55 protein-coding genes (1 of these 55 cut by a window edge) are annotated in these 56,819 nt (G+C 56.9%); 30 read left to right on the forward strand and 25 right to left on the reverse strand.

The genetic code is table 11. The annotated features are described in order from the left end of the window. From ACR0DG_RS01705 to ACR0DG_RS01720, 4 genes are all read left to right on the forward strand, one after another. Positions 1 to 17: the 3' portion of a DsbA family oxidoreductase gene (locus ACR0DG_RS01705; RefSeq protein WP_480693701.1), read on the forward strand. The gene continues 631 nt to the left of window position 1, outside the view; the window shows 17 of its 648 coding nt (coding positions 632-648); the start codon falls outside the window, past its left edge; the stop codon is at positions 15 to 17. 86 nt (positions 18 to 103) lie between these two features. After that, the gene (locus ACR0DG_RS01710; RefSeq protein WP_480693703.1) at positions 104 to 1,312 is read left to right on the forward strand and encodes a multidrug effflux MFS transporter; all 1,209 of its coding nucleotides are present in this window, start codon (positions 104 to 106) and stop codon (positions 1,310 to 1,312) included. 57 nt (positions 1,313 to 1,369) lie between these two features. Then, on the forward strand, positions 1,370 to 3,034 hold the full coding sequence (locus ACR0DG_RS01715; RefSeq protein WP_480693705.1) for a tetratricopeptide repeat protein: 1,665 nt from the start codon (positions 1,370 to 1,372) through the stop codon (positions 3,032 to 3,034). A gap of 95 nt (positions 3,035 to 3,129) precedes the next feature. Next, a complete protein-coding gene (locus ACR0DG_RS01720) occupies positions 3,130 to 3,702 on the forward strand; it encodes an SH3 domain-containing protein (RefSeq protein WP_480693707.1) in 573 nt (190 codons plus the stop codon). On the opposite strand, the gene mfd is transcribed toward ACR0DG_RS01720, so the two are convergent. Both mfd and ACR0DG_RS01730 read right to left on the reverse strand, forming a co-directional pair. Continuing rightward, positions 3,699 to 7,154 carry a transcription-repair coupling factor gene (mfd, locus tag ACR0DG_RS01725; RefSeq protein ID WP_480693709.1) on the reverse strand — a complete coding sequence of 1,152 codons (3,456 nt, stop codon included), beginning with the start codon at positions 7,152 to 7,154 and terminating at the stop codon, positions 3,699 to 3,701. The genes ACR0DG_RS01720 and mfd overlap by 4 nt on opposite strands. 21 nt (positions 7,155 to 7,175) lie before the next feature. Next, positions 7,176 to 7,700, reverse strand: coding sequence for a component of SufBCD complex (locus ACR0DG_RS01730; protein ID WP_480693711.1), 525 nt, complete (start codon positions 7,698 to 7,700; stop codon positions 7,176 to 7,178). 120 nt (positions 7,701 to 7,820) lie between these two features. Between ACR0DG_RS01730 and hemB the strand changes: the two genes are divergently transcribed. The 4 genes from hemB (at position 7,821) to ACR0DG_RS01750 (ending at position 12,658) form a co-directional block, all read left to right on the forward strand. Continuing rightward, entirely contained in the window at positions 7,821 to 8,819 is a 999-nt protein-coding gene (gene hemB, locus ACR0DG_RS01735; protein WP_480693713.1) for a porphobilinogen synthase, read from the forward strand. Between the two features lie 140 nt (positions 8,820 to 8,959). Next, a complete protein-coding gene (locus ACR0DG_RS01740; RefSeq protein WP_480693715.1) occupies positions 8,960 to 9,532 on the forward strand; it encodes a lipid-binding SYLF domain-containing protein in 573 nt (190 codons plus the stop codon). Positions 9,533 to 9,692: 160 nt separating this feature from the next. Next, entirely contained in the window at positions 9,693 to 12,155 is a 2,463-nt protein-coding gene (locus tag ACR0DG_RS01745) for a penicillin acylase family protein (RefSeq protein WP_480693717.1), read from the forward strand. Between the two features lie 128 nt (positions 12,156 to 12,283). After that, on the forward strand, positions 12,284 to 12,658 hold the full coding sequence (locus ACR0DG_RS01750) for a nuclear transport factor 2 family protein (protein WP_480693719.1): 375 nt from the start codon (positions 12,284 to 12,286) through the stop codon (positions 12,656 to 12,658). Here ACR0DG_RS01750 and ACR0DG_RS01755 read toward each other — a convergent pair whose 3' ends face one another. The 5 genes from ACR0DG_RS01755 to trkA all read right to left on the reverse strand — a co-directional run bounded on the left by ACR0DG_RS01755 (position 12,659) and on the right by trkA (position 17,526). Further along, the gene (locus tag ACR0DG_RS01755) at positions 12,659 to 12,958 is read right to left on the reverse strand and encodes a putative quinol monooxygenase (RefSeq protein ID WP_480693721.1); all 300 of its coding nucleotides are present in this window, start codon (positions 12,956 to 12,958) and stop codon (positions 12,659 to 12,661) included. Positions 12,959 to 12,974: 16 nt separating this feature from the next. After that, positions 12,975 to 14,246 (reverse strand): GTPase HflX, encoded by a 1,272-nt coding sequence (hflX, locus tag ACR0DG_RS01760; RefSeq protein ID WP_480693723.1) that lies wholly within the window; start codon positions 14,244 to 14,246, stop codon positions 12,975 to 12,977. After that, entirely contained in the window at positions 14,246 to 14,485 is a 240-nt protein-coding gene (gene hfq / locus ACR0DG_RS01765; RefSeq protein WP_010440340.1) for an RNA chaperone Hfq, read from the reverse strand. The genes hflX and hfq overlap by 1 nt, the downstream gene beginning before the upstream one ends. A 126-nt stretch (positions 14,486 to 14,611) precedes the next feature. Further along, positions 14,612 to 16,108, reverse strand: a complete 1,497-nt coding sequence (locus ACR0DG_RS01770) for a TrkH family potassium uptake protein (RefSeq protein WP_480693725.1) — start codon at positions 16,106 to 16,108, stop codon at positions 14,612 to 14,614. A 41-nt stretch (positions 16,109 to 16,149) separates the two neighbouring features. Beyond that, the gene (trkA, locus tag ACR0DG_RS01775; RefSeq protein WP_480693727.1) at positions 16,150 to 17,526 is read right to left on the reverse strand and encodes a Trk system potassium transporter TrkA; all 1,377 of its coding nucleotides are present in this window, start codon (positions 17,524 to 17,526) and stop codon (positions 16,150 to 16,152) included. Between the two features lie 96 nt (positions 17,527 to 17,622). On the opposite strand from trkA, the gene ACR0DG_RS01780 reads away from it, so the two are divergent. Next, entirely contained in the window at positions 17,623 to 18,102 is a 480-nt protein-coding gene (locus ACR0DG_RS01780) for a hypothetical protein (protein ID WP_480693729.1), read from the forward strand. A gap of 12 nt (positions 18,103 to 18,114) precedes the next feature. On the opposite strand, the gene ntrX is transcribed toward ACR0DG_RS01780, so the two are convergent. From ntrX to dusB, 5 genes are all read right to left on the reverse strand, one after another. After that, complete coding sequence (gene ntrX / locus ACR0DG_RS01785; RefSeq protein WP_480693731.1) at positions 18,115 to 19,524, reverse strand: nitrogen assimilation response regulator NtrX; 1,410 nt, start codon at positions 19,522 to 19,524, stop codon at positions 18,115 to 18,117. Beyond that, entirely contained in the window at positions 19,521 to 21,809 is a 2,289-nt protein-coding gene (locus ACR0DG_RS01790; RefSeq protein ID WP_480693733.1) for a sensor histidine kinase NtrY-like, read from the reverse strand. Before ACR0DG_RS01790 ends, ntrX begins: the two co-directional genes overlap by 4 nt. A 99-nt stretch (positions 21,810 to 21,908) precedes the next feature. Next, a complete protein-coding gene (locus ACR0DG_RS01795; RefSeq protein WP_480693735.1) occupies positions 21,909 to 23,276 on the reverse strand; it encodes a response regulator in 1,368 nt (455 codons plus the stop codon). Between the two features lie 41 nt (positions 23,277 to 23,317). Continuing rightward, positions 23,318 to 24,385, reverse strand: a complete 1,068-nt coding sequence (locus ACR0DG_RS01800) for a two-component system sensor histidine kinase NtrB (RefSeq protein ID WP_480693737.1) — start codon at positions 24,383 to 24,385, stop codon at positions 23,318 to 23,320. Continuing rightward, complete coding sequence (gene dusB, locus ACR0DG_RS01805; protein WP_480693739.1) at positions 24,382 to 25,365, reverse strand: tRNA dihydrouridine synthase DusB; 984 nt, start codon at positions 25,363 to 25,365, stop codon at positions 24,382 to 24,384. Before dusB ends, ACR0DG_RS01800 begins: the two co-directional genes overlap by 4 nt. A gap of 183 nt (positions 25,366 to 25,548) precedes the next feature. Between dusB and ACR0DG_RS01810 the strand changes: the two genes are divergently transcribed. The 6 genes from ACR0DG_RS01810 to ACR0DG_RS01835 all read left to right on the forward strand — a co-directional run bounded on the left by ACR0DG_RS01810 (position 25,549) and on the right by ACR0DG_RS01835 (position 31,669). After that, on the forward strand, positions 25,549 to 26,679 hold the full coding sequence (locus ACR0DG_RS01810) for a bifunctional 2-C-methyl-D-erythritol 4-phosphate cytidylyltransferase/2-C-methyl-D-erythritol 2,4-cyclodiphosphate synthase (RefSeq protein ID WP_480693741.1): 1,131 nt from the start codon (positions 25,549 to 25,551) through the stop codon (positions 26,677 to 26,679). Then, the gene (locus ACR0DG_RS01815) at positions 26,676 to 27,173 is read left to right on the forward strand and encodes a phosphatidylglycerophosphatase A family protein (RefSeq protein ID WP_480694963.1); all 498 of its coding nucleotides are present in this window, start codon (positions 26,676 to 26,678) and stop codon (positions 27,171 to 27,173) included. The genes ACR0DG_RS01810 and ACR0DG_RS01815 overlap by 4 nt, the downstream gene beginning before the upstream one ends. After that, positions 27,170 to 27,646: a CinA family protein gene (locus tag ACR0DG_RS01820; protein ID WP_480693743.1), complete on the forward strand. Its 477-nt coding sequence runs from the start codon at positions 27,170 to 27,172 to the stop codon at positions 27,644 to 27,646. Before ACR0DG_RS01815 ends, ACR0DG_RS01820 begins: the two co-directional genes overlap by 4 nt. 293 nt (positions 27,647 to 27,939) lie before the next feature. After that, entirely contained in the window at positions 27,940 to 29,121 is a 1,182-nt protein-coding gene (locus tag ACR0DG_RS01825) for an ammonium transporter (RefSeq protein WP_480693745.1), read from the forward strand. A 140-nt stretch (positions 29,122 to 29,261) separates the two neighbouring features. Continuing rightward, positions 29,262 to 29,942 (forward strand): orotate phosphoribosyltransferase, encoded by a 681-nt coding sequence (locus ACR0DG_RS01830; RefSeq protein ID WP_480693747.1) that lies wholly within the window; start codon positions 29,262 to 29,264, stop codon positions 29,940 to 29,942. Between the two features lie 236 nt (positions 29,943 to 30,178). After that, positions 30,179 to 31,669: a replicative DNA helicase gene (locus ACR0DG_RS01835; protein ID WP_480693749.1), complete on the forward strand. Its 1,491-nt coding sequence runs from the start codon at positions 30,179 to 30,181 to the stop codon at positions 31,667 to 31,669. A gap of 1 nt (position 31,670) precedes the next feature. Here the strand turns inward: ACR0DG_RS01835 and ACR0DG_RS01840 are convergent, their stop codons facing one another. After that, entirely contained in the window at positions 31,671 to 32,213 is a 543-nt protein-coding gene (locus tag ACR0DG_RS01840) for a GNAT family N-acetyltransferase (protein ID WP_480693752.1), read from the reverse strand. 217 nt (positions 32,214 to 32,430) lie between these two features. Between ACR0DG_RS01840 and alr the strand changes: the two genes are divergently transcribed. The 11 genes from alr to ACR0DG_RS01895 all read left to right on the forward strand — a co-directional run bounded on the left by alr (position 32,431) and on the right by ACR0DG_RS01895 (position 42,860). Continuing rightward, the gene (gene alr, locus ACR0DG_RS01845; RefSeq protein WP_480693753.1) at positions 32,431 to 33,465 is read left to right on the forward strand and encodes an alanine racemase; all 1,035 of its coding nucleotides are present in this window, start codon (positions 32,431 to 32,433) and stop codon (positions 33,463 to 33,465) included. Beyond that, positions 33,462 to 34,244, forward strand: coding sequence for an MlaE family ABC transporter permease (locus ACR0DG_RS01850; RefSeq protein ID WP_480693755.1), 783 nt, complete (start codon positions 33,462 to 33,464; stop codon positions 34,242 to 34,244). The genes alr and ACR0DG_RS01850 overlap by 4 nt, the downstream gene beginning before the upstream one ends. Next, positions 34,241 to 34,987: an ABC transporter ATP-binding protein gene (locus ACR0DG_RS01855; RefSeq protein WP_480693757.1), complete on the forward strand. Its 747-nt coding sequence runs from the start codon at positions 34,241 to 34,243 to the stop codon at positions 34,985 to 34,987. The genes ACR0DG_RS01850 and ACR0DG_RS01855 overlap by 4 nt, the downstream gene beginning before the upstream one ends. A gap of 14 nt (positions 34,988 to 35,001) precedes the next feature. Next, entirely contained in the window at positions 35,002 to 35,970 is a 969-nt protein-coding gene (locus ACR0DG_RS01860; RefSeq protein WP_480693758.1) for a DUF2971 domain-containing protein, read from the forward strand. A 6-nt stretch (positions 35,971 to 35,976) separates the two neighbouring features. Continuing rightward, on the forward strand, positions 35,977 to 36,423 hold the full coding sequence (locus ACR0DG_RS01865; protein WP_480693760.1) for a paraquat-inducible protein A: 447 nt from the start codon (positions 35,977 to 35,979) through the stop codon (positions 36,421 to 36,423). 156 nt (positions 36,424 to 36,579) lie between these two features. Beyond that, positions 36,580 to 37,362: a DNA repair protein gene (locus tag ACR0DG_RS01870; RefSeq protein WP_480693762.1), complete on the forward strand. Its 783-nt coding sequence runs from the start codon at positions 36,580 to 36,582 to the stop codon at positions 37,360 to 37,362. Positions 37,363 to 37,482: 120 nt separating this feature from the next. Then, positions 37,483 to 38,844, forward strand: coding sequence for a DNA repair protein RadA (gene radA / locus ACR0DG_RS01875; RefSeq protein ID WP_480694965.1), 1,362 nt, complete (start codon positions 37,483 to 37,485; stop codon positions 38,842 to 38,844). A gap of 41 nt (positions 38,845 to 38,885) precedes the next feature. Then, entirely contained in the window at positions 38,886 to 39,506 is a 621-nt protein-coding gene (locus tag ACR0DG_RS01880) for a CvpA family protein (RefSeq protein ID WP_480693764.1), read from the forward strand. A gap of 625 nt (positions 39,507 to 40,131) precedes the next feature. After that, on the forward strand, positions 40,132 to 41,655 hold the full coding sequence (purF, locus tag ACR0DG_RS01885) for an amidophosphoribosyltransferase (protein WP_480693766.1): 1,524 nt from the start codon (positions 40,132 to 40,134) through the stop codon (positions 41,653 to 41,655). Positions 41,656 to 41,924: 269 nt separating this feature from the next. After that, positions 41,925 to 42,173, forward strand: coding sequence for a hypothetical protein (locus tag ACR0DG_RS01890; RefSeq protein ID WP_480693768.1), 249 nt, complete (start codon positions 41,925 to 41,927; stop codon positions 42,171 to 42,173). A 42-nt stretch (positions 42,174 to 42,215) separates the two neighbouring features. Continuing rightward, positions 42,216 to 42,860: an SDR family NAD(P)-dependent oxidoreductase gene (locus ACR0DG_RS01895; protein WP_480693769.1), complete on the forward strand. Its 645-nt coding sequence runs from the start codon at positions 42,216 to 42,218 to the stop codon at positions 42,858 to 42,860. Positions 42,861 to 42,922: 62 nt separating this feature from the next. Here the strand turns inward: ACR0DG_RS01895 and ACR0DG_RS01900 are convergent, their stop codons facing one another. The 4 genes from ACR0DG_RS01900 to ACR0DG_RS01915 form a co-directional block, all read right to left on the reverse strand. Beyond that, positions 42,923 to 43,765, reverse strand: coding sequence for an ATP-binding protein (locus tag ACR0DG_RS01900; RefSeq protein WP_480693771.1), 843 nt, complete (start codon positions 43,763 to 43,765; stop codon positions 42,923 to 42,925). Positions 43,766 to 43,882: 117 nt separating this feature from the next. Then, entirely contained in the window at positions 43,883 to 44,755 is an 873-nt protein-coding gene (tatC, locus tag ACR0DG_RS01905; RefSeq protein ID WP_480693773.1) for a twin-arginine translocase subunit TatC, read from the reverse strand. Beyond that, on the reverse strand, positions 44,752 to 45,210 hold the full coding sequence (gene tatB, locus ACR0DG_RS01910; RefSeq protein ID WP_480693775.1) for a Sec-independent protein translocase protein TatB: 459 nt from the start codon (positions 45,208 to 45,210) through the stop codon (positions 44,752 to 44,754). Before tatB ends, tatC begins: the two co-directional genes overlap by 4 nt. Positions 45,211 to 45,216: 6 nt before the next feature. Beyond that, the gene (locus ACR0DG_RS01915; RefSeq protein WP_170354368.1) at positions 45,217 to 45,432 is read right to left on the reverse strand and encodes a twin-arginine translocase TatA/TatE family subunit; all 216 of its coding nucleotides are present in this window, start codon (positions 45,430 to 45,432) and stop codon (positions 45,217 to 45,219) included. 219 nt (positions 45,433 to 45,651) lie between these two features. On the opposite strand from ACR0DG_RS01915, the gene ACR0DG_RS01920 reads away from it, so the two are divergent. Both ACR0DG_RS01920 and ACR0DG_RS01925 read left to right on the forward strand, forming a co-directional pair. Next, a complete protein-coding gene (locus ACR0DG_RS01920; protein WP_480693777.1) occupies positions 45,652 to 45,957 on the forward strand; it encodes a hypothetical protein in 306 nt (101 codons plus the stop codon). 21 nt (positions 45,958 to 45,978) lie between these two features. Then, complete coding sequence (locus ACR0DG_RS01925) at positions 45,979 to 46,650, forward strand: helix-turn-helix transcriptional regulator (protein WP_480693778.1); 672 nt, start codon at positions 45,979 to 45,981, stop codon at positions 46,648 to 46,650. A gap of 63 nt (positions 46,651 to 46,713) precedes the next feature. On the opposite strand, the gene ACR0DG_RS01930 is transcribed toward ACR0DG_RS01925, so the two are convergent. The 8 genes from ACR0DG_RS01930 to ACR0DG_RS01965 all read right to left on the reverse strand — a co-directional run bounded on the left by ACR0DG_RS01930 (position 46,714) and on the right by ACR0DG_RS01965 (position 54,127). Continuing rightward, positions 46,714 to 47,877 (reverse strand): peptidoglycan DD-metalloendopeptidase family protein, encoded by a 1,164-nt coding sequence (locus ACR0DG_RS01930; RefSeq protein WP_480693780.1) that lies wholly within the window; start codon positions 47,875 to 47,877, stop codon positions 46,714 to 46,716. 63 nt (positions 47,878 to 47,940) lie between these two features. Continuing rightward, positions 47,941 to 48,591 carry a protein-L-isoaspartate(D-aspartate) O-methyltransferase gene (locus ACR0DG_RS01935; protein WP_480693782.1) on the reverse strand — a complete coding sequence of 217 codons (651 nt, stop codon included), beginning with the start codon at positions 48,589 to 48,591 and terminating at the stop codon, positions 47,941 to 47,943. Next, on the reverse strand, positions 48,588 to 49,370 hold the full coding sequence (surE, locus tag ACR0DG_RS01940) for a 5'/3'-nucleotidase SurE (protein WP_480693784.1): 783 nt from the start codon (positions 49,368 to 49,370) through the stop codon (positions 48,588 to 48,590). Before surE ends, ACR0DG_RS01935 begins: the two co-directional genes overlap by 4 nt. A gap of 121 nt (positions 49,371 to 49,491) precedes the next feature. Next, positions 49,492 to 50,535 carry an ABC transporter ATP-binding protein gene (locus tag ACR0DG_RS01945; RefSeq protein ID WP_480693786.1) on the reverse strand — a complete coding sequence of 348 codons (1,044 nt, stop codon included), beginning with the start codon at positions 50,533 to 50,535 and terminating at the stop codon, positions 49,492 to 49,494. 122 nt (positions 50,536 to 50,657) lie between these two features. Continuing rightward, positions 50,658 to 51,704 (reverse strand): methyltransferase domain-containing protein, encoded by a 1,047-nt coding sequence (locus tag ACR0DG_RS01950; RefSeq protein WP_480693788.1) that lies wholly within the window; start codon positions 51,702 to 51,704, stop codon positions 50,658 to 50,660. A gap of 91 nt (positions 51,705 to 51,795) precedes the next feature. After that, a complete protein-coding gene (locus tag ACR0DG_RS01955) occupies positions 51,796 to 52,908 on the reverse strand; it encodes a DNA alkylation repair protein (protein WP_480693790.1) in 1,113 nt (370 codons plus the stop codon). Positions 52,909 to 52,911: 3 nt separating this feature from the next. Next, positions 52,912 to 53,691, reverse strand: a complete 780-nt coding sequence (locus ACR0DG_RS01960) for an SDR family oxidoreductase (protein WP_480694967.1) — start codon at positions 53,689 to 53,691, stop codon at positions 52,912 to 52,914. Between the two features lie 73 nt (positions 53,692 to 53,764). After that, on the reverse strand, positions 53,765 to 54,127 hold the full coding sequence (locus ACR0DG_RS01965; protein ID WP_480693792.1) for a SnoaL-like domain-containing protein: 363 nt from the start codon (positions 54,125 to 54,127) through the stop codon (positions 53,765 to 53,767). Positions 54,128 to 54,236: 109 nt separating this feature from the next. Here ACR0DG_RS01965 and ACR0DG_RS01970 point away from each other — a divergent pair, with 109 nt between their 5' ends. Both ACR0DG_RS01970 and ACR0DG_RS01975 read left to right on the forward strand, forming a co-directional pair. Continuing rightward, on the forward strand, positions 54,237 to 55,841 hold the full coding sequence (locus tag ACR0DG_RS01970; protein ID WP_480693794.1) for a peptide chain release factor 3: 1,605 nt from the start codon (positions 54,237 to 54,239) through the stop codon (positions 55,839 to 55,841). A gap of 48 nt (positions 55,842 to 55,889) precedes the next feature. After that, complete coding sequence (locus tag ACR0DG_RS01975; RefSeq protein WP_480693796.1) at positions 55,890 to 56,801, forward strand: glycosyltransferase family 2 protein; 912 nt, start codon at positions 55,890 to 55,892, stop codon at positions 56,799 to 56,801. The last annotated feature ends 18 nt before the right edge of the window (positions 56,802 to 56,819 follow it).

Here is a 56,819-nt window from a genome sequence, read left to right on the forward strand (position 1 = left end):
CTCAACTTGAGGCTTAATCTGCAAATTAGCACACCCGTCTGTGCGCATACTCGCTGGTGCCCTTTGACCCGCCGTGATAGCGCGATCTGGTCAGGAGGGCACAATGGCCAATCGTATGTCTCGGGGAGAATTCGTCGCGCTGGTCGCGATGATGTTTGCGACGATCGCGTTTTCGATCGACTCGATGCTGCCAGCCCTGCCGCAGATCGGCGAGCAGCTTAGTCCCGGCGACGCCAACAAAGCACAGTTGATCCTCACCTCTTTCGTGCTGGGCATGGGGATCGGCACCTTTTTCACGGGGCCTTTGTCGGACGCCTTCGGACGTAAGCCCGTGATCTATGCCGGGTCGCTCCTCTATATTCTGTCCGCTGCGGTGGCCTGGTTCAGCTCCTCGCTTGAGATGCTGCTGATAGCCCGGATATTTCAGGGCATTGGCTGCTCGGCCCCCCGCGTCGTTGCCATGGCGATTATCCGAGACCTCTATTCCGGACGCGAGATGGCGCGCATCGTCTCAATTGCCATGATGATCTTCACGCTGGTTCCGGCGATCGCGCCAATGATGGGGGCCGGTATAATCGCGCTGACAGGTTGGCGGGGCATCTTCGCCTCGTTCATGCTGTTCTCGCTGATCACCATCGTCTGGATGGGTTTGCGGCTGCCGGAACCGCTGGCGGTGGAAAATCGCCGCCCGCTGCGGTTGCCTCTCATGATGGACGCTGCGCGCCAGATGTTCGCGCATCCAACCGTACGTGTTTCGATCATGGTACAAACACTGTGTCTTGGCATGCTGTTCACGATGCTGACGATGGTGCAGCCCGTATACGACATCATTCACGACAGCGCGGACAGCTTTCCATTCTGGTTTGGCTTTGTCGCCTTGATGTCCGGTTCTGCCAGTTTGTTGAACGCAGCACTCGTGGTGCGTTTGGGTATGCGACGGATCGTAACTTGGGTGCTTGGAGCGCAGATCGTGTTCACCTCGGCCGTGATCTTTCTGAATTCAATGCAGCTTTCGCCGGGCCTGTCATTTGGTATTTTCGTCAGTTGGCAAACAGCGATTTTCTTTATGGCCGGCATGACAATGGGTAACCTCAACGCAATCGCCATGGAACCCATGGGTCATATTGCCGGCATGGCCGCGTCGGTGATCGGCGCAATCTCGACCGTTTTTGCTGCCGCGATTGCTGCACCGATCGGCCAGCTGTTTGACGGGTCTATCTTGCCGCTCGCCTTGGGCATCCTGACGATGTGCACCCTTGGCTTTGTGTTGATGCTGCATATGGGCCGGATCGAAAACAGACTGCCTGCCTGACCTGTGCAGCCAATTTGAATCGCGTTAACCTGCCCCTAACCCAAGGGGGAGATTTCGATGAGCGATTACTACGATCTGGGTACCTATTCCTGCCCAATCACAACGACCTCAGCCGAAACGCAGTTGTGGTTCGACCGCGGGCTGAACTGGACTTATGGCTATAACCATGACGAAGCTGTCGTGTGCTTTCAACGTGCGGCCGAGGCCGACCCGGACTGCGCAATGGCCCACTGGGGAATAGCCTATGCCGCCGGGCCAAATTATAACCTGCCCTGGGATTTGCGCGATGACCGGGGGCAGAAGAAGGCTTTGGCGCTGGCGTACGATGCCACGCAACAGGCTCTTGCGCTGCTAGACCATTGTAGTCCTGTGGAACAGGCGCTGATCCGCGCCCTGCCCGCGCGTTATCCTCAGCGTGACCCGATAGATGGCATGCATGTTTGGGACCATGACTTTGCAGATGCCATGCGCGACGCTTTTGCAACCCTGCCAAGCCACCTGGATCTGCGAACCATCTTTGTTGAATCCTTGCTGAATTTGACGCCTTGGAAGATGTGGGACCTGCAGACTGGCGAACCAGCGGCGGGCGCTGCAACGCTCGAGGCGCAAAAGGCGCTTGAGGACGCAATGGCAGAAGATCCCGCTGCCATGTCTCATCCCGGCCTACTGCATTTATACGTTCACCTGATGGAGATGTCGCCAACCCCGGAAAAGGCCCTGAAGGCTGGCGACGTCCTGCGTACTTTGGTTCCGGATGCGGGTCATCTTGTGCACATGCCGACGCATATCGACGTGCTCTGCGGCCACTACCAGAACGTCGTGCATTGGAACGAAAAAGCCACCGAAGCCGATCTGAAATACTATGAGCGTGAAGGCGCGTTCAACATCTACACCGGCTATCGGCAACACGATTACCATTTCACGATCTATGGCGCGCTTTTCCTTGGCCAGATGGAACCCGCCCTGCGCGCCAATCAAGGTCTTTGGGAGACGACGCCCGAGGATATGCTGCGCATTGAAAGCCCACCAATGGCCGATTTCTTCGAAAGCTACATGTCAATAGGCCCGCATATCCTGATCCGATTTGGCAAGTGGGAAGACGCAAAGGCCCTGAAGCTGCCCGAAGATCCCGACCTGTTTCGCACACTGACTGCGACCACACATTATGCCCGTGCCATTGCCTATGCCGCGACGGATCAGGTTCCCGAAGCAGAAAAGGAAGAACAGCTTTTTTTGACGGCGGCAAAGCGCGTTCCGGATACGCGTTTACTTCACAACAATCGGGTCGTTGATTTACTAGAGATCGCCCGCGAGATGCTGCGGGGCGAAATTGAATACCGCAAAGAAAACTATGAAGTTGCGTATGCGCACCTGCGCCGCTCGGTCGAATTGGACGACACGTTGCCCTATGACGAACCGTGGGGTTGGATGCAGCCGACACGTCACGCCCTGGGCGCGCTTTTGTACGAACAGAGGCACGTCGCTGAGGCCGAAGCCGTTTACCGCGAGGACCTGGGTCTGGGCGGAAACCTGAGCCGTGCTTCGATCCACCCCGACAATGTCTGGAGCCTAAAGGGTTTGCATGATTGCCTGAAATCACGCGGTGAAACCGTCGAGATCAAACAGATCAAGCAACGCCTCGACCTTGCATTGGCGCGTGCGGATCAAGCTGTGGCCGCGTCTTGTTTCTGCGCGCAGGCCGCGATGAAAGCCGCCGAATGAGATATATTGCGCTAGTTGCCCTGCTTGCCTCACCGGCAGTCGCCGAGCGACAAACGTTTCCTCCAGTCGACGAAGCCGACCGGAGCCCGTCGCTGATGGCGTTCAGAGAAGCAATTCGCGGGAAGGTCGCCGCGCGGGACATTGAAGGCGTGATCGCCTCTGCCTGCCCGGACATCTACCTAAGCCACACCGGCGCCGGCGGTCCCGAAGAATTGCGGGCAAACCTTGTGGTTACGGATGACACGCTGACCGAACTAGAGAGACAGAGAACCGAGTCAAACACCCAAGCTTATTGGAGTGCGCTCGAAACCACTTTGGCAAAGCCGGGGTATTTTGACGATCAGGGGGAATTCTGGATGCCGCACCAGTGGCAGATCACCCTGCCCGCCTCACTGGACCCGAATATGGCTTACTTCGTGGACGGACAGAACGTGACCTTGCGCCAATCTGCAGACCAAAACGCGCCGAGCCTGGGCCTTATCAGCCATGAGGTTGTCATCGTGCGCGCATATTCTCAGGAGGCTGAGTATCAGAACGTCTTACTGACAGATGGTGGTCAGGGGTACATTCACAGCGACTTTCTTTGGCCAATGGTCGGTTACCGTGCCGCGTTCGTGCAATCGGATGCGGGCGAATGGCAATTGTGCACTTTTGTCAGCGGAGACTAGGTTTTCGCCTTCTTTTTCTCGGCAACAACCTTTTCGGCTAAGTCTCTGGCGATTGCGAAAGCACCCTTGATCTTGTCGCTGTCCTTTTTCCAGTCACGACGCACGACAATTTTGTTGTCCTTGACCTTGGCCAGCCCGCGCTGGTTCTGAATGAACTCAACCAACCCCTGAGGTGACGCGAACTTGTCATTGTGGAACTGGATCGTCGCGCCCTTTGGCCCTCCGTCCAGCTTGGCAATGCCCGCACGTTTGCACATGGCCTTGATCCGCACGACGAGCATCAGCGTGTTCACCTCTTTTGGCAGAGAGCCAAAGCGGTCGATCAGTTCGGCGGCAAAGCCTTCCAATTCGACCTTGGTCGAAAGCGACGACAGGCGGCGGTAAAGGCCCAGACGTACGTCCAGATCGGGTACGTAGTCTTCGGGGATCAGAACTGGCACGCCCAGATTGATCTGTGGGGCCCATTGATCGTCGGCATCCGACAGCCCCTCCATCTCACCGGCTTTGATCTTGGCAATCGCCTCTTCCAGCATCGATTGGTAGAGTTCATAGCCCACGTCGCGCATCTGGCCCGACTGTTCCTCACCCAACAGATTGCCTGCGCCGCGAATGTCCAAATCCTGTGAGGCAAGGGTAAAGCCAGCCCCAAGCGTATCCAGAGACCCCAGTACACGCAGGCGTTTTTCGGCCGTGGCCGTCAGTTTCTGGCGTGGTTTCGTGGTCAGATAGGCATAGGCGCGGGTCTTTGAGCGCCCCACCCGGCCGCGAATTTGGTAGAGCTGCGCAAGGCCGAACATATCCGCCCGGTGCACGACCATCGTATTCGCCGTCGGAATATCCAGCCCACTTTCGACAATCGTTGTCGCGAGCAATACGTCATACTTGCCGTCGTAGAAGGCGTTCATTCGGTCATCGAGTTCACCCGCCGCCATCTGTCCGTGCGCGACGACATAGGTCAGCTCCGGCAGTTGTTCCTTTAGGAATTCCTCTATCTCTGGCAGGTCCGAGATGCGCGGGACCACATAGAAGCTCTGCCCGCCGCGATAGTGTTCACGCAGCAGGGCCTCGCGGATCGTTACGGCATCGAACTCGCTGACATAGGTGCGGATGGCGAGACGGTCGATGGGCGGCGTGCCGATGATCGACAGGTCGCGCACACCGGTCAAGGACAATTGCAGCGTGCGCGGGATCGGCGTTGCGGTCAGGGTCAGCACGTGAATATCGCTGCGCAGTTGTTTCAGACGCTCTTTATGGCCCACGCCGAAATGCTGTTCTTCGTCGATGATCAGCAGGCCCAGATTGTTGAACCGTATCCCCTTGGCTAGCAAGGCATGGGTGCCGATCACAATGTCGATCGTCCCGCGCGCCAGCCCGTCGCGGGTTTGCTGGGCTTCCTTCGCAGACACGAACCGCGACAATTGACGGACCTCCAGCGGGAACCCACGGAAGCGTTCCTTGAACGAGGCCGCGTGCTGGCGAGCCAGCAGCGTGGTCGGCGCGATCACCGCAACCTGAACACCCGACATCGCGGCGACAAACGCCGCGCGCATGGCAACCTCGGTTTTGCCGAAACCGACATCACCGCAGATCAAGCGGTCCATCGGCGCGCCGGAGTGCATGTCCTCCATGACCTCGGAAATCGCGCGCAATTGGTCGTCCGTTTCCTGATAGGGGAAGCGGGCGCTGAACTCCTCCCACGCGTGGGGCGGCGGGTCCATGACGGGTGCTTTGCGCAGGGCACGTTCGGCGGCGATGCGGATCAGCTTATCCGCCATCTCGCGGATGCGCTCTTTCAGCTTGGCCTTCTTGGCTTGCCATGCGCCGCCGCCCAGACGATCCAGTAAACCTTCGTCGTGGCCGTATTTCGACAGCAGCTCGATGTTTTCGACCGGCAGGTAGAGCTTGGCCTGTTCGGCATATTCCAACAGCAGGCATTCGTGCGCGGCCCCGGCAGCAGTGACGACCTCCATCCCCATGTAACGCCCGATACCGTGATCCACATGCACGACCAGATCACCGGGGGTCAGGGATTGAGTTTCGGTAAGAAAGTTCTCGGCCTTGCGGCGCTTTTTAGGTTGTCGGATCAGCCGGTCGCCCAGAACGTCTTGCTCCGAAATCACCGTCAAATCCGGGGTTTCGAACCCGTGCTCCAGCGCCCAGACGGCCAGATGCAGGCCCCGTTTTCCGACGCGGGTGCCGTCGGTGACGGGAATAGCCTCGGCTAGCCCCTCATCTTCGATCAACCCGGTCAGACGTTCCCGCGCGCCTTCGGAATACGAAGCGATCAGCACTGGTCCCTTCGTCATTTTGTCGGTGATATGCGCGGCCAGAGCGCCAAACAGACTGATGCTTTCCTGTTGCCGTTCAGGCGCAAAGTTCCGTCCGATCCGACCACCGGCGTCAATCACCCCGGGACCCGAGGCCTGTGGCAGCGGGTTAAGCTGCAGCACCCTGCGCCCATCAACAGCCTGCTTCCACGCATCATCATCCAGATACAAAAGCCCCGGAAGCGTCGGTTTATAAACGGTATCCATGCGCGACCGGTTTTCCAGCGCCAGACGCCGTGTCTCGTACTGGTCGGCGATCGTGTCCCATCGGGCCAGACGTGATGGCGTGATCTGATCATCCAACGAAATTGTTGCGCCGGGCAGATAATCGAACAGCGTCTCAAGCCTCTCGTGGAAAAAGGGCAGCCAGTGTTCAACACCCTGATGTTTGCGACCTGCGGTTACCGCCTCATACAACGGGTCGTCCGTGCCCGCTGCGCCAAATTCGATCCGGTAATTCTGACGAAACCGTGTGATTGCTGCGTCATCCAGAATGACCTCGGACACCGGGGCCAGCTCTACAACCTCAAGCTTTTCCGTTGTGCGCTGCGAGACCGGATCGAACCGCCGAGCGCCATCCAGCACGTCTCCGAAAAGGTCAAGGCGCACAGGACCAGACTCACCCGGAGGGAAAATGTCGATGATACCTCCGCGAACGGCATAGTCGCCGGGCTCCATCACCGTTGGGCTTTGGGTGAAGCCCATCCGCACAAGGAAGTTTCGCAGAGCAGCCTCATCGACCCGGTGGTCCACTCGCGCGGTAAATGCCGCCTCGCGCAGCACGTCACGCGCGGGAACACGTTGAGTGGCCGCATTCAACGTCGTCAGCAACACAAACCGGTCGGGCATCTGGTGCACTAAAGCCGCCAGCGTTGCCACACGGGCCGCGGCGATATCGGCATTGGGCGAGACCCGATCATACGGCAGGCAGTCCCAACCCGGGAAAACGAACACGGGCATATCCGGCGCAAAGAAGGCAAGCGCCGCGCGCATTGCTTCCATACGTTTATCGTCGCGGGCCACGTGGCAGACCGGCCCGTTTGAACGAGAGATCTCGTTCAATACCAGTTGCGCGTCAAACCCCTCGGGGGCGCCGCCAACCGTGACATGGTCCGGAGCCGTCATCGCTTTGCCTTTCCGAATTCTCTATCCCAGAACGCCGATCGAAAAGTTCTGATACATACCCCAGAGCGAGGTAATCAAGATCGAAATGATCCCTACAATCTGCGTGTAGATTCTGCACCGTGTCAGTATCTTTGAGACAATCTCGAGACTGACCTCAATACGCTGCAATTTACGGGCCGCGGAAATGTTGATCAACATCACAAGCCCAACCGGAAACAACAACAAAAACAAGGCTTGGGCGAATTCGACCCCGTAATAAAATCCCAAGGTCGCCAAGCCGGTAAAAAAGAAACACCCAAATCCAAGAATAACCAACCCCGATACATCAACGATATAAAGTAGCCGGTTCTTGTTGATCCGCACGATGTCCATCAGGTCCTGTTCGGCCTGCCCGCCAGACCGGCGCGCACGCACCACCAGATCATAGGGAACGCCCATCGACCAGTGACTGGCCGAAGACCACAGAACCGCAAGCACGATCCAATACCAAAGATTGGAAAAGCTGCGCATATCGATGAGTTCAAAGATCGAATCGTATAAGTCCACGCGCCAGCCCTTTATTCACTATCCTGAGGGACCCTATTCGCACCCGCGCGTCCATCGTTACCCTTGAGACTACCGGGAATTCATGCCACCCAATGCGGGAATATTCAAGGAGAGCGCGACATGAAACCGACCATCGCCCCTTATCCTATGACCCGTTTTCGCAGGGCGCGCCAATCAAAGGCCATTCGCGGACTGGTGCGTGAGAACACCCTGACCACAGATGACCTGATCTGGCCGGTTTTCGTGCGTGACGGCGAAGGTGTGGAAGAACCCGTTCCATCCATGCCCGGTGTGATGCGCCGCTCGGTCGATATGATCGCCCAAGCCGCGGTTGAGGCGCAGGCGCTTGGAATTCCTGCGATATGCATTTTCCCGTATACCGACCCCAGCCTGAAGACCGAAGACTGTGCCGAGGCCTGGAACCCCGACAATCTGTCAAACCGGGCCATAAGGACCATCAAAGCAGCCGCTCCTGATATCGCTGTCATGACGGATGTTGCTCTCGATCCGTACAATATCAACGGGCATGACGGTTACGTTGTCGATGGCGAGATTGTGAACGACCAGACCATCGAAGCACTTGTGAAAATGACGCTGGCCCAGGCCGACGCCGGAGCGGATATCATCGGCCCGTCTGACATGATGGACGGCCGGATCGGCGAAATGCGCAAAGCGCTCGAGGCGGCGGGGCACCAGAATGTCATGATCCTCAGCTATGCGGCCAAGTATGCCAGCGCGTTCTACGGACCTTTCCGTGACGCTGTCGGCGCATCGGGTGCGTTGACCGGAGACAAAAAGACATACCAGATGGATCCTGCAAATTCGGATGAAGCCCTACGTCTGATCGAACGCGATCTGACTGAGGGCGCGGATATGGTGATGATCAAACCCGGAATGCCCTATTTGGACATATGCCGACGGGTCAAAGACACGTTTGGCGCACCCACATATGCCTATCAGGTGTCCGGCGAATACGCGATGATACAAGCTGCAGCTCAGAACGGCTGGATCGATGGCGAAAAGGTCATGCTGGAAAGCCTTCTGGCCTTCAAACGCGCCGGTTGCGATGGCATTCTGACCTACTTTGCTCCCGCAGTCGCGAAGGTGCTTCAGGGCTAGAATCTCAAATTTTCGCGATTTTTCGCCGATTGTGATCTGTGTGGGCACAGCTTTCCCGTGACACGCAGAATCAATCGGCGTATTCTTGCACACAAGATCGGGATCACCCGGCATATCAGGCAGTTATACAGAGAAAAAACATGAGCAGTTCCAATCCAACCAGACTAAGCCGTCGTGGCTTTGCCTTAGGCATGGCCGGTCTGACGCTGACAGCCGCTTGCGGCAATGGCGTCGGCAATTCCAACGCAGCTACGATCGACGCACGTGTCGATGCGACACTGACAGAAATGTATTCGCGTTTCCCGAACACGGTTGAAATCGCGAATAAAGCAAATGGTATGCTTGTCATGCCCCTGATCACCGAAGCAGGATTTGTCTTTGGTGGCGGGTTCGGGCGCGGCGCGCTTAGGATCAATGGCGCAACGGTCGATTATTACTCTTCAGTAAAGGGCACGGCTGGTCTGCAGATCGGTGCCCAGCAATACGCCCACGTTCTGTTCTTTATGACAGAGGATGCCCTGAACGATTTCCGCCGGTCGAACGGTTGGACCGCGGGTGCTGACATCGGTTACGTGGTCAGTGATCAGGGTGACTCATTGTCAACCAGCACGACCGAGCTTCGTTCGCCGGTACTGGCTGCCATCTTCGGACAGGCCGGTCTGCAAATCGGGGCAACCGTGGACGGCACTAAATACACACGGATTATCCCGTAAAAACGGCACCCAAGCGTAGTGTTATGACCCCGTCAGTGGCACTGCCAATGGCGGGGTTTGTTTATTATATCGGACAAACTTCGGGCGAGGCTCTTTCGGTTCGCGTGGGGTTCCTTTACTCTGCCGCCATTCAAAGGGTGATCAGATTAATGGACCGCAGATGGCAATAGTTTTTCGCTGGTTGGTGCGTATTGCCTCGGGCCTTGTGCTGCTGATTTTGGCAGCGGTCTTGCTGGTTTACTTTCTGGCCAGCCAATCTTTGCCTGAATACAACCAGGCTGTCGCCGTGAACGGAGTGTCCGCGCCGGTCGAAATCGTGCGCGATACAGCCAACGTCCCGCATGTTTTGGGACAAACGGATCCAGATGTCTTTTTTGGGCTCGGCTACGCCCATGCGCAGGATCGACTTTGGCAGATGACCGTTCTGCGTCGAACGGCGCAGGGACGTCTTTCAGAGGTTTTTGGCACCCGGACAGTTTCTGTAGACAGGCTGCTGCGCCGGTTGGACCTATATGGCCTGGCTCATCGTTCGGTATCCGTCCAGGACGATTACACCAAGGCGGCTTTGCGTGCCTACGCACAGGGCGTGAACGCCCGCTTGGATGAAATCAATGAAATGGCTTTGGGCCGCGGCGCGCCCGAGATGTTCTTGTTCAATGCACCGGTTTCACCCTGGCAGCCGGGTGACAGTATCGCCATCATCAAACTGATGGGCCTCCAGCTTTCAGGCCATTTGAAAGACGAAGTACTCCGCGCACGCACATCTTTGATGCTGAACGATGCCGCGCGCTTGGCCGATATTCTTCCGGACGTTCCGGGTGCAGGTATCGCCGCCTTGCCTGAATATGCCACGCTCTTTCCCGGTGTGCCGCGATACGCCGCTGGCACACCGATGCCAGACACGCCGCTGTCACCCTTCCCCAAGCGCGGACTGGCAGGCGCGTCAAACGCCTGGAGCGCGGCCCCATCCCGATCAGCGATCGGAGGGACATTGTTGGCAAATGACCCCCATCTGGGCTTCACCGCACCGGGAATATGGTACCTGGCGCGGTTGGAATTGGCCAATGGCGGTGTGATTGGCGCAACCATTCCCGGTGTGCCGGCCGTTATGGCCGGGCGCAGTAACCGCTTGGGTTGGGGGTTAACGTCGTCCTACCTTGATGATCAGGACGTGCATATTGAACGGTTAAATCCCGACAACCCCGAGGAATATCTGACGCCGGATGGTTTCAAGAAATTCCAATCGCGCCCGTCGATCATTGAAATAAAAGACGAATCCCCAATTACCCTGACCCTTCGCTGGACCGAGAACGGACCCGTTCTGCCCGGCAGCCATTACGATCTGGGAACTATCACGCCTCCCGGTCACGTTACGTCGTTGTCGTGGACCGTGCTCAGTGCGCAGGACACCTCTATTTCGGCGTCTATGGCGCTCATGAATTCGAACTCGGTCAGACAAGCGATCGACGCTGCGGAACGCTTTATCGCACCCTCGCAAAACCTATCGCTGGTGGACGAAACGACTATTGGGATGAAACTCATCGGTGCAATGCCCAAGCGCAATTTGCGCAACCAAGCCCGGGGGCGCATCCCCACGCCCGGGTGGCTTTCAGAAAACCGATGGCAAGGTCGGCTGCCCTTCGCGGACAACCCGGAATTCGTCGCGCCAGCTGGGGGTATCCTTGGCAATACAAACAATAAGGTCATCGAACGCCCCTTCCCCGAGCATGTGTCCTATGAATGGGGCGATACCCAACGCATTCACCGCTGGGAGCGCCTGATGCAATCGCGCGAAGTCCACACGCGCGACAGCTTTATCGAGGCTCAACTGGATACGGTCAGCTTCACCGCACGCTCTTTGTTGCCACTGATCGGAGCAGACTTGTGGTTCACCGGCGCATCGGCCCCCGAGGGTACACCTGAAAGGCAAAGACAGATCGCGCTGGCTTTGCTAGCCGAATGGAACGGTGAGATGAATGAGCATTTGCCCGAACCATTGATCTATGCAGCTTGGCTAAGGGCGCTTCAAATCCGGTTGATATCAGACGAATTGGGACCACTGGCGGCAGAGTACAAACATGTCGAGCCTCTGTTTATCGAACGCGTATATCGCGATATCGACGGCGCTTCGGTCTGGTGCGACGTGCGGCAGAGCGCACCAACAGAAACCTGCACTGATATGGCTCGGCTTGCGCTGGACGATGCGCTGATTTGGATCGCAGAAAAATACGGAGGATCACTGGAGTCCTTGCGATGGGGTGATGCCCATCAAGCCACGCACGACCACCCAGTTTTGGGCTCGGTCCCGGTTCTGAGGTTCTTTGTGAATATCCGGCAGTCGACAAGCGGCGGAGACAACACTCTGCTGCGTGGGCGCACCTCGGGCGAAGGCCCTGATCCGTTCCAGAACGTGCACGGTGCAGGATATCGGGGCGTCTATGACTTCGCAGACCCTGACAGTTCGGTCTTTATCACCGCAACCGGTCAATCCGGTCACTTCCTGTCGCGTTACTACGATGATCAGGCGCAGCTATGGCGGCGTGGGGAATACATTCCCATGTCGCTGGATCTGGACCTTGCGCGTGCGGCCGCCGTGGGTGTCACCAATTTGGTCCCGCGCTGACATCCAGCTTTCGGCAAGACCTTGCCCCCTTTTAATAACTCCGTGGACGCCTAACGCCTTTTTGGCCTAACGTCCCAAGGGTCTACGTATTTTGACTGGGGGTATTGATGGCAAGTTTCAGAGATAAAATGAATAATCTTGCGCGTGATTACGCAATCGCATGGAGTTCGGGCGATCCGGAAGCTGTCGCAAGTTTTTATGCGCCAGATGGACAAATCACGATCAACAGAGGTGATCCGATAGTTGGCCGCTCCGCGGTTGTCGAAATGGCACGTGGTTTTCAGACAGAATTTCCAGATCTTGAAATTCGCTGCGACATGTTCCGCTGGGCCGGGTCACACGCCATTTTCGTCTGGACACTTGAAGGTCACCACGCTCAAACCGGTAATCACGTAGTCACACGCGGTTGGGAAGAATGGGATCTTACGCCTGACCACAAGGTGCAAACGTCCCTTGGCTGGTTCGATGCGGATGACTACCAACGCCAAATTGACGGCAACTGATCAGTCGTTTTCCGCGGTGATCGAGTATTCCCTTGGGATACCTTTGGTCACTTCGTACCAGGGTGAAGCCTTTGTTCTGGCTTGATGTGCCTCGAAAGCGGATTGGCTTTCGAACGCCTCGCGCACATTAAACCGTCCTTCGACGTCCTGATCTTCTGTGACCTCGAAGGACAGGCATCCCGGTTCGGCCCGCGTCAATGCAATGTGGTCTGGCAACGCCCCACGGACTTGCGCAATCCGGTCAGCCGGCACAAGGATGTGCCCTTCCAAAAACACGCGCCCTGTCGATTCTGGTGTCATTTGCTTGGCCGATACTTCACAAAGCCGAAAACTGTGCGGCTTGTTTGTCCGTCCACAGCACGGTGATCTCGAAACCGTCTTCTGTCTGTTTCTCGTCTCTGACAACATCCTGACGGAACAGCCACGCGCGTTTATCCCCTTCGGCAAAACTCAGGCTCAGCTGTGTTTCGTGTCGTGCACCTTGAAGTTTTTCTGAAATCTCAGCCAGCAGGGGTTCAATCCCCTCACCCGTCACAGCTGAGATTGCAAAGACTGCTTCGTCACGTTCAGCGCGCGCTATCGCGGCTTCGCGACCGTCTGAACTGAGTAGATCGATTTTGTTCCAAACTTCCAGCCGCGGCCGCTCGTCCTCCACACCCAGTGAGGACAGGATCGTTTCGACATCCTGTGCCTGAGCATCCGTGTCTTCATGACTGATGTCGCGCACATGCACGACAATATCCGCGCCCAGAACCTCTTCCAACGTCGCCCTAAATGCCGCAACCAATTCTGTCGGCAGGCTCGAGATGAAACCCACCGTGTCTGACAGGATCACTTCGGGGCCGTCCGGCAACTCAACCCGCCGCATCGTGGGGTCCAGCGTGGCGAACAACATGTCTTTGGCCATCACTTCGGCACCGGTTAACCGATTGAACAACGTCGATTTCCCGGCATTGGTATACCCGACCAGCGCGACAATCGGGTAAGGCACCTTTGCCCGCGCCGCACGGTGCAACGTGCGTGTTTTAACCACCTTTTGCAGCTGACGGCGAAGGCGGACAAGCTGTTCATCAATGGCGCGACGGTCTGCCTCAATCTGTGTCTCGCCCGGACCGCCAACAAAACCAAGGCCACCCCTTTGACGCTCCAGGTGGGTCCATGCCCGAACCAGTCGCGTCCGCTGATAGCTGAGCGCGGCCATCTCGACCTGCAATACACCTTCGCGAGTCCGGGCGCGGTCACTGAAAATCTCAAGGATCAACCCCGTCCGATCGAGGATTTTGACCTTCCACGCTTTTTCGAGGTTACGCTGCTGTACGGGCGTGACCGGACCATCGATTAGAACCAGTTCAACTTCGTTTTCGTGAAAGCGCGCCCCTAGTTCGTCGATTTTCCCGCTACCGAATAGCAAACCGGCTTGCGCACGCTGTAAACGCACAACTTCAGAGCCGACCACATCCAGATCGGGTAGCGCAGCAGCAAGTGCAACCGCCTCATCCAGCGCCGGTTCGGGGACACGGCGCTGTTCATCTGATTTGATTTCCGGATGCAGCACCCAGGCCCGGGTGCGCGTCCTATCGTGTTCCATCAAGAGGCGTCTTCGCCCTCATACAGGCTGATCGGCTGCGATGGCATGATCGTCGAGATCGCGTGCTTGTAAACCAACTGCGACTGTCCGTCGCGGCGCAACAACACGCAGAAGTTATCGAACCAAGTGATCACACCCTGCAATTTCACACCGTTGATCAGAAATATTGTGACCGGGACTTTTGCTTTCCGTACATTATTCAGGAACGCGTCCTGCAGATTCTGTCTGTCCGAAGCCATATTTTTATAATCTCGCCATTGTTCTTGCTACGCGCTGCGGACCAACGCGCTCCCTTTGGCGGAGTATGGAGTGTCGTTTCCCGAGTTTCCAGATGAAAAATCAATCATTAACGCGGGTGTTGATTCTCAGTCCCGCCACAGAGACGGTGTAATCAACGCGATGATTGCGAGTGTTTCCAATCGGCCAATGACCATGGCCGCGCACATGGTCAGCTTTGCGCCCCCTGACAAATCCACCAGGCGCAGGGGTACATCTGTCGCCAGTTCGATCAGCGGACCAGTGGTGCTGAGCGCGGCAACGGTCAGAACCATCGCTTGTTCGAACCCTGCGCCCATAGCCGCCAGCAACATATTGAACAGCGCTGCGGTCAAAGCGAACATCATAAGGAATATCCACGCGATAAAGGCCCCATCGCTTTGAATACGGCGATTGCCACCGCCCACCCCGCTGACGGATGACGGGTAAATCAACCTGTCAATCTCGCGCGCACCATTCAGATAGAGGGCAAAAACCCGTAGTAATTTCACCCCACCTGCAGTGGTTGCAACACCACCGCCAATCAACGCGATACCCATCAGTATAAGTCCCGGCGTTCCCAACCCGGACAATTGCTGTGCATCATTCCAATTGGCGCTTTCAAATCCAGCGGTCGTCAAGAAGGACAGCACTGTAAACGCCATTCCCCAGATGACATTAAGCGCTTGCAGGGGCGTCAACTGATTACCGATCTCGTTCACACCAGCCCATACGCGAATGAAAAGCAAAGCGGCAACAGCGGCGACGATCATCATCCCGATCCGAAATTCGGGGTCTTTGTCCAGCCTCGAGTATCCTGTTGTGGCGGTATCCGTCGAAAACGTAAGCCGCGACAAGGCAAAGAAGAGAAACAGGAACAAGATCACTTCGCCGGTAAAGCCTGCCTGTGCCCCCTCTAATCCACCAACGGGTGAAATCCCGGACGTGGCCATGGTGGACATCGCGTGGCAAATTGCGGTCAGAGCCTCTTCCCCAACGACGAGCAGTAGCACCCAAATGACAACAGTTAGCCCGGCGTAAACTGGTGTAAGCGTCCGTGTCACCCGCAATAGGCGTCCCCTTGGATCGACCCGCTCGCTTTGCGCAACGCCCGAAACCGGCCTGCCCGGCTGGCCACGCGCAGTGACTTCAAACCCGCCTAAGGACAGTGGCGCAAGGATCGCGGCCGCCGATATCCACATCAAAAGCCCGCCCATCCAACCGACTAAAGCACGCCAAAGATGCAACGGAGCGGTCAACCTGTCTGGATCAGGAAAGATATCGGCACCCGTGGTGGTCAACGCACTGACCATATCGAAATAGGCATTCAGAAACGTCGTGTTCCCCAGCGCGTCGTGCAGCGGCACCGCGAGGAAAATCGGCAAAACGGTGAAACAGGCCAGCAGAACCGCCAATTGTCCCAACGTGCCGCGCCTTGGCACCCGATTGGAAGACGCCAGCGTAATCGTCGCGACCACGAACAGGCCCAGCACACCAGAATAGAAAAAGGATCGGGACGTATCGTGGTCATTCAACGAAAGCGCGTAGGCCGCGGGTATCCACATCGACAGGGCGGTTATTCCCCAGATCAGCAAGAATAACGGCATCCGCCGCAATAATCCGATCCGATGTGTCACAACCCGTGCCATCAGAAGAAATCAATCGAAACCTGCATCAAGCGTTCCACCTCGGGCACATCCTTGGCCATGGCGAAAATCGCGACCACGTCTTTTTCTTCGATCCGCAGACTGCCGGTGGGGCGCAGCAGCTCATCGCCTTTGCGTACGGCACCGACCAGAACGCCCTCGGGGAAGTCGATATCCCGTAGTTTTTGCCCGGCCATCGGCGAAGTAGAAAGCACCTCGGCCTCGATCACCTCGGCCTCGGCGTCACCGATCGAATACACCTGACGGACACGCCCATGTCGAATATGACGTAGGATCGAACTAACGGTTGTGGCCCTTGGGTTGATATACGCATCAATTCCCAACGGCCCCATCAGTGCCACCATGCTGGGATCATTGATCAGTGCAATCGCCAAAGCGCATCCTTCGGCCTTGGCCCGAACCGCCGCCAGCATGTTCGCGCGGTCATCATCCGTAACAGCCAGCATGGCATCAGCACGCTCGATCCCCGCTTCACGCAGCAGTGCAGCGTCCAAGCCATCGCCGTTCAGAACAATTGTCCGCTCAAGGGCTTCAGCCGCCAGTTCTGCACACTGTCGGTCACGTTCGATAATCTTGGCACGCACCCTGCTTTCACGCTCTTCCAGGGTACGCGCGACCTCGAGCCCGACGTTGCCACCACCAACGATGACCACGCGGTCTTGTTTCTTTTGAGCCTTGCCAAAGACCTCCATCGTGCGATCGACATCCGCGACGCTGGAAAAAACATAGCACTCGTCGCCGACGAACAACTGATCCTCGGATTCTGGCGCGAACAATGTCCCTTCGCGACGCACCCCAACAACGACCGAGCTGAGCGTGGAAAACAGGTCCGTCAGCTGCCGAAGCGGCGTGTTCACGATCGGACAGTCCTCGGCAATCCGAATACCCAGCAGCTGAGCCTGCCCATCCATGAACATCTCGGTATCAAAAGCGGATGGAGCGGACAGGCGGCGCATTGCAGCTGCAGCCACCTCGCGTTCCGGGCTGATCACCACGTCAATCGGCAGGTGATCGCGGCGGTACAGGTCCGAATGAATGGCTTGCAGGTATGATTTAGAACGAAGACGCGCAATCTTGCGCTGGATCGAAAACACGGAATGCGCCATCTGGCAGGTCACCATGTTCACTTCGTCTGAATGGGTGGCAGCGATGATCATCTCGGCATCGCGTGCGCCTGCCCGTTCCAGCACATCGGGGTAGCTGGCGAACCCCGCAATGCCCTGAACATCCAGCGTTTCCGTTGCTCTGCGCACAAGGTCCGGGTTGTTGTCCACGACCGTCACGTCATTCAACTCTCCGGACAGATGCCGAGCAATCTGCCAGCCAACCTGACCGGCACCGCAAATGATGACCTTCATGCTTTTGGCCCTTCTGCCTGAAAGCTTTGAATGACAGATGCCCCAAAGGCGGTCAATTGAATTGTCGAATCCGTGCAGCTAAGGCATTGTAAGCGTATGAAAACTGCACTTACGTTGTTTGTTCCCTTGGCAATTCTGACCGCATGCGGCCCGCTCGCGCTTTATTATCGCGAAGGGGAAAGTGTATCGCGGATGCAAACGGAAACGACGCAATGCCAGGTTAAGGCCGTTCAGGACGTGCCAGTGGCCAACCAGATCAGGCAGAGTCCGCCCACTTATTGGCCGGGTCGAACCTATTGCGATCGAAACGGCCGCTGCAGACGCTCGGCCGGGTATTGGCAACCGGGTCAGGTTTACACGGTCGACGTCAACCAAGGATTGCGCAACAAGGTTGAGGCGCAGTGCATGGCCCAAAAAGGCTATCGGCCAGTTAGCCTTCCCCCATGCAAGCAAGGCGTGAAATCCAAGGTGCCAGCGGCTCGCACAAACACATTGCCGCCGCTAAGCACCGAATCCTGTTTCGTCAGATTTGACGATGGTTCTTTCCAGATCATCACCCCCGGTCAGGCGAGTTGATAGACCGGCGGATTATTCCGCCGGCTCTGGTTCATCAATTTGAGCGACCCGCGCACCGGACTTGTTCGAGGTGACGACACCCAGTGACTTCAGTTTACGGTGAAGCGCGCTGCGTTCCATCCCGACAAAACTGGCCGTGCGGCTGATGTTGCCCCCAAAACGGTTGATTTGTGTTAGCAGATACTCCCGCTCGAACGCTTCACGCGCTTCGCGCAATGGCAAAGTGGCCAATGCACCCGACAGAACCACGCGGCCCGAGTCATCAGATTTCTCATCTTCAGTCGGCAGCTCTTTGGCTTCGATCGGACCGGTTCCATCACCCAGGATCAGAACCCGCTCAATCAGGTTTTTCAGCTGGCGGACATTGCCCGGCCACGTCATGGTTTGTAGCAGTGCAACGGCTTCATCCGAAATCTCGCGCACGGGTAGCCCTTGGGATTCGTTGCACATTTCAATGAAATGCTGCGCCAAAACCGGAATGTCCTCGCGACGGTCTTCAAGCGAGGGAACGTCAATCGGGACGACGTTCAACCGATGATACAGCTCTTCTCTGAAGCGTTCCGAAGCAATCTCTTCGTCCAGATCCTTGTTGGTCGAGGATACGACGCGCAGATCGACACGAACCTTGTCTGAACCACCAACGCGCTGGAACTGTTGATCTACCAGAACCCGCAAGATCTTGGACTGGGTGCCCAGAGGCATGTCTGCAACTTCGTCAAAGTAGATGACACCGCCATGTGCTTCTTCCAGCAATCCCGGCTCAACACCGCGCTCGGTCGATTCACGCCCGAACAGCACCTCTTCCACGCGCTCAGGCTCAATGCCTGCGCAGTTCACGGTTACGAACGGCGCGTTCGCACGGTTGGAATGGGCATGAATGTAACGTGCGGCAATTTCCTTGCCCGAACCCGCCGGACCGCTCAGCATGACGCGGCCGTTAGATTTGGTCACCTTGTCCAACTGGCTTTGCATCGACCGGAACGCGGCAGATTTGCCAATCATGTCCGAATTCGTGACTTCCTTGCGCTTGAGCGAGGCATTCTCGCGGCGCAGGCGCGAGGTCTCCATCGCGCGGCGAATTACGACCATCAACTGGTCGATGTTAAAGGGCTTTTCGATGAAATCGTATGCCCCCTGTTTGATTGCCGCGACTGCTATTTCAATGTTGCCGTGACCAGAAATAATCACCACGGGCACATCCGGGTTATCGCGTTTAACTGCCTTCAAGATATCAATCCCGTCCATCCGGCTGTCCTTCAGCCAGATATCCAGGATCAACAGCCCCGGCGGCTCGGAATTGATTGCCGCCATACACTCATCCGAGTTTCCAGCCAGCCGGGTTGAAAAGCCTTCGTCCTCCAGAATGTCAGACACCAGCTCGCGTATATCGCGTTCGTCATCTACGATCAGAATGTCACTCATCTTTGGCCTGCTTTCAGTTTGCTTGTTTTAATTGCCTGCTTTTGTGGCGCAGTTGCGGGGGAGTAATCGCCCCGGGGTAATCGGATCACGGCCATCGCGCCAAAATGGTCTTGCCCGTCGAACACCGGCGCGTCTTCAAGGGTCAATGCACCGCCATGTTCTTCAATGATCTTCTTGACGATCGGCAGGCCAAGGCCTGTACCTTCGTCACGTGTAGTTACGTAGGGCTCGAATAAACGAGCCCGGTCTTCCGGTAGTCCTATTCCGTTGTCTGCAATTGTGATGACGGTACCCGCATCATCACTTGTAACATCCACTTTTATTCGCGCTTTCAGGTTATCTGGTGCGCCTTTTTTCTTAAGTGTTTCAATCGCCTCGCCAGCATTTTTGATTAGGTTGGTCAAAGCCTGGTTCAGCATTGTCGCGTCCACGTCCACGAGGATAGGCTCGTTGGGAAGTGTAGCGTCAATTTGTACATCGGGTTGCCCGGACTGCTGCAACAGCACGGCTTCTTGCACAAGCTCAACGATGTTTTCCTCGTGGCGCTCGGGTTCCGGCATACGCGCGAACCGTGAGAACTCGTCAACAATTCGGCGAAGGTCGTTTGTCTGCCGGACGATCACATCCGTCATCGAGACCAGTTTGTCGCAATCATCCTCGTCCAGCTTGATTGAGAACTTGCGCTTGATCCGCTCTGCGCTCAGCTGGATAGGCGTGAGCGGGTTCTTGATCTCGTGCGCAATTCTGCGCGCAACATCGCCCCATGCAGCCAACCTCTGAGCACTTACAAGGTCGGTCACGTCGTCGAACGCCACCACATAGCCCTCAAGCCCGCCATCTTCGCCTCTGCGCGTAGCCATCCGCACCAGCAGGTTTTCGAGACGTCCCTTGCGGGTGACCTTGACCTCGCCCTGCACGGCCTCTTGGCCGCTGTCCTTGAGACTTTCAAACAGCGGCAAGAACTCTGGCACGGCGATCCCAATGGCAAGTTGTTCTTCGCCGCGCGACCAGTCCAAAAGCCGTTCCGCCGATCTGTTCACAAAGGTCACGCAGCCGTCGGGGTCAACACCAACGACCCCCGATGTCACCGAACTAAGTACGGAATCGAAAAGGCGGCGGCGGCGTTCGATCTGACGAGTGTTTTCTAGCAGGGTATCGCGCTGCCCCTTTAGCTGCCGGGTCATCTGGTTGAAATACCGACCCAGCATCGCGATCTCATCATCGCTTGCTTCTTCGATAACTTGCACGCCCAGATCACCTGCCCCGACGCGCTGAGCAGCGGTCGTCAGTCGTCCGACCGGACGGGACAACCTTTCCGCAAACCACATCCCCAAAGACATCGCGGCAAGGATCAGGATAACGGCAAAACCCAGATACAGCAGGCCAAATTCAAACAGAACCCGTCCGCGTTCGCTTTCAAGTTGTTGGTAAAACTGCGCCGTTTCCTTTGTATCGTCCAGCAGTGTCAGCAACTGACCGTCGACTTCGCGGCTTACATAAAGATATCGGTCAAGATAGGCACCCAACGGAACCAACGCCCGAAATTCGCTGTTTTGCCAATCGGCTATGATCAAAAGCCCATTGTCCGCCGCTTCGACCAACTGATCGGGCGTTGGTTCTTCGTAGTTGAACAGATAGGACCTGTCCCCGCGCGCTTTGATCTCACCGCTTCCGTCTATGACATAGGCCTCGCGCAAGCCGCGCTGAATCTGTGACTGCCCTTGCGCCAAAACTGCACGCAACTCAGCGTCCGAAATGTAAAAATCCAAGGCCCGCGCGTTGTCCAAGAACCGGGCCAGTACAGTCGCATCCTGTGTCAGGCCTTCGCGGTGTTCCTGCTCGTACGCCTCCGCCGCTGTAAGCGACGAGCCCACCACTTGGCGCACGCGATCCGAGAACCACCCCTCAAGCCCGATATTTACGGTCAGACCTGCAAAGATCGCCACCGTCACCGTTGGCACCAACGCCAACAGAGTAAACGCCCCGATCAAACGCAGGTGCAACCGGGATCCGGCCGATTTGGCCCGACGCGCGGCGATAAGCGTACCGACTTGCCCCAGAACAAGGGCTGCCACCACCAGAACGTAAACCAGATCAGCAAGGAGAATCAGGCGCAGCGTGGGCGCAGTCGCACCAAGATCAAATGGGCCAATGACCAGATAGGTGGCCAAAGCAAGAACCGGGCCCAGAAGAACCAGACCCAAGGTGCTAAAATTGCGCAGCCTTCGGGATTTACGCCACCGATTAATCGATAGGATCAGCCCGCTCTGTGCTCGGGTTGCCACCGTCTGCCCTCACCCTGATGTGCCGCTTTCGCGACGAACCGCCATATTTCGTGGTCTTTGCCGGGAAGACACCCGGATGCCACGCTTTGTGTGGCGATATTACATCAGTTTGCGCCGCCGTGTCACCTGAATATCGAGGTCAGTGATCTTTTTCCGCAACGTATTTCGGTTAATACCTAAAAGATCAGCACATTTTGCTTGGTTCCCACCCGTCGCATCCAGTGCCAACTCGATCAAAGGGGCCTCAACTTCGCGTAAAATCCGCTGATACAGCCCCGGAGGCGGTAGCAAATTGCCGTGCAGATCAAAGTACCGACGCAGGTGACGAGCAACCGAGGTCGAGAGTTTTTCGCGCTCTCCATCGCCCAGAACGGGTTCCGCCTCGGGTTGGCTTCCTAGCACCATCTCGACTTCTGCCTTGGAAATCTCATCGGCGCGGCTGGTAAGGCTTAGACGACGGATCGCATTTTCAAGCTGACGCACATTGCCGGGCCAAGAATAGCGCCGCACCAGTTCGACCGCGTCCGGACTTAGCCAACGTTTGGTGCCGTGCTCTCGCTCCTCCCGCGCTAGGAAGTGATCCGCCAATAGGGTGATGTCATCTACACGCTCACGCAGTGCTGGCACATGGATCGTCGCACCGCATAAACGGTAGTACAGATCCTGTCGGACGCGCCCGCTTTCCATCGCTTCGGTCAAATCGGATTGGCTTGTCGCCATGAACCGCGGAACATGGTCGCCGGGCGTGTCCATCATACGCACGATGCGTGCCTGCAATTCGTCTTCGATATCCGCAATCTCATCGATCAGCAAAGTTCCACCGCGAACCCGTGCCATAACGCGCGCAGGCCCTTCGAGGTCCCGAAGGTCCGCCGCGGTTGCCGTGACAAATGGCAAAGTTCGACTGTCCGAGAAATCGTGAATAGCACGTGCAATCAACGATTTACCCGTCCCACTTTCACCAGAAATCATGACCGATAAGTCGGTGTTCATCACACGCGCCACCAAGCGATACAACGCCTGCATGACAGGCGTGCGCCCAACCAGTGGAAGTTCTTCGGGTCTGTCTTCGGATGTATCCACGACATCCGTTTGAACACGTTGCTTCTGCTCTAACGCCCGAGCCGTCCGTTTCATTAGATCCGGAAGGTCAAAGGGTTTCGGCAGATAGTCATAGGCATCCGCCTCAGCCGCCTGAATGGCCGTCATGATTGTGTTCTGGGCCGAGATGACAATAACCGGAAGGCCCGGTCGGTCCTGGGCTATTTTAGGCAACATTTCCAGACCATTACCGTCCGGCATTACCACGTCGGATATTACGACATCGCCCTTACCTTCCCCAACCCAGCGCATCAGCGTCGTCAATGAGGATGTTGCATGCACTTTGCACCCGGCCCGCGTCAGGGCCTGTGTTAGAACTGTTCGGATCGTGCGGTCGTCATCTGCGACCAGTACTGTTCCATCCATTTGGTGCTCTCCTTATTGTGCTCTTCCCGGCAGTTGTTGGTTCAAGTTGCTTCACGCGGCGCCCGCCTGAGGGATATGCGGAACACTGTGCGCCCAGGCACCGAGTCCGCCGAAATCCACCCGTCGTGGTCCGAAATAATTTTGCTGACCAGCGCCAACCCAAGGCCGGTGCCGTTTTCCTTGCCCGACACGAACGGGTCGAAAATATCGCTGCGTATTTTGTCTGGCAGCCCCGGGCCGTCGTCGATGATCTCGATTTGAAGCGGAAGCGAATGCCCCGAACCATCACTGCGGCGCAGGCGGAACGAGTGCTCAAAATACGTCCTCAAACGGATCGTTCCGCCTTTGGGGTCAGCAGCTTCCGACGCGTTCTTTAATAGGTTCAAAACGATCTGGAGAAACTGATCAGGGTCACCATAGGCCAGCGGCAATGACGGATCATAGTCTTCTACGATCTTCATGTGCGCCCCGAAGCCCAACAAGGCTGACCGCCTTGCGCGGTCAAGAACGTCGTGAATATTGACCGGCTTGAAATCCGGTTCCGAGAGGTTGCCGAATTGCTCAACCTGCTCCAAAAGCTTAACGATACGGCGACTTTCCGCGACGATAAGATCTGTGAGTTCAAGGTCTTGCTGCGATATATTCATGCTCAGCAATTGCGCCGCGCCTGTGATACCCGCCAGCGGGTTCTTGATTTCATGCGCAAGCATCTCGGCCATGCCGATCGCCGATTGCGCGGCTGATTTCACAGTGTTGCCGCGGGTCATCCGCCCAGATAGCTCGCGGGGTGAGATGATCATGACCATCGCACCCGGATGCCCCAACAACGGGGCAATCTGCAGTGCACATTGCAAAGGTGCTCGGTTGCCCGACCCCGCGTCCACATCATTGACGAAGAGCGGGGTCCCCTGATTGCGCGCGCGCTCGAACGCTTCCTCGAGCGGTGCGTCGACGGCGATCTGATCCCACACCGGATGACCGATCACCGATTTACGGGAGGCGTTCAGAAACCCCTCTCCGGCCGAATTCACGTCTATGATCCGGTCGTCCGCACCGATGATAAATGCTGGAACGGGCAACGATGCCCAGATGCTTTGATCTGACGTCATGCCGCAACCTCCGTATCCGGGCAAAGCGCATCGGACACGAGCCTCAGCACTTCATCCGTGTCACGTGAGGTCAAAACCGCCCGACGCAATGCCGTGGGCGTGCCCGCCTCATCCATGTACCAACCCAGGTGCTTTCGGGCGACCCGCAGACCAAGATCGCGCCCGTAGAAACCCAGCATCGCCTGGTAGTGTGTCCGCACGATATCGATCAGATCATTCCCGGCGGGAATGTCCGGGGCGTCAGTTCCATAAAGATCGCTGCAAATCTGCGCCAGCAACCACGGCTTGCCTTGGGCACCGCGCCCAACCATGACGCCATCTGCACCTGACTGGCCCAATGCGGTGCGCGCTACGTTCGAACCGGTGATATCGCCATTTGCGATGACAGGTATTGAGACTGCATCCTTGACTGCCCGAATGGCCTTCCAGTCGGCCGTCCCTTTGTAGAATTGGCAGCGGGTTCGTCCGTGGATCGTCACCATAGTAACGCCGGCATCCTGTGCGCGCCGGGCGACATCAGGGGCGTTCAGCAATTTGTCGTCCCAACCCAGTCTCGTTTTCAAGGTAACCGGCACGTCCACCGCCCCAACAACTGCCTCGATCAACGTCAAGGCGTGATCGGGCGTCTTCAGTAAGGCTGAACCGGAATAGCCGTTCGTGACCTTCTTAGCTGGGCACCCCATGTTGATGTCGATCACCCTTGCACCACGGTCGGCGACCTGTCGGGCTGCTTCTGCCATCCAATGGGCCTCGCGCCCTGCCAGTTGAACGGCTGTATTCTCAACATCTGCCGAAAGCTCGGCACGCTCACGCACACCGGGTTTGGCCTGTACCATTTCCTGACTAGCCACCATTTCACTTACGACCATTCCCGCGCCAAAACGCATCACCAGATCACGGAACGGACGATCCGTGATTCCAGCCATGGGAGCCAGCACAACAGGCGGGTTGATGTCTTTGTCAGCGAGTTGCAGTGTCAACGTGCTTAATCCTTGGGCAGATGCGGCTTTGATATCGAATTGAGCGTATATGAACAATAAAACGCCGACGTAAAAGCCCGCAAAATCATCACCTGCTTATTTTTTGTGCAGCACAACGCGGGTGATTGCCTCTCCATTCACCGCACCCTAAACATTGCCACGAACCATCGGAGAATTGCCGCAATGACCACCGCCGCCATCATTGTCGCCGCCGGGCGCGGACTGCGTGCCGGAGGTGGCATCCCAAAGCAGTGGCGCGCGCTGGCAGGACGTCGCGTGGCCGACTGGACAATCGACAGGTTTCGCGGCGCGGTCGATCATATTGTCCTTGTGTTGTCAGAGGACGATGCGGACGCTTGGGCGGAATTCCAAGGCACCGATCTGCTATTGGCAAAAGGCGGTGAGGATCGGGCAGGCTCTGTTCGCAACGGCCTGAGCGCTTTAGCAGATTTAGGGATCACCTATGTGCTGATTCACGATGTAGCTCGCCCGTGTGTTAACCCTCAGATCATCCGAGATGTACTGACCGCTCTGGAAACAAACCCCGCAGCCGCTCCGGGACTGGCCGTTACCGATGCGCTCTGGACCGGGGACGGAACCTTTGTGACCGGCACTCGGGATCGGGCCGGCCTTTACGCGGCGCAAACGCCGCAGGGGTTTCACTATGATGCCATTTCGGCTGCCCATATGTCCTACGACGGAAACGCCGCCGACGATGTCGAGGTCGCGCGGGCAGCAGGATTGGATGTGGCCATTATTCCGGGTGACCCTGACAATCTCAAAATAACCAGACCCGAGGATTTTGCCCGGGCAGAACGCATAATGGGAACGAATATGGATGTAAGGCTGGGCAATGGGTACGACGTGCACCGGTTTGGCGAAGGGGATCACGTGATCCTCTGCGGTGTCAAAGTGCCTCACAACCGCTCGTTACAAGGGCACTCGGATGCAGATGTCGGAATGCACGCCGTCACGGATGCGATCTACGGGGCGTTGGCGCAAGGTGATATCGGTCAGCATTTCCCCCCGTCCGACCCAAAATGGAAAGGCACCGACAGCGCGGTTTTCCTGCGTCACGCGATCCAGTTGGCCGACCAAATGGGATACCGCATCTCAAATGTGGACTGCACACTGGTTTGCGAATTTCCAAAAATTGGACCGCACGCCGCGGCCATGCAGAACGAAATGGCAAAGATCATGGAGTTGCGCGCCGATCAGGTCTCAATCAAGGCAACGACATCCGAGAGGCTGGGTTTTACGGGTCGTGGTGAGGGGATTGCCTCGCTGGCGACAGCATGTCTGGTGAAATCATGAACGCGGCGCGACTGATCGGTACCGTTGGTGGCGTCGGATACCTGCGCCCCGCACCTGGGACTTGGGGGTCATTGGCCGCCCTGCCCTTGGCATGGCTTTTACACGTTATTGGCGGCTTCCCCCTGCTGGCGATCGGAACCTTGGCCGCATTTTTCGGCGGCCTCTGGGCAACGCGGATCATGACAGCAGGACAAAAAGACCATGACCCGTCTGAGATCGTGATCGACGAGGTTGCGGGCCAGTTTATCGCGATCTGGGCTATCTCTTATCCCTCCTGGGCGCACGGGATCGAAATCACGGCACTGTGGCCCGGCTGGGTCGCCGGGTTTTTGCTGTTCCGTTTGTTCGATATCACCAAACCCGGCCCTGTGGGCTGGGCTGACCGTCGGGGTGATCCCTTAGGTGTTATGCTGGATGACGTTATTGCCGGAATTTTCGCTGCCATAGGTGTGCTTGTTATGGCCGGAATATCTCATGGAGTGCTGGGCTTATGACCGTCGCTGAACTGTTGGACCACGCGCGGGCGCAAGGGAAAATGATCGCGACCGCCGAAAGCTGTACAGGAGGAATGGTTGCAGCCGCTTTGACGGACATCCCCGGCAGCTCAGCCGTTGTTGAACGGGGCTTTGTGACATACACCAACACCGCCAAACAGCAAATGCTGGGTGTGAAGGCCGAAACACTCGAAGCCAACGGAGCAGTGTCGGAAGAAGTTGCACACGAAATGGCAGCTGGGGCGCTCGCCAATTCCAATGCGCAAATCGCCGTATCCGTCACCGGCATCGCTGGCCCCGGTGGATCAGAGTTCAAACCCGAAGGGCGTGTTTGCTTTGGCTTGGCGATGTCTGGCAGTTCGACAAGAACTGAAACCGTCGAATTCGGTGCGTTGGGCCGTGACCGGGTACGACAGGCAGCGCGCGATCACGCCCTTGACCTTTTGGCGACAGCGCTGTCCGACAACGCGTAGGACGAACAAAACGACCCAAAGGAATTCTGCTTGTGAAAACCCCGCTCCGTCGGCGGCGCTTATTTGCATGCGGCGCGACGAAGGGCTCTACGGGCGTTTGAGCCCTCCAGTAACAACCCAACGCGCTTTTCACTTCGATTAATTTTTCATCTTTTGCGGCCAATAGATGTATAATTAATCATCTTTTTGACAAAAGCCCCATTAATAGGCGCAAAAAATCGCAACTGCCTCTTTTTTCCTCACCCTCAATCCGCTTCAAGCCCCGCCACGCAAGCTGAAGAGGAGAGCGGCCGATGAATGGAGCCGATACCGCCTGGATCATAGTTGCAACTGCACTGGTCCTGTTCATGACACTGCCGGGCCTTGCCCTTTTTTACGGCGGTCTCGTTCGCGCTCGAAACGTACTCAGTGTGTTCATGCATTGCTTTAGCATAGCCTGTTTGATGAGCATTCTTTGGCTGGTCGCAGGGTATTCAATTGCGTTCGGCGATGGTGGATCAGGTCTTTGGGGTGGTTTGGGCAAAGCGTTCCTCAACGGCGTCGACGCAGACAGCCTGTCCGGCAACCTGCCCGAGATCCTGTTCTTTGCGTTCCAGATGACGTTTGCCATCATAACTCCGGCGCTGATCGTCGGAGCGTACGTGGAACGTGTAGGCTTTGGCTTTGTTCTGACATTCTCAGCCCTATGGATGCTGCTGTGCTATGCGCCGGTCGTTCACTGGATCTGGGGTGGTGGTATCCTGACCGATGGCGGCATTCTGGGTGAAGTTGGCGTACGCGACTTTGCCGGTGGAATTGTTGTGCACGAGACCGCCGGTCTGGCCGCGCTGATCATTGCCATTGTACTTGGCCCGCGCCGAAACCGCACGACGCCGCCGCACAATCCGGGTTTCGTGATGATTGGGGCTGCGATGCTTTGGGTCGGCTGGTTCGGGTTTAACGGCGGCTCGCAACTGGCTGCTGATGGTGGTGCAGCAATGGCGATGACCGTAACGCATATCTCGGCGGCGACGGCCTCGCTGACATGGGCGCTGTGGGAGCGGATCAAATACGGCAAAGCCTCGATGGTGGGTCTGGTCACCGGCACAATCGCCGGTCTGGCTTCGATCACCCCGGCCTCGGGCTATGTCGATCCGGTTCAGGCGCTGATCATTGGTGCCGTCGCAGGCGTGCTTTGCCAAGAGGCCGTCAACGTGATCCGCAACTTGCTGAACATCGACGACACGCTGGACGTCTTTGCGGTGCATGGCGTCGGTGGAATTTTTGGCACGATCATGATTGCCGCCTTTGGTCTGGGCGCATGGACCGCCCAGTTGGGTGGGCTGGTAATCGTGGGTGCCTTTACGTCAGTTGTCACCTTTGTGCTCATTAAGGCGGTTGCGCTTGTCACACCGCTTCGCGTAGACGCCGAGACCGAGACAAACGGGCTCGATCTGTCGGTACACCGCGAACGAGCTTATGACATGAGCAGCTAAGCCCACCTTAGTGCTCGGCCCGAAAGGGCTTTGGCGGACCTCCGATAAGGGGTCCGCTTTTCTTTTGGGCCCCCTCTCGACTCCGGGTGCGCTGGCAGGCTATCAGCCCGCAACGTGTTTTCAGCCCAGAGGTTTACACCATGATCCCCAGCTCTTTCCCCGACAGCACCGAAATCGCCCGCCTGACCGCGCGGATGCTGCTGGAGATCAAGGCCGTCCATTTCAACGCGCGCGAGCCGTTCACACTGGCCTCGGGTCTGCCCAGCCCGACCTATATCGACTGCCGCAAGCTGATCTCATACCCGCGTATCCGCTCGACCCTGATGGACTTCCTGACCGTCACAGTGATGCGGGACGCCGGGTTCGAGGCGTTCGACAACATTGCCGGTGGCGAAACGGCGGGCATCCCCTTTGCCGCCATGGTGGCGGAACGGATGGCACTGCCGATGACCTATGTGCGCAAGAAGCCCAAAGGCTACGGTCGCAACGCCCGTATCGAAGGCGCGATGGGCGAAGGCGAGCGTGTGCTGCTGGTCGAAGACCTGACCACAGATGGCGGATCGAAACTGTCGTTCGTCGATGCAATCCGCGAAACCGGTGCCACCTGCGGGCATACAGCGGTGATCTTCTACTACGGTATTTTCCCTGAGACCGAGAAAACCCTTGGCGACCACGGTGTGAAACTGCACAGCCTGTGCACTTGGTGGGATGTTCTGGCAGAAGCTAAGGCACAGAAAGCGTTCGACAAAGAGACGCTGGATGGGGTCGAAGCCTTCCTCAACGACCCGCGTGGATGGCAGGAAGCCAACAAATCTTCTTAAAACACCTGTGCATAAGCTGGGGGTAACTTGGCATAGAATCGCCTTTGGACGGCTTGCATCTAGTGTCGGCGCCTCGATGCCGCACTAAATGTTGCGCCACGAGATATTCTTTGGCAAGGTTGTCCAAACTTATCCCAAGCTGAAGTCGAGTTATACGCCACTTATCTTCAGAGATTTACAGATGGCCCAACGGGTGCCGGATTGATTAGAACTGTCGAACGGGCAGCGGGGACAAAATGAACGAGATAAGCAGTATCGAGCAGGCAGCGGCGCAGATTCAGAACGCCGAAACCATGCCGCATTCCATTGAGGCCGAACAGCAGCTTCTGGGTGCGATCCTGACCAACAATGATCTCTATGATCGGGTTGCGTCGATCATCGGGGCCGAGCATTTCTATGATCCGGTCCACGCCCGCATCTATGAGGTGGCAGCCAACCGCATCGCCAAGAATGCGCTGGCCTCGCCCGTGACGCTCAAATCCTTCATGGCCGAGGATGAGGGCCTGAAAGAGCTGGGCGGCCCCGCCTATCTGGTCAAACTGGCCGGGGCTTCGATCAGTGCGTTCGCGGTGCATGACTATGCCCAGATGATCTATGACCTCGCCATCCGGCGCGAGCTGATCCGTCTGGGTCGAGACATTTCGGACAAGGCGGCGCGGGTTGATGTCTCCAGCGAGCCTAAGGAACAGATCGTCGAGGCCGAGCAACAGCTTTATCAGTTATCCGAGCAGGGCCAGACCGAACAGGGATTTCAATCCTTCCTCAAGGCGGTCACAGAAGCCGTCAACGTCACCAACGAAGCGTATCAACGCGGTGGTGGCATGGCGGGGATTTCCACCGGTCTGGCCGACTTGGACAAACAGCTTGGGGGGCTGCACCCGTCCGACCTGATCATTCTGGCCGGTCGTCCGTCGATGGGTAAAACCTCGCTTGCGACGAACGTGGCGTTCAACGTCGCCAAAGCCTATAAACGCGGCACAAGATCGGACGGGTCCGAGGGGGCCGTAGACGGTGGTGTGGTCGGGTTCTTTTCGTTGGAGATGAGCGCCGAGCAGTTGGCCGGCCGGGTTCTGGCCGAAGCCTCGGAGATCTCCAGCCACAAAATCCGTCAGGGTGACATGACCGAGGCCGAATTCCGCCGCTTCGTGGACGCCGCGAAAGAGCTGGAAGCCTGCCCCCTGTTCATCGACGACACCCCGGCCCTGCCGATCTCACAACTTGCAGCCCGCGCGCGGCGGTTGAAGCGGACACATGGTCTGGACCTTCTGGTGATCGACTATCTGCAGCTATGCCGCGGCATGTCCGATAACCGTGTCAACGAGATCGCCGAGATTTCGATGGGCATGAAAGCCATAGCCAAGGAACTTAACATCCCGGTCATCGCCCTTTCGCAGTTGTCGCGTCAGGTGGAAAACCGCGACGACAAGCGCCCGCAACTGTCTGACCTGCGGGAATCGGGTTCGATCGAGCAAGACGCCGACGTCGTGATGTTCGTGTTCCGCGAGGAATACTACAAAGAACGCGAAAAGCCCGGCGATCACGAGCTGGAAAAGATGGAAGAGTGGAAGCAAGCCATGGAACGCCTGCATGGCAAGGCCGAAGTCATTGTCGGTAAGCAGCGCCACGGCCCCATCGGTACAGTTGAACTGTCTTTCGAGGCGCAATTCACCCGCTTCGGAAACCTCGTGAAACCTTGGCAACAGGGTGGCGAGATCGAAGGTTACTGATCTACCAAAGCTCGGCTCGATTGAATGCTGGAACGCATCTGGATGGACCAATCAGGTCCGTCGCATCGCTGCTAAACGACTGCCCCAACCACCCAAACGGCATACTCAAAGGGAAAGGCGGGCGGATATTCTGATCAGACACCTGCTGAAACCCGGTTTTTCCGTAATAAGCTGGATCGCCGTAGGTCACCAGGTAATCTGCGCCACCAGAGCGCATTTGATCCAATCCGAAGCGGATTAGACTTTGCCCAATGCCAGTTTTTTGCCGATCGGTCCGCACTGCGACCGGTGACAACAAAAACACCTGTCGCGGATCGTCATCAAAGTAAAGCGGCGAAAAGAAAATACCGCCTGCTATTTCCTTGGCGTCCCACGCAATAAAGCAAGACAGTTCGCCCTTAGGCGTAGTCGCCATCAAGTCGCTAACTAGCGTTTTGATCACGCGCCCTTCATCGACCCCTTCGGATGCGGCGAATACGTCGCCAAATAGCGTTGCAAGCCGTGACTCATGCCCGGCGAATCCGGATGAAAATTCGGGCATCATGCTTCCAACTCCTTCTGACACAACCTTGTTGAGCGATTCACCTTTCGCAAAGCGGTTGATCACAGGATTAACACAATGGCGACAACGGATTAACTGTCGTTTTTTCGCCGCTCACGGCATACCAAAAGGCTGTAAGTTGCCCATGATCCGACCAAAGGCAGCAATAATCGGCACCTACCCCCTTGACCTGCCGATATCCAATGTCATGAACAGAGCCATGAGTACTGCACGTTTGACGATCAACCTTCGGGCGCTGGCCAGCAACTGGCATGCGCTGGATGCAAAAACAGATGTTGAGACCGGAGCCGTGGTCAAAGCCGATGCTTATGGCCTCGGTGCTGGACCCGTTTCGGATACGCTTGCAGAAGAAGGTGTGCGCAAGTTCTTTGTGGCCGCCGCAGAAGAAGGTGCTGCCGTACGCGAAGCCGTAGGCCCTGGTCCCATGATCGCTGTGTTCTCGGGCCATATGGAGGGCGACACCGAACTGCTTCGTGGGCATGACCTGACACCTCTTTTAAACTCGCCCGAGCAGTTTCAACGCCACGAACAAGCACTTCCGGCGCACCCATTCGGCATTCAACTGGACAGCGGTATGAACCGGTTGGGTCTGGAACCCGCCGATTGGACAGAATTGCGTCCACGGACCGAGGCAATGAACCCGGTCGTTATAATGTCCCACCTCGCTTGTTCGGACGAACCCGACCATCCAATGAACCAACAGCAACTGCGCGCGTTCCGCGAAATGACGGATGGCGTTAAAGCACAGCGGTCCCTTGCTGCGACTGGGGGAATGCTGTTGGGCTCAGAATACCATTTCGATTTCTGCCGCCCCGGTGTTGGACTTTATGGTGGCTTGCCGTTCGCCGAAGCCAAGCCCGTGGTCACCGTCGACTTGCCTGTTATTCAGGTTCGCGAATTGGCCGAAGGTGAAACCGTTGGTTATGGCAATACCTGGATGGCGCGTCGCCCCTCGCGCATTGCGACGGTTGCGGCGGGATATGCGGATGGCCTGCACCGCGCAATCGGCGGTGGCATTGACGCCTTTGCGGGTGACCAGCCCTGCCCCGTTGTCGGGCGCATCTCGATGGATCTGATCACCGTTGATGTCACCGATCTGCCTTCAGACCCAGAGCGCTTGCGCATCCTGAACGGCCACCAAACGGTTGATGATCTTGCCGAAGCCGCGGGTACCATCGGTTACGAAATCCTGACCTCGCTGGGTGCGCGATATTCACGGGGCTACGTGGAATGAACCCTTTGGATATGCTGGGGGGTCTGGGCCGCGCGATCCTGACCCTGCTTGCCACGTTCGGCAAGGTAGCGATGTTTGCGGCTGACGCGATCTCGCATATCTTCCGCCCCCCGTACTACCCGCGTGAGTTTGCTCTGGCGCTTATGAACGTGGGCTGGCTATCCTTACCTGTTGTTGGCCTTACAGCAATCTTCACCGGCGGCGCGCTGGCCTTGCAAATCTATGCAGGCGGGGCACGTTTCAACGCCGAGGCCGTAGTACCTCAAATCGTCGCCATCGGTATGGTCCGAGAGCTGGGCCCAGTTCTGGTTGGCCTGATGATCGCAGCCCGCGTGACCTCTTCGATCGCGGCGGAAATCGCCACGATGAAAGTGACCGAGCAGATTGACGCGTTGGTCACCTTGTCCACGCATCCGATGAAATACCTTACCGCACCCCGCGTTCTGGCTGCTTTGATCACGGTGCCTATGCTCGTTGGCATCGGTGACATTATCGGCATTGCCGGCGGCTATGTGGTGGCGACCCAGAATCTGGGGTTCAATGCTGCAACCTACCTGTTGAACACCGTCAATTTTCTGGAAACCCGCGACATCGTCTCATCTCTGGTAAAGGGTGCTGCATTCGGCCTGATCGCAGCCGTCATGGGGTGCTACTACGGAATGAATTCCGGCCGCGGTGCACAGGGCGTGGGCCGGGCTACCAAGTCGTCGGTTGAGGCCGCTGCGATCATGATTCTTGCGGCCAACTTCATTCTCACAGGGGTATTTTTCTCGTTATGATCCGGCTGGAGAATGTTCATAAGGCGTTTGACGAAAACCGCGTGCTGCAGGGTATGAACCTTGAGATACCCAGGGGCACGTCGATGGTCATCATCGGAGGGTCCGGTACGGGCAAATCTGTGGCGCTGAAATGTATCCTCGGCCTGATCAAACCGGACAGCGGTATGATTTATGTCGACGGCAAAGATGCCAGTAAAGGAGACCGCGACGCGTTTTTGGCGCGCTTCGGGATGCTGTTTCAAGGGGCTGCGCTGTTTGACTCGCTGCCCGTCTGGCAAAACGTCGCCTTCCGCCTGCTGCGCGGCCCGCTCAAACGCCCTGCCGATTACGCGCGCGAGATTGCCATCGACAAACTGCGCCGTGTGGGTCTGAAATCCGACGTCGCTGACCGTTTTCCGTCCGAGCTGTCGGGCGGAATGCAAAAGCGCGTCGGCCTCGCCCGCGCCATCGCCGCCGAGCCAGAGATCATCTTCTTTGACGAGCCAACCACAGGGTTGGACCCGATCATGTCCGGCGTCATCAACGACCTGATCCGCGAAATCGTGACCGAAATGGGCGCGACCGCCATGACCATCACCCACGACATGAGTTCCGTCCGCGCGATTGCCGACAACGTCGCCATGCTGCACGGAGGCGTCATCCAATGGACCGGCCCAGTCAGTCAAATGGATACGTCGGGTGATCCTTATGTCGAGCAGTTCATCAGCGGCAGTGCTGAGGGGCCGATTGAGGCGGTGCGGTGAAAATGAGCCTTCGAGTGGATCAAGACGTAGAACGCCAAGTTTGGGATTTGATTTTTCCCTACGCGTCTCGAATGACCGCGAAAGTGCGTAAGGCTGACACCAAGTTTGTTCACTATACTAGTGCCGAAGCTGCATTGAGTATTATTAGGAACAATGAAGTTTGGATGAGGAGTGCAGTTGTTATGAACGACTTCTCGGAAATCCAGCACGGAGAGAATTGTCTTCTCGAAGCATGGAACACGGTAAAACTTGGGGAAAGGGTTAGGTCAACTCTAAACAGACTTCGTGAGGGCTTGGGCCAACAACTGGAACATATGCTCAATGAACGCAGCATAGAGCGCAAAACTCAGAGTTACCTAATCTCTATTTCTGAGCATGGTGATGTCGATAGCACCGAAGACCAATTCGGTCGTCTGTCGATGTGGCGAGCATATGGGGGGGATACAAATGTGGCCTTCGTATTCAAAAACTCTCCCTTCATATCAGAAAACAACGCGCTGAACGCTTTTACCTCTCCTGTACTTCATAGTGCTGTGAGTGACTTCCCTCTTCATTTCTTGGAAGTCGTCGAAAACCTTGAAAACCATTTTGAGGTTCTCAAGAAACTTGCGCCGGATGATCTGGTGAATCGACTTTTTAATGCAATTCACTTTGCGATTTTGTCCACCAAGCACCCTGGCTTTGCAGAAGAACGAGAATGGCGCGTAGTACATTCTCCAACGCTTTGGCCATCGGAAAAACTGGAGCAGTCTGTTCAATGTATTAACGGCGTACCGCAAAAGATTTTTAAGCTTAAGCTCAAAAACTACCCTGATGAAGGCTTTGTGGGGGCCACAATACCGGAGCTTTTACGCGAAGTAATTGTGGGTCCGACTCAGTACCCTTATCCAATTTACGATGCTCTTACGTATGAACTTAGTTTGGCTGGGGTCGAGAATGCGCGGAACAAGGTAAAAATATCCAACATACCGCTACGCAAGTAAGCTTTTATGACCCTCCGCCTCGCCACCCTCTCGCTCCTGATCCTCTATCCTATCGCGTGGTTCGCCCCGCTGATGCGCGCGGGCCTCCTTCCGATCTTCGGCCTCAGCGAAATCAGCGTCATCACCGGCCTGCAATCCCTATGGAAGTCCGACGTCTTCCTGGCGCTGGTGGTCACCGTCTTTGCCCTCGTCGCGCCCTTTGTCAAAACAATCGGCACCGCGCTGATCCAATGGAACCTGATGGACCCGCGCGTTCAGCCCGCGCTGAACATCCTCGGCAAGCTGGCCATGGCCGACATTTTCCTGATCGCGCTTTACATCACACTGGCCAAGGGCATCTCTTACGCCACCATTGAAACGGCCTGGGGGCTTTACCTGTTTACCGGGTGCATTCTGGCCTCACTGGCCTTGGGACATATTACAGAGATGACATCCGCCTCACGAAAAGCTTAGTTCTAATTGATTGAAAACATTTACCCAAGTATCATCTTAATATTTCGAGCAGCAACAAATTGTAGTTTCCGGGTCCGTAGCGGATCAACTTGTGTGTGTTAATTCCCCCTCCGCTTCGGCCCGGTTTGTACCGGTTCGGAAAGGAGTTCGACACCCATGGCCGCCCTCCATAACATAACATTGCAATTCCAGAATGCCTTTTTAAAGCTGACTTTTTTCATGATCTGCGCGGCGGCACTTTTAGCCGTGACAACGACCATTTTATCCGCATCCGGAGTATTGCCCTGGTTATCCATGCAAGCCGCATTTGGCGCGGCGCCTGCCATTGATGCTGGCATGTTCATTCAGATCGGCGTGACCGCACTGATTCTCATGCTGGCCTTCTATCTTCCTGCGAACGGGCGGATGATGGCGTTGGAAAACACCCACCGCAAGTTCGCGCTGAATATGCAGGACGTCACTTACGCCTATCAGCTGGCCCATGCGGCAGACCGTGGTGACACGTTCCTCATGTCGTCGGAGTTCGATGCCGTGAAAGAACGAATGGCATTTCTGCGCCATCACCCGGACTTGCAATCGCTGGAGCCCGAGATACTTGAGATCGCTGCGCAAATGAGCCAAATCAGCCAAGAGCTGGCGGATACCTACAGCGATACGCGTGTCGCGCGTGCACGCATGTTCCTGCAACAGCGTCAGGAAGAGATCGAACAGTTCCAGCAGAGGATCGGTGACGCTCAGGTCATTCAACAAGAGCTTCGCCAGTGGACCCGCGACGTCGAAGTCGAGGAATCCATTGCGAAATCACAGCTCGCCCGCCTGCGTGACGAATTGTTCGAACTCTTGCCCGAACTGTCGACACAGCTTCAGGCACCAACCGAAGACCGCGGTTCAACCGAAGGCAGCGTTATCGCAATGTCCCCCCCTCGCGCTGCTGAATAGGCGCGATAGCGCCCGCTGTGCCCGACGGCCCATAGGGCCCGAGGGCACGGCGCACCATCGGCGGAGATGAAAGCCCGCGAGGGCTTGAAGAACCGCCCGACCTCAGGCACCAAAGGCCGCATGGCAAAGACAAGTTTTTCATGCACCGCCTGTGGCGCTACTCATTCCCGCTGGTCCGGACGATGCGACGGTTGCGGTGAGTGGAACACCATCTCACAAGATGTCCCCCTTTCGGCAGGGCCCGCAAAGAAATCCCTTGGCGGCAAACGGGGCCAGACCATCGCACTCACGGACCTGTCGACCGAGGAAAGTCCGCCGCCCCGCACCCTCTGCGGGGTCGAAGAGTTGGACCGTGTTCTGGGTGGTGGCCTTGTTCCCGCATCTGCCCTTTTGGTCGGTGGGGATCCGGGCATCGGTAAATCCACATTGCTACTGCAAGCAGCGGCCCGTTTCGCACGAGCAGGCGTGAAAACCATCTATGTCTCGGGTGAAGAAGCCAGCGCGCAAGTAAGGATGCGGGCCAGACGTCTTGGATTGGAAGACGCCCCGGTGCAATTGGCTGCCGAAACGAACCTGAGGAACATACTTACAACCCTTGAAGCGGAAAAGCCGGGCCTTGCCATTATCGACTCGATTCAGACGATGTGGGCAGACAATGTCGACAGTGCACCGGGCTCCGTGTCACAAGTACGTGCTGCTGCGCATGAATTGACCACGTTTGCGAAACGATACGGAATCTCAATCATAATGGTCGGACATGTCACCAAAGAGGGTCAGATCGCGGGCCCCAGAGTGGTTGAACATATGGTCGACACGGTGCTGTATTTCGAAGGCGAACGGGGTCATCAATTTCGCATCTTGCGTGCTGTAAAGAACCGATTTGGACCTGCAGATGAAATCGGTGTGTTCGAGATGACCGGCAAGGGATTGGCACAGGTGACCAACCCTTCGGCTTTGTTCCTGTCCGAACGCGGCACGCCAAGCCCAGGTTCAGCGGTGTTCGCCGGGATCGAAGGAACCCGGCCAGTTCTGGTTGAATTACAAGCACTTGTTGCCCCCTCTCCGCATTCTCAACCACGCCGCACAGTGGTTGGGTGGGACAGCGGAAGACTGGCAATGATTCTCGCCGTGCTCGAGGCGCGCTGCGGCGTGCCTTTCACGGGCCTCGACGTATATCTGAACGTCGCTGGTGGTCTAAAGGTATCGGAACCCGCCGCAGACCTTGCCGTCGCTGCCGCTCTGCTCAGCGCGCGCGAAGACACGGCCTTGCCGGCTGACACAGTTGTGTTCGGCGAGATATCCTTGTCAGGGGCTCTCAGGCCCGCTGCACAAACTGAAAACAGGTTGAAAGAAGCCCAAAAACTTGGTTTCACATCAGCCATAGCTCCGGCAGGTGGAAAAACCGGCACTGTGGCAGGTCTGACACTCACCCGACCCTCTGATTTAGTAGGGTTTGTTGGCGAAACCTTCGGAGCAGGTTAAGATAACGCCTTGAGAGGCTGAAAAAAATACAGGCGAGGGCCATGGAAGGTTTTACAATTATTGACGGGGTGGTTGCCCTGATCATCGTGGTGTCGGGCCTGTTGGCCTATTCCCGCGGTCTTTTACGAGAGATTTTGGCCATCGCAGGATGGGTTGCTGCAGCCGTTCTGGCGTTCATTTTCGCGCCCCAAGCGGTTCCACTGATAAAAGAAGTCCCGGTCGTCGGAGACTTTTTGCGCGACAGCTGCGAACTGTCGGTCATCACAGGCTTTGCAGCGGTATTTGCAGTTGCCCTGATCGTGGTCAGCATCTTCACACCGCTGTTTTCCTCGCTGGTGCAACGCTCGGCTCTGGGAGGTCTGGATCAGGCGCTCGGCTTCTTCTTTGGTATTGCGCGCGGCATCCTGCTGGTCGCCATCGCGTTCTTTGTCTACGACACTGTGATGACCGGGCAGTCGTATACCATCGTTGACGAAAGCCGTTCTGCAAAGGTCTTCGAACAGTTCAGCGGTCAGATCGAGGAACAAAATCCAGAAGCGGCGCTTGGCTGGATCACTCAGCAATACGAAGAGCTGGTCGCAAGCTGCGGCAGCGATGCTGCCCCGACCGAAGGTACGGCCCCTGCCGCCGAGGAGCCTGCAGAACCAGCAGCGACGGAATAAAAGAAAAAGCCCGGCTCTGACCGGGCTTTTTTCTTACAGACTTGCGATGACCCTCAGGTAAATCCTTCGCCTGCACAAACTGTGCAGCGGGTATTTTTCAAGCCAAAGCACCCATCACAACGGCTGGAAATCGGTTTTCCATGCACATCACGGCTTTTGACGACTTCACCCGACCCATTACAGATCGGACATGGCGACCGCCCCATCCCGCGGCACTTGTGACACCTGCGTTTGGGTTGTTCTTCCTTCTTTTGGCCCTGCTTGTGCTGCCACATAATAAACCTGCTCAAATTTTCTATTATTAGATCGATTTAAGGGCTCGATTGACAGCATTAAGCACTGCACCTTTCATCTTTTTGTACCGATTGTTGTAAAAACGGCCTGAGGTGAACCCTAATTGTGATCCTTTGATGACACAGCGAACGTAAGGCATTATGTGGGTGCCGAATTGACATGGAATCGGAGCTGCCGATCTTGCTGTATGTGTATTCTGTCACGCAGACGCCTAACCAAGGCTGCGCGTGTGTACTGAACGCCATTGAGACCGACATACAGTCAGCTGCCGCCAAGCGCTCGCTTCGAATACTGTCACGAACCACAACGTCCTAGAAATTGGAGCCCGTACATGTGTGGGATTTTGGGGATCGCAAGCAGAACGCATGATGTGTTTGCGGAAATCTACGACGGGCTGCTGATGCTGCAGCATCGGGGTCAAGATGCCTCGGGGATTGTCACCTATACCGGAGAGTTCTTTCGCGAGAAAAAAGCCAACGGGCTGGTGAAAGACGTCTTCAACGCCAAGGACGCAGAGACCCTGTTGGGAAAGGTCGGGATTGGGCATGTACGCTATCCCACGGCCGGATCCCTCAGCGCATCCGAGGCGCAGCCGTTCTTCGTGAACGCACCTTATGGCATCTACCTTGTACATAACGGTAACATCACCAACACCGCCGCGCAGCGTGAAAAGGTCACCGGTAAATACAGCCGTCATCTGCGAACAACGTCCGATTCAGAGATCCTGCTGAACGTGCTTGCGGACAAAGTCGCAGATGCGATCAAGGTCAACGGCAACGCCGAACCCATCCGTAACATCTTTGCCGGTGTAAAGATGACGATGGAGCGTATCCAGGGCGCATACTCGGTCATTTGTCTGATCGCGGGCGTTGGCATGCTGGCCTTCCGCGACCCGCACGGTATTCGCCCCCTGTCCGTTGCGATCCGCAAGACGGACATGGCGGGTGATGACTATGCGTTCGCGTCCGAAGACGTGGCCTTTGGCATTAACGGCTTTGATAAGCTGCGCGACTTGCGCCCTGGTGAGGCGATCCTGATCGACCTTGACGGCAACATGCATGAATTCCAGGCCGTCGAAGGTAAGCTTACACCTTGTATCTTTGAATACGTCTACCTCGCACGCCCGGATTCACTGCTGGACGGTGTGTCGGTCTATAAGACCCAGATGCGCATGGGCCAGACGCTGGCCAAACAAATCCAGGACTCAGGCCTACAGATCGACCGGATCATACCCGTGCCCGATAGCGCCCGACCGGTCGCACTGGAAGCAGCCAAGATAACCGGCATTCCATACCGTGAAGGACTGGTAAAGAACCGCTATGTCGGACGAACCTTCATTATGCCCGGACAGGCAGAGCGTCAGAAATCCGTGCGTCGAAAACTGAACGCTGTACCGCTGGAGTTTGATGGGCATAACGTGCTGCTGATTGATGACTCGATCGTGCGCGGCAACACCATCAAGAAAATCGTCCAGATGTGCCGCGAGGCTGGCGCGAAGAAAGTCTATATCGCCAGTGCCTCACCGCCTGTGAAATACCCAAATGTCTATGGCATCGACATGCCGACCAAGCACGAGCTGATCGCGAACGGAAAAGACATCGAAGAGATCCGGCAGGAATTGGGAGCAGATGCCCTGTTTTACCAACATCTCGACGATCTAATATGGGCCGCCAAAGAAGGCAACCCAGAGATAGAGGCATTCGATTGCTCGTGTTTTGATGGAAAATACATCACCGGCAGCGTCAGCGAAGACTATCTGGATACGCTTGAGAACAGCAGCCGTGTCAGCAAAAAACGCGAAGACATGCAGGTGCCCGGTGGGTCATGGAACGCGGCCAAGCTGGCCTCGGGTTAAAGGGAAGAGAGCGAATAAAATGCGCTTCAACCCCGACGCCAGATGTGCGTCGGGGTGATTTTTTGTCGACGGGCGCAGCCGGATCGGTTGGATTCCGCGCACAACCCTCTGGCGAAGGAAACGTAATCGCAAGGGCTTCTCGGGACCCCGCGAAAACGTGAGGTCACGACCCGCCTGCCCCATCTTTAGTTCCCTTGTCGCGTTTGATAGGCGCAGGTCACCAACTACTCACAACAAGGGGTCGGGGCGTCGCGTCCCGTCCACAGATCATGCCAAACGCAACTGTCGAAAGCGCGGCCACACAGAAGGGCGCGCTGAAGAAAAACTCTGTTTCATTGCTTGGGGTATTTGGGCCCAAGGCCGAAATGCGCGCGCTGATGCGCTTGTCCTCAGGCAAGGTCAAGGAAATCAAACCGGGTAGCCGCGTGGCCTCGGGTACGGTGGTCGCGATCGACGCCGATGGCATTATGCTGCGACAAAGCGGCCAGACCAAGCGGATCGCCATCCCGGGCAGCTAATCCTGTCTTGACGACCTGCGCCCGGGGGTTCAAACCCCACCCATGACCGATCAGACAAAAATCGCCCTTGTCACCGGGGCCTCTCGCGGCTTGGGGGCTGCCTTGGCCGAGGCGTTGGCGCCCGAGTATCACATCGTCGCCGTCGCGCGGACCACAGGTGGGCTGGAAGAGCTGGACGACCGCATTCAGGCCAAGGGAGGCTCTGCCACGCTTGCGCCCATGGATATCGCAGATCCAAACGCCATGGCGACCCTGTGCCGAGGCATTCATGATCGCTGGGGCAAAGTTGACCTTTGGCTTCACACCGCCATCCACACCTCGGCCTTGACGCCCACGCATTTCATTGACCCAAAGGAATGGACCAAGGCTGTTAATATCAACGCCACAGCGACATCGGTTTTGATCCCTTACATCATGCCGTTATTGGGTGAGAGTGGCCACGCGGTGTTTTTCGATGACCCGAAGGCCGGCGAGAAATTCTATGGTATTTACGGCGCAACGAAGGGTGCTCAGATGGCTCTGGCCCGCAGTTGGGCGCTTGAGACGGAACGCACCGGGCCGCGCGTTTCCATCGTTGAACCTGCCCCCATGCCTACAGCCGTACGGGCACGATTCCATCCCGGTGAGGATCGCGACGCGCTGACCAGCCCAGCGTCAGAAGCCGCACGAATTTTGACGTTGCTGTAGAGAATGGCCCTTACAGGCCATGCCTCCGGCGGGGATATTTTTAGCCAGATGAAGCGGGCGGGTTACCCGATATGGGTTCCGTTGCGCCCTGCCAGATCGACAAAGAATTGCCACGCAACGCGGCCTGATCGTGCACCTCGGGTGGTTTGCCATTCAATCGCCTCGGCGCGCAAAGTTTCGGGTGCAACGGCTACTCCGTATGCGGCGCAGTAGCGGTCGATCATTGCAAGGTACTCATCCTGGTCGCAGGGGTGGAAGCCGAGCCACAGACCGAAGCGGTCCGATAGCGAGACTTTTTCTTCGACCGCTTCCGAGGGGTTGATTGCGCTGGAACGTTCATTCTCGATCATGTCCCTTGGCATAAGGTGACGGCGGTTTGAGGTGGCGTAGAAAACGACGTTTTCTGGCCGGCCTTCGATACCGCCATCCAGCACGGCTTTAAGTGACTTGTAGTGCTGATCATCGTGGCTAAAGGACAGGTCATCGCAGAATAGAATGAAGCGGTGAGGTGCTGCGCGCAGGTGGTTCAGGAGCCGGGCGACCGAGCCCATATCTTCGCGTTGCAACTCGACCAGTTTGAGGTCGGGATAGTCGTCTTGCAGGCTTCCGTGAACCGCTTTGACAAGACTGGATTTTCCCATCCCGCGTGCGCCCCACAAAAGCGCATTGTTGGCCTTGAACCCGGCGGCAAAGCGTCGGGTATTATCCAACAGGGTGTCGCGGGACCGGTTTATGCCGACCAGCAGGTCCAGATCGACCCGGTTGACCTTTGCGACGGGTTCAAGCCGGTCGGGTTCCACATGCCAAACGAACGCCGCCGCCGATTTGAAGTCGGGTGCCGCCAGAGGGGCTGGTGCCATCCGTTCCAACGCATCAGCAATGCGGTTCAGTGCTTGGTCTTCCATCGGGACCTCCGGTCTTGTCGTGACGGTTTCAAACCATGTTCCGGCCCCCACAACAAGGCCGTCGAATGAAAAAGGCGCGCCGATCATGGCGCGCCTTTGATCTGTCAGAGGCAAGAGTTACTTGCTTTCTTCCTCGACTATGTCGGCATCCGCCTCTTCTTCGTCATCGTAGTAGCCGTCGGCGCGCAATTGTTCTTCGCGCTTTTTCTCGACCCGGGCCACGAGGAAAATTGAGATCTCGTACAACCCATAGACCACGACAAACAAAATAACCTGAGTGATCACATCGGGCGGCGTCACCAAGGCGGCAAGCACCAGGATAGCGACTACCGCGTATTTCCGCACGCTGCCCAACCCTTCGGCTGTAACCAATCCGGCTTTGCCCATCAGCGTCAGCAGAACCGGCAACTGGAAACACAGGCCAAATGCGACGATGAACTTGATGGTTAGGTTCAGGTATTCCTGCGCGGAACCTTGGAATACAACGCTCAGCGGCGCGGCGGTCGCATTGTCGGTTACGGCCTCACCTTCGGAGCCGAATTGCTGGAACCCAAGAAAGAAGTCATAAGCCAAAGGTGTGACCACATAGAACGCAAAGCTTGCACCCAGCAAGAACATGAACGGGGATGCCAGCATGAATGGCAAAAACGCGTTCTTTTCCGATTTGTACAAACCTGGGGCCACAAACCGCCACATCTGCATTCCGATATAAGGAAAGGCCAATATGAACCCGCCCAGAAGCGAGACCTTGATCGCGACAAAGAAACCTTCTTGCGGTGAGATAAAGATCAGATCGCAATCCTGTCCACGCTCGGACAGAACATCGCACAGCGGCTGGGTCAGAAAGTTGAAGATCGGCGTCGCCACGGTGAAGCAGATGATCATGCCGATCAAAAATGCCACAACGCAGTGAATCAACCGCGTGCGCAATTCGGCCAGATGCTCGATCAATGGGGCCGAGCTGTCTTCGATCTCGTCGGTGTTCGTCATGTCTTGCTTTCGGTTTTCAACGCGGCCTCGGCCTCCTCGGCTTTGGCAAGCGCCTCGGCCGCTTCCTTGGCCTTACGCTCGGCTGCAGCCCGTGCGGTTGAGGCCTGAATCTTTTTGGCCTGCTCTGCCCTCTCTGCCGCCAGTTTACCGGTTTCGCTGTCAGGGTCGAACTTGGTCGGGTCGATGCTCTTGGCCATTTCCTGCGCCGCCTCTTTCACGCCGTCCATAGCGCTGCCGACGGGGTTAGTGGCCGCGTTCAGACCCTTCTTGATCTCGTTCACGCCAGCCTGATCGGCGGCCTCGTTCATGGCGCTGGAAAACTCGCGTGCCATGCCACGGGCCTTGCCGACAAAGCGCCCGACATTGCGGAACAGCACCGGCAGGTCCTTTGGCCCCACAACGATCAGGGCAACAACGCCGATAACCAGAAGCTCGGTCCAGCCCAGATCAAACATCTGCGCTTAGGCCTTGTCTTTGTCGGTCTCGGGGGTGACGTCCTTGGCCATCTCAGACGCGTCCTGCTCCAGCTCATCCGCGCCTTCTTTCACGCCCTTCTTGAACGAGGTGATGCCCTTGCCAACTTCGCCCATGAGCGAGCTGATTTTACCGCGCCCGAACAGAACCAGCACCACAACGGCGATCAGCAGCAGACCGGGAAGGCCGATATTGTTAAGCATGTCGTTTCTCCTTTTACGTCGGCGACAAGCGCCAGGAATATGATCTGCGTTTGTGTCTACGCCCGGAACTACAGCGAAAAAAGCCACGCAGCTTAATTCCAAACGTCATTTCCGCAGCTTCACGCATTTTTTGAGGTCTGGATTCTATCAACTGACAGGTTTATGTCAGTTGTGACTGATTAGGTAGTGAGCATCGAAACCTGATCAACGGAGATTCAAATGACCCATGTTGCAGAAATCGTCACCTTCAGCCTCGCCAAGGGAACCACGCCCGATGAGTTCGTCAAACTCAGCCAAGCGTCTGAGGCTTTCGTCCGAAGCGCCCCGGGTTTTGCCCATCGGCAGTTAAGTCAAGGTGAGGACGGCCGCTGGACCGACTACGTGGTTTGGACGGACATTAAGGCCGCAAAAGATGCCGCCGCTCAGTTTCCGCAACAGGATTGCGCGGCGGCAATGATGGCGGCCATCGACCCAAACAGCGTGCAGATGCGCCACGAGGCTGTGCTATGGAACATAACCGCATAACGACGATCATTACGGTTCTCAATGCGCCGCACTGACCGTCTGTTCGATATCATCCAAATTCTGCGCGACGGCAAATTACACCGCGCGCAGGATATCGCGGATCGGCTCGAGGTGTCGGTCCGCACGATCTATCGCGATATGGATACTCTCGTAGCGTCCGGTGTTCCTGTCGAAGGGGAACGTGGCGTGGGCTACATGGTGCGCGAACAGATCACCCTGCCCCCACTCAACCTGACGCCTGCCGAGCTCGAAGCTCTGAACCTCGGAATGGCCATCGTTGCCCAAGCCGCAGACCCCGAGTTAAAGAGCGCGGCGGAAACGCTGGCCGACAAGATTGACGCTGTTCTGCCCACCCAAGTCATATCCGAAGCGGATGCCTGGAAGTTTGCCGTCTATCCGTTCGCCGACGTCGCGCGCGGGTTGGCTCACATGGCTCCAATACGCGCGGCAATAAAATCGCGACAAAAACTGCATCTAAACTACAGACGGATCGACGGCGTGCTGACAGAGCGCACAATCCGCCCCCTGCACATGGAATATTGGGGGCGCGTTTGGACACTGACTGCATGGTGTGAACTGCGCTCAGGTTTTCGGGTCTTCCGCATTGACCTGATTGAATCTGTGCGCCCCCTGCCCGAGGTTTTCGCGGACGAACCGGGCAAACGCCTAAGCGACTTTGAACCGCAGGGATGATCCGCTCTTCATCTGGCTAAAAATATCCCCGCCGGAGGCATGGCCCGGAACGGGCCATTTCCGTCACTTCAGAAACGGTTCGGGATCAACGGCTTCGAACCCCTGGCGAACTTCGAAATGGACATACGCGTTATCACCGCCACGCAGTGCAGCGATCTTTTCACCGCGGCGCACGCGGTCGCCTTTTTCAACCGTTATATTTTCGACATTCGCATACACAGTCAGAAGATCATTGTTGTGTTTCACAACTATGATCGGCACCTGATCCGCATCCGCTGTAATGGCCGCCACGGTCCCAGCTTCCGCCGCTTTCACAGCGGTACCTGGCGCGGCTGCAATGTCGATACCTTCGTTGCTACCCTTCTCGTAGGTGCGAATGATCGTACCGGTCACCGGCAGTGCCAGCGCGGAATTGCTTTGGTTGGTCGGCGCCTCTGCTGTCACATCTGGCGCAGGTGGCGCCGCCACGATCTCTTCGTCCGGCAGGGGCTGCGTTGCGCTCGGCGGTGTGGGCGTCGGCGAACCCTGCCCGGGTTGCGTCACGTTCGTTTCAGGTTCAGCAGTTTGTCGTGGCACCGGTTGCGTCTTGATCGGAATCAGAAGGAATTGCCCTTCCCGCACGGTGAAATCTGAATCCAAGCCGTTCCAATCCGCCAGCGAGTCCACCGGCACGTCATACAAACGCGAAATCGTAAACGCGGTTTCCCCCCGCTTAACCTTATGCCGGATAGGTTCGGGGCCCGCAGGAATCGGCGCTGGTGCAGGCGCGGCAACCGGCTGAGCAGGTGCAAGTGTCGATGTCTGGACTGAACCATCCGTCGGAGCCTCATCAATGGCAGTCCCGGCGATCGAGGCGATATCGACATTGCTTGCCGTGTTCACGGCACGCGGCAATGCAACCACCTCGCCATCCCGCAAAGTGTCCGTCGGTTTAAGTCCATTGAACGTTGCCAACTCTGCCTCGGGCAGGCCTACACGGGCGGCAACATCGCTGACCTTGTCGCCGCGACGTGCGATCGCAACCTGATAGGTCGGATAGGTGATTACCCCGCGTGTGTCCGGGGCGGGTCTGTTGGTGGTCACGGATTGCGCCGCATCGGTCGTCGAAAATCCACCGATCTGGCCACGCAGATCATAATCCAGCGGGCCTTCACACCCAGCCAGAATCACCAACGCTACCACTCCAGTCGCACACCGGAGCATCGCTGATTTGGAAACTGCTCTCATCTTACCGTCCTCAACACCTGCCCCTTTTGTCCGGGGTTCCGGCGCATTTTTCAGAATAACCCTTTACGCCTCGTCTTTTCCCAGCCCTTCCAACAAGGGCACAAAACGGACGGGCAACAATTCGTCATAGTCCAGACCGGTTTCTGTACGCCTGACCCGGATCAGAGTTTGAACCGCATCCGACTGCCCCACCGGCAAAACCATGATACCGCCGATTTTGAGCTGCGCCAAGAGCGGCCCCGGCGGGTCCTCGGCAGCGGCGGTCACAATAATACGATCAAAGGGCGCTTGTTCCGGCAGCCCATGCGAGCCATCGGTCAACATCGCGGTGACATTCGTCAAACCAAGTTCGCGAAACAGGTCGCCGGTTTCCCGCACCAGACGCTTGTGGCGTTCCACCGTGTAAACCCGCCGCGCCAGCTTGGACAAAACCGCGGCCTGATACCCGGACCCGGTTCCAATCTCCAAGACGGTATCGCGCGGGCTGACCTCTAACGCTTGCGTCATCAAGCCCACAACCGAAGGCTGGCTGATCGTTTGGCCACAGGCAATCGGCAATGGCGTGTCTTCATAAGCGCGTTCCGCAAACAGACCTTTGACAAACTGTCCGCGATCAATCTGTTCCATTGCTGCCAGAACACGCTTGTCCCTTACCCCGCGCGACCGCAAAGCGAACAGGAACTGCATCGTGGTTTCAGGGTCAAGTCCGCTCATTCGATTGCCTTCAACGCCTCCAGCGTGTCATGGGCCGTTAAATCCGCCCGCATCGGCGTAACCGAGATGTAGCCTGCCAGATTGACGGCTGCATCCGTTCCCGGGGCCGTCGGATTGTGCTGATACCCGCCCTTGATCCACAAGAAACGCCGCCCCGAAGGTGAGCTGTGCGGCTCAACCGAGAAATGCGTATCCCTGCGATACCCTTGTGGCGCGACGCGGGTTCCTAATACTTCGTCCGCAGGAACAGGCGGGAAGTTCACGTTGTAGAACAAACGGTAATCGCCCTGCTGCTTTGGTGTGGCGTCCAGTATTTTGCGCACCAGATCAGCACCAAAGCGGGTGGCGGCCTCAAACGGATCCTCCAGACCCAGATTACGCGGCCCGAAATACTGCGACAGCGCAATCGACGGCACCCCTTGCAAGGCGGCCTCCATCGCGCCACCGACGGTACCCGAGTACAACGTATTCTCAGCCGAGTTGTTGCCCCTGTTCACCCCAGACAATACCAGATCAGGCGGCGCGTCCTTCATCACATCATGCAGGCCCGCCAGAACGCAGTCGGCAGGTGAACCTTCGGCGGCATAGCGGCGCTCGGCCAGCTTGGCGACCATCATGGGGTGTGTGTAGCTGATGCAATGACCCACGCCGGATTGCTCAAACGCCGGAGCAACAACCCAAACTTCGCCATCAGGTCCTGCAAGTTCGGCTGCAATCGCCTCTAACGCGATAAGGCCCGGCGCGTTGATGCCGTCATCATTGGTCAGAAGAATACGCATATGCCCCATCCATCCCTGCGTTTTTCCCTTGATAGACCCGCCCCCGCGCGGCGGCAAGCGACCGGCACGCGCAATCTGAGGCTTTCGCGCACCACTCAGGCTTAAACTGCGGTATCAGTTGTTATTCGGGGAAAACAAAGCACCGGTCGCGGCGAATGGTCAGCCACATGACCCGCCCTTGTTGCGGCACGAAAACATTGGGAACTGTGGCCTTGAGGATCGAGCCGTCATAGTCCATGCGGAATTCAACAAGGCTCTCGTTGCCCAAAAAGCGAGCACGCTCGACGACCCCGCGCGCGGCGACGCCATCGGTCGGCGTTGGCAAGGGGCCCTTGCCGTTGCGGTCAAAATCAAGCCTTACGTGCTGGGGCCGGAATACAATCTCGACATCCGTACCGTCCGGAACCCCGGGCGCAAGGAACTGACCAAACGGGGTTTCGGCCAGTGCCCCATTAACTTGCGCCCTCAAAACGTTGACATCACTGAAAAATGCGACGGCGGCCTTATCGGCGGGACGTGTATAAACGTTATACGGCGCACCTTGTTGTACGATCTTCCCGCGGCGCATCAGGGCAATCTCGTCCGCCATGCGCATCGCCTCTTCGGGTTCGTGGGTGACTAGCACCACGGCCGCATCTTCCTCTTTGAGGATGGCCAGAGTTTCATCACGAATACCGTCTCTTAGACGGTTATCCAGACCCGAGAACGGCTCATCCATCAGCATGATCCGAGGCCGCGGAGCCAAGGCACGGGCCAGTGCGACGCGCTGCTGTTCACCCCCGGACAGATGGTGCGGATAACTGTCGACAAAGCGCATGAGATCGACTTTGGTCAGCAGTTCCTCGACCCGCGCGCGTTTTTCTTCTTTGGTGCCTTTCAGACCGAAGGCCACGTTGTCCGAAACGCTCAGATGCGGGAAAAGCGCAAAATCCTGAAACATCAGGCCAATTTCGCGCCGTTCGGGTGGCACCCGGAAAACCGTGTCACAAATCAGTTTGCCGTCGACGTAAATCTGGCCCGACTCCTGCATCTCGACGCCGGCGATCATTCGCAATGTTGTGGACTTGCCGCAGCCTGAGGGACCCAGCAGACAGGTCACCTGCCCGGCCTGAACCGTGAGCGAGACGTTATCCACAACAACACGCCCTTCATAACGAGCGACCATGTTGCGGATTTCCAAACGTGGAGGAGTTAAGTTCACTGTCACCGACGGGCCCCGTTGCCTTACCCGATAATTTCAATCGGGCTTAGGCGGGGATAGCAACCCCGCCTCTCAGGCGCAAGAGATCAGCAGCAGCCGCCGGATGCGACCTCGCCGGTTGCCTCAAACGGGCTTTCGCCGCCGCAACCTTCGAAGATGCCGTAATGGGTTGAAAAGTCGCCAATGAACTCGAAATGACGTGCAAAGCGTGTGTCCTTTAGCATCATCCAAGTATTGCCACACACCGGAAACACCTTGCCGGTTTCAATGGCGTGGTGATCGTCCAACTCGAACAAATGCGGCGCATTGGGGATCGTGCCTTTGTAGATAACCGCTTGGCCATAGTCTTCACACGCTGGTTCCAACTCGGGCAGTTTGAAAAGACGGTATGTGGCCGAGAGGAAATTCAAAGGCGCGACACGTTCTTCCAGAACCGGGTTTTCAATGGTCAGCGGACGATGTGTCACGCGACGCGGATCGCCGAAGCCGGCTTTGCGCGACATCGACAGGAAATCATTCCAGTAGAGGGCACCCGACAGGCATTCGCCATACAGAACCTCGTCTTCGGCCATTGCCTGCGGAACACGGCGATCGGCGTATACGTCAGAGAAATACATCTCTCCGCCGTCTTTCAGCAAACGATGCGCACCGCGCAGAACGGCCTCTTTATCCGTCGCAAGGTTAATGACGCAGTTCGATACGATGATATCGAAAGAGCCCGGCTCAAGATCCAGCTCATCCAGTTTTTCGATAAAACCGTGGTGAAATTCGACATTACTGGCTGAATGACCAAAGGATTGGGCATGATAGTCCTGATGCGCGCGGGCGACTTCCAGTTGTTCCGGCGTCATGTCGACGCCAACAACGCGACCCTTGTCACCCACCATGGCAGACAACGCATAAACATCACGCCCAGCACCGCACCCCAGATCAAGGATGCTCATCCCCTCAAGGTCCAGTGGGGCGATCAGGCCGCAGCCATAGTAGCGTGTCAGCACATCGTCGTGAATTTTCGAAAGGATTTTCTTTACATGATCCGGCATATCGTCCGGCGTGCAGCACGCGTTGGTCTGCAAATCCGCACTGCTTTGAAGAACATCGCCGTAGTAGTTCTGCACCGATTCATGCTTCATCGAAGGTATCCCCTTTGTCTGGCTATGGGTCAGCTAATGCAGCAGTGCCCCAAGCGCAATCCGCAGCTGGTCTTTTTGACGAAAGCGTGAGCTAACCCAGCAACTCGAAATCCACACCACCGCGCACTTGTCCGTTCACCTGAATTTCAAGCCGGTGTATTCCCGGAACCAACTTGAAGGTGGTCGCGTCGCCCTTCAGCTTGTGGGTTTTGCGCAACTCAAGGGCCCCGCCGCGCAGCACCGCTTGTTTCAACTTGTGTACCTTAGGCGAGATTTTCCCGCCAGGCCTTTGGAAATGAATAATATAGTCAACCAAAACAGGCTGGTTTTCTGGTCCGTTTAGCGTGACTTCAAAGGTCAATGCACCGCCAATTTCCGCCTCACCATGCAGTTGAACATCAACCGACACATCGGCTTTGGGATCATACCCCAGCATAAGCATCGCACCCGGATGGCCAGATTTCACCAAACCCCGCAATGTATGAGTTGTCATCCAGTCCAGCTCATCTGCATTCTGATCCCCGGTTTTGTGCCAAAGTTTTAGACGATCCAGAACAAGTTCGGGGTCTTTCTTACTGATATCGTTAAGGTGGTTTGCTACAGACCGCGTCACATAGCGCGTTCTGTCGGCATACAGTTTATCCAAAAGTGGTAAAGGGTCCGACAGTTCCAACCCAACGGCCTGGCCCCAAGGCAACCGTGGGCGCGTTCCTTCAGAAACCAACCTGCGCACATGGTAGCTGTCGTGGTCACACCAAGCCTCCATTCGCGCCAGCACTTTTTCGGGATATCGGTTTAGAAACGGGCGAATGGCCCATTCCATCGAAAACCTTTGCGTCAGTTCTTCAAGCACGTCCAAGGACAGATCCGGGTGATCGAGGCCAATCTCGACCACCCAATCGCCTAAAGGAGCGAAGATGAAGTCGCCAAAATCATCATCCGATTTTGTGGGATCCAACGGTGGTGGCAAGGCGCGCAGGATTACCGGCGCGACTTTGGGTAAATCACCGGGCACCGCCTTTTGCAGGCATGCTGCAATCCACGCCATCCGCTCTTTCAGTTCAAGCTCAGGCAGGCGCGAGAGAACCTGTTGCTCAAACGCCAAAGCATCAAATGCCGGATCAGCCGCGGCCATTAAACCGCTGAGGAAACGTGTTTTCTCTGCGTTGAAAAGCTGATCCTTCAGTGAAAAACCCTGCGCCATAGCCTACATCGTCAGGTTGGTTGCGCCACCATCCAACAGGATGTTCTGACCAACGATAAAGCCCGCATGCTGTGAACACAGGAAGGCACAGGCTGCCCCGAATTCCTGCCGGGTTCCGTAACGGCGGGCTGGGATCGTCGCGGCACGCTCAGCCCTCGCATCCTCAATCGAGATGTTTTTCTGCAGTGAGACATTGCTGTCCAGCGAATCTGCACGGTCCGTCGCGTGAATGCCGGGCAACAGGTTGTTGATCGTAACGCCATGCGGCGCAACCTGCCGAGATGTGCCTGCCACATACCCAGTCAATCCGGTCCGCGCAGCATTGGACAAACCCAGCACAGGGATCGGTGCCCTGACGGACTGCGAGGTAATGTTCACAACCCGGCCCCAGCCTTTGTCCATCATGCCGGGCAACAAAGCCTTCATGAAAGCAATTGGCGTCAGCATATTGGCGTCCAGCGCGTTGATGAAATCCTCACGATCCCAATCCGACCACAGGCCCGGAGGTGGGCCACCGGCGTTTGTCACAAGGATATCAACACCCTGCGCCGCACTTATCACCTGTTCCTGACCCTCTGCCGACGTCACATCGCACGCAACCGTCTGCACGTCCACGCCGTGTTCCGACCTTAACCGCGCAGCCTCAGCCTCAAGCGCCTCAGCCCCGCGCGCGTTCATCACCAGATCGACGCCAGCGGCAGCCAAAGCCTCAGCACAACCGAGACCCAAACCCTTGCTGCTGGCACAGACCAGCGCGCGCTTACCTTTGATACCCAAATCCATCCGATCCTCCCCATCTGTTGTTGTCCGCATGTCTAGCACCGGCCAGACGAGGAAGACCAGATTTCAAGTTTGATCAGTAAAAGAACTCTTCACGCACGATCTTACCGTTTGCCACGTGGTAGACGCCGACTTCTTTCATATCAAAGGTTTCGCCGGTTTCTTTAACCTTGCCCTGCACTTCAAAGATCACGGCAAACCGGTCCTCTCCATGCGGGAACGGGTCACTGACCGACGCGCCGAACACCTCATGCGCCCCTTCCCACCATTCATGTTTGCCACGGATAGCGTCGCGGCCGTGGGTTTCGCGGCCCATGTCCATGAAATCCTGCGCTTCAACCGAAACAGCATCCTCGGCATACAGTTTATCCAAATTCTCTTTGGCGCGATCTTCGCGGCAGCCTGCGACCAGTTCGTCTGCGATTTCTTTCAAATTCATTGATACTCTCCATTATTTGTTCACTATATGTTCTTATTGCCATAGGGACACGATTCGAACCACCCCCTTTGTCTTGCCTCGGCGGGTTTCCCCGCCTATACGCGCGGTCATGCTTGATACCTCGAACCAACCCTCCCTGCCGCCCGAGATCGCCCGACGCCGGACATTCGCCATCATCTCGCACCCCGATGCGGGCAAGACGACGCTGACGGAAAAGTTCCTGCTGTACGGGGGCGCGATCCAGATGGCTGGTCAGGTGCGTGCCAAGGGCGAGGCGCGGCGCACACGCTCGGACTTTATGCAGATGGAGAAGGATCGGGGCATCTCGGTTTCCGCCTCGGCGATGTCGTTCGACTATGGGAATTTTCGGTTCAATCTGGTGGACACACCCGGCCACAGCGATTTCTCGGAAGACACCTATCGCACACTGACCGCCGTGGACGCCGCCGTTATGGTGATCGACGGAGCCAAGGGCGTGGAAAGCCAGACGCAGAAACTTTTCGAGGTTTGCCGCCTGCGCGATCTGCCGATCCTGACCTTCTGTAACAAGATGGACCGCGAAAGCCGCGATACGTTCGAGATCATCGACGAAATTCAGGAAATGCTGGCCATCGACGTCACACCTGCCGCGTGGCCGATTGGCGTGGGGCGTGACTTCATCGGCTGCTATGACATGCTGCGCGACCGGCTTGAGCTGATGGACCGCGCCGACCGCAACAAGGTCGCCGAAAGCATTCAAATCGACGGTTTGGACGACCCCAAGCTGGCCGAGCACGTCCCCGAACACCTGCTCGAGAAACTGCTGGAAGAGGTCGAGATGGCGCGTGAGTTGCTGCCCGCGCTGGACCCGCAAGCCGTTTTGGAGGGGCATATGACCCCGATCTGGTTCGGCTCGGCGATCAATTCCTTCGGTGTAAAGGAACTGATGGAGGGCATCGGCGCTTATGGCCCACAGCCACAGGTTCAGTCCGCGGAACCCCGTCAGATCGCACCGGACGAAAAGAAGGTCGCCGGGTTTGTCTTCAAGGTACAGGCCAACATGGACCCCAAGCACCGCGACCGTGTGGCGTTTGTGCGGATGGCATCAGGCCACTTCAAACGTGGCATGAAGCTGACCCATGTGCGAACAAAGAAACCGATGGCGATCTCGAACCCCGTGCTGTTTCTGGCCTCTGACCGCGAACTGGCCGAGGAAGCATGGGCTGGTGACATCATCGGCATCCCAAACCACGGGCAGTTGCGCATCGGCGATACGCTGACCGAAGGCGAGGCGATCCGCGTCAAAGGCATCCCGTCCTTTGCACCTGAACTACTACAAGGGGTTCGCGCGGGCGATCCTATGAAGGCCAAACATCTGGAAAAGGCTCTGATGCAGTTTGCCGAAGAAGGCGCGGCCAAGGTGTTCAAACCCTCAATCGGCTCGGGCTTTATCGTGGGTGTCGTTGGCGCGCTTCAATTCGAGGTACTCGCCAGCCGCATTGAGATGGAATACGGCCTGCCCGTGCGGTTCGAGGCGTCTCAGTTCACTTCGGCCCGCTGGGTGAGCGGCGAAAAGGCTGAGGTTGAGAAATTCGTCAACACCAACAAGCAGCACATCGCCCATGATCATGACGGCGACATTGTCTATCTGACACGCTTGCAATGGGATATCGACCGCGTTGTTCGGGACTATCCTCAGCTTAACCTGACGGCCACCAAGGAAATGATGACGTGATCCGTTCGCGGGAACGCGATGGTCGCTAGGCCGCCCACCTGGGGAATCGTGTCGACCATCCGCGGGACGACCGCGGATATCCTCGGGTTTGTGGCCTATCACCTCGATCTCGGGGTCGACCGGATGTACCTGTATCTGGACGAACCCAATCCAAAAGCCTTCAACACGCTGAACCACCATCCGAAAATCGAGGTGCGCAATTGCGATGCTGGGTTCTGGGCCAACAGGCAGCGTGAAAAGCCGCCGAAACACCAAACGCGCCAGACCGCCAACGCGACATTCACCTACCGCAAAGCGCCAGAGGACTGGTTGGCGCATATTGATGTGGATGAATTCTTATGGGCGTCTGTACCAATCCGCGACTTGCTGGCGGATGTCCCCGATGACACCCCCGGCATCCGCGTGCGCCCGATGGAAGCGTTGGCGGTCGGCACAGATCTATACAAGGCCCATATCCCCAACGGTCCGGACCGCGAAAGCATAGTTCAAGCGCTGTACCCAAACTACGGCGCGTTTGTCCTCGGTGGGTTTCTCAGCCATGTTCAGGGTAAACTCTTCGTCCGGACTGGTCTGCCTAAAATTAGCTTTCGGATTCACAACCTTTTTCAAAACGGCGAGCTTCTGCCTTGCAAGCATGAGGTCCCACAGCTTGACCTCTGCCACCGGCACGCTCCGGACTGGGACCATTTTGTTCGGCACTATAAATTTCGGTTGGAACGCGGTTCTTATCAACCGGGAATGTCCCCTAACGTGCCCAGAGAACAAGGTGGTCTAAACAAGAACGAGCTGCTCAGTTGGATCGAACGCCAAGGCGGTCAGGAGGGGCTGCGCGCCTTTTTTGACGAAATGAGCGGCGCAGACCCAAAGACGTTTTCGCGACTGCAGAAACAAGAGTTAATCCGCCACTGCCCGCTGGATCTGGACCGAAAGATCGCGAAACACTTTCCCGGAAGCACCTGAATTGTTGCAAGAAATCTC

Source organism: Ruegeria sp. BG8, from assembly GCF_056538325.1.

Excerpts from the sequence above, each read along its gene's own strand:
- ACR0DG_RS01800 (WP_480693737.1), bottom strand. The coding sequence starts at position 24,385 with ATGACGTCAGATCAAAGCATCTGGGCATCGTTGCCCGTTCCAGCATTT.
- ACR0DG_RS01825 (WP_480693745.1), top strand. The coding sequence starts at position 27,940 with ATGAATGGAGCCGATACCGCCTGGATCATAGTTGCAACTGCACTGGTC.
- hflX (WP_480693723.1), bottom strand. The coding sequence starts at position 14,246 with ATGGAACACGATAGGACGCGCACCCGGGCCTGGGTGCTGCATCCGGAA.
- ACR0DG_RS01865 (WP_480693760.1), top strand. The coding sequence starts at position 35,977 with ATGACCCTCCGCCTCGCCACCCTCTCGCTCCTGATCCTCTATCCTATC.
- surE (WP_480693784.1), bottom strand. The coding sequence starts at position 49,370 with ATGCGTATTCTTCTGACCAATGATGACGGCATCAACGCGCCGGGCCTT.
- hfq (WP_010440340.1), bottom strand. The coding sequence starts at position 14,485 with ATGGCTTCGGACAGACAGAATCTGCAGGACGCGTTCCTGAATAATGTA.
- ACR0DG_RS01960 (WP_480694967.1), bottom strand. The coding sequence starts at position 53,691 with ATGGATTTGGGTATCAAAGGTAAGCGCGCGCTGGTCTGTGCCAGCAGC.
- ACR0DG_RS01965 (WP_480693792.1), bottom strand. The coding sequence starts at position 54,127 with ATGAATTTGAAAGAAATCGCAGACGAACTGGTCGCAGGCTGCCGCGAA.
- ACR0DG_RS01920 (WP_480693777.1), top strand. The coding sequence starts at position 45,652 with ATGACCCATGTTGCAGAAATCGTCACCTTCAGCCTCGCCAAGGGAACC.
- purF (WP_480693766.1), top strand. The coding sequence starts at position 40,132 with ATGTGTGGGATTTTGGGGATCGCAAGCAGAACGCATGATGTGTTTGCG.
- ACR0DG_RS01930 (WP_480693780.1), bottom strand. The coding sequence starts at position 47,877 with ATGAGAGCAGTTTCCAAATCAGCGATGCTCCGGTGTGCGACTGGAGTG.
- ACR0DG_RS01895 (WP_480693769.1), top strand. The coding sequence starts at position 42,216 with ATGACCGATCAGACAAAAATCGCCCTTGTCACCGGGGCCTCTCGCGGC.
- ACR0DG_RS01710 (WP_480693703.1), top strand. The coding sequence starts at position 104 with ATGGCCAATCGTATGTCTCGGGGAGAATTCGTCGCGCTGGTCGCGATG.
- ACR0DG_RS01840 (WP_480693752.1), bottom strand. The coding sequence starts at position 32,213 with ATGATGCCCGAATTTTCATCCGGATTCGCCGGGCATGAGTCACGGCTT.
- trkA (WP_480693727.1), bottom strand. The coding sequence starts at position 17,526 with ATGAAGGTCATCATTTGCGGTGCCGGTCAGGTTGGCTGGCAGATTGCT.
- ACR0DG_RS01755 (WP_480693721.1), bottom strand. The coding sequence starts at position 12,958 with ATGACACCAGAATCGACAGGGCGCGTGTTTTTGGAAGGGCACATCCTT.
- ACR0DG_RS01935 (WP_480693782.1), bottom strand. The coding sequence starts at position 48,591 with ATGAGCGGACTTGACCCTGAAACCACGATGCAGTTCCTGTTCGCTTTG.
- ACR0DG_RS01830 (WP_480693747.1), top strand. The coding sequence starts at position 29,262 with ATGATCCCCAGCTCTTTCCCCGACAGCACCGAAATCGCCCGCCTGACC.
- ACR0DG_RS01850 (WP_480693755.1), top strand. The coding sequence starts at position 33,462 with ATGAACCCTTTGGATATGCTGGGGGGTCTGGGCCGCGCGATCCTGACC.
- ACR0DG_RS01745 (WP_480693717.1), top strand. The coding sequence starts at position 9,693 with ATGGCAATAGTTTTTCGCTGGTTGGTGCGTATTGCCTCGGGCCTTGTG.
- ACR0DG_RS01810 (WP_480693741.1), top strand. The coding sequence starts at position 25,549 with ATGACCACCGCCGCCATCATTGTCGCCGCCGGGCGCGGACTGCGTGCC.
- ACR0DG_RS01880 (WP_480693764.1), top strand. The coding sequence starts at position 38,886 with ATGGAAGGTTTTACAATTATTGACGGGGTGGTTGCCCTGATCATCGTG.
- ACR0DG_RS01915 (WP_170354368.1), bottom strand. The coding sequence starts at position 45,432 with ATGCTTAACAATATCGGCCTTCCCGGTCTGCTGCTGATCGCCGTTGTG.
- ntrX (WP_480693731.1), bottom strand. The coding sequence starts at position 19,524 with ATGAGTGACATTCTGATCGTAGATGACGAACGCGATATACGCGAGCTG.
- ACR0DG_RS01720 (WP_480693707.1), top strand. The coding sequence starts at position 3,130 with ATGGCGTTCAGAGAAGCAATTCGCGGGAAGGTCGCCGCGCGGGACATT.
- ACR0DG_RS01750 (WP_480693719.1), top strand. The coding sequence starts at position 12,284 with ATGAATAATCTTGCGCGTGATTACGCAATCGCATGGAGTTCGGGCGAT.
- mfd (WP_480693709.1), bottom strand. The coding sequence starts at position 7,154 with ATGACGGCTCCGGACCATGTCACGGTTGGCGGCGCCCCCGAGGGGTTT.
- ACR0DG_RS01715 (WP_480693705.1), top strand. The coding sequence starts at position 1,370 with ATGAGCGATTACTACGATCTGGGTACCTATTCCTGCCCAATCACAACG.
- hemB (WP_480693713.1), top strand. The coding sequence starts at position 7,821 with ATGAAACCGACCATCGCCCCTTATCCTATGACCCGTTTTCGCAGGGCG.
- ACR0DG_RS01955 (WP_480693790.1), bottom strand. The coding sequence starts at position 52,908 with ATGGCGCAGGGTTTTTCACTGAAGGATCAGCTTTTCAACGCAGAGAAA.
- ACR0DG_RS01855 (WP_480693757.1), top strand. The coding sequence starts at position 34,241 with ATGATCCGGCTGGAGAATGTTCATAAGGCGTTTGACGAAAACCGCGTG.
- ACR0DG_RS01780 (WP_480693729.1), top strand. The coding sequence starts at position 17,623 with ATGAAAACTGCACTTACGTTGTTTGTTCCCTTGGCAATTCTGACCGCA.
- ACR0DG_RS01815 (WP_480694963.1), top strand. The coding sequence starts at position 26,676 with ATGAACGCGGCGCGACTGATCGGTACCGTTGGTGGCGTCGGATACCTG.
- ACR0DG_RS01740 (WP_480693715.1), top strand. The coding sequence starts at position 8,960 with ATGAGCAGTTCCAATCCAACCAGACTAAGCCGTCGTGGCTTTGCCTTA.
- ACR0DG_RS01770 (WP_480693725.1), bottom strand. The coding sequence starts at position 16,108 with ATGCCGTTATTCTTGCTGATCTGGGGAATAACCGCCCTGTCGATGTGG.
- ACR0DG_RS01795 (WP_480693735.1), bottom strand. The coding sequence starts at position 23,276 with ATGGATGGAACAGTACTGGTCGCAGATGACGACCGCACGATCCGAACA.
- ACR0DG_RS01870 (WP_480693762.1), top strand. The coding sequence starts at position 36,580 with ATGGCCGCCCTCCATAACATAACATTGCAATTCCAGAATGCCTTTTTA.
- ACR0DG_RS01835 (WP_480693749.1), top strand. The coding sequence starts at position 30,179 with ATGAACGAGATAAGCAGTATCGAGCAGGCAGCGGCGCAGATTCAGAAC.
- ACR0DG_RS01900 (WP_480693771.1), bottom strand. The coding sequence starts at position 43,765 with ATGGAAGACCAAGCACTGAACCGCATTGCTGATGCGTTGGAACGGATG.
- ACR0DG_RS01820 (WP_480693743.1), top strand. The coding sequence starts at position 27,170 with ATGACCGTCGCTGAACTGTTGGACCACGCGCGGGCGCAAGGGAAAATG.
- radA (WP_480694965.1), top strand. The coding sequence starts at position 37,483 with ATGGCAAAGACAAGTTTTTCATGCACCGCCTGTGGCGCTACTCATTCC.
- tatB (WP_480693775.1), bottom strand. The coding sequence starts at position 45,210 with ATGTTTGATCTGGGCTGGACCGAGCTTCTGGTTATCGGCGTTGTTGCC.
- ACR0DG_RS01950 (WP_480693788.1), bottom strand. The coding sequence starts at position 51,704 with ATGAAGCATGAATCGGTGCAGAACTACTACGGCGATGTTCTTCAAAGC.
- ACR0DG_RS01945 (WP_480693786.1), bottom strand. The coding sequence starts at position 50,535 with ATGGTCGCTCGTTATGAAGGGCGTGTTGTTGTGGATAACGTCTCGCTC.
- ACR0DG_RS01890 (WP_480693768.1), top strand. The coding sequence starts at position 41,925 with ATGCCAAACGCAACTGTCGAAAGCGCGGCCACACAGAAGGGCGCGCTG.
- tatC (WP_480693773.1), bottom strand. The coding sequence starts at position 44,755 with ATGACGAACACCGACGAGATCGAAGACAGCTCGGCCCCATTGATCGAG.
- ACR0DG_RS01925 (WP_480693778.1), top strand. The coding sequence starts at position 45,979 with ATGCGCCGCACTGACCGTCTGTTCGATATCATCCAAATTCTGCGCGAC.
- ACR0DG_RS01970 (WP_480693794.1), top strand. The coding sequence starts at position 54,237 with ATGCTTGATACCTCGAACCAACCCTCCCTGCCGCCCGAGATCGCCCGA.
- alr (WP_480693753.1), top strand. The coding sequence starts at position 32,431 with ATGAGTACTGCACGTTTGACGATCAACCTTCGGGCGCTGGCCAGCAAC.